This is a genomic window from Pseudoxanthomonas sp. Root630, from assembly GCF_001427585.1.
Lineage (GTDB): Bacteria > Pseudomonadota > Gammaproteobacteria > Xanthomonadales > Xanthomonadaceae > Pseudoxanthomonas_A.
Map to the genome: position 1 here is coordinate 1 of NZ_LMGY01000005.1, position 57671 is coordinate 57671.

The following is a 57671-nucleotide window of genomic DNA, read 5'->3' on the forward strand; positions in this document are numbered from 1 at the left end:
CGCCGCCATGGACATCTGGGAGGCCTTGCGCCAATGATGTTTGAGGCGGTTAACTCAAAACAAAGCCCCTAACCGTCTACGAAAGCGGGGGCGTACCATCAGATGACATCAATTGTGATCACCGACACCAGCCTAGTGTCTGACGCGCTGAAATCGCCCCATTACTAAGTGTTTGATCTAGTTGATTCTGGTGAAGTGGAAGGGGGAAGTTGTTGCCCCTTTGGCAGCTAACAACCTGCCGCGATGTTGATGAAGTGACGGCAATTGCCTCACATATTGGCGATCTGCCTACGACATGCCCCGCAATTGACGGTAGAACCCGTGGGGCAACTTGTCTGTCGTAGATCCGACCCGCTTGCTCACGCCTCAGGGACTCGCGGTTCCCACGATAGGGGCGATGCTGTACGTAACGGCAGTCTTATCAATCCAGCGGCGCACCGAGGGTGTGATCAGGGTATGGATCGAGCCGCTGCCGCAGCCCGTCTGACTCTTGGCACCTCGCGAGACGATGCCGGCCAGTACATAGCGAGCCTCCAGCAGCTGTTTGCCTTTGGCATCGGGCTCGTCATCGAACAAGCGCCAGAACGCGCCGCCGCCGCTGTCACCTTTGCAGGCATCGGAGCCGGCCTCTACTACTATCTTGTCTGGACCGATCCACTGTCCAGGTCCGATCACCATTTCGGCCATGCCGGCCGTCGGTGGATGACAGTCATAGATGGCGCTGTCGGGCTGACGCTGCCCATCAAATCCGTTGCAATCGCTGGTCAGGACGGTGGCAAAGCCATGCAGCCGTTGACGCGCGAGGTCGCCATCGGCAGTACGTTTGCCGTATCCCACGACGTTAACTAAGCCGCCCGTACCTAAAACAGAGGTGGCCGGCAGCCGTGCCACTTCAACGGGCAGAGGCTTTGCGAGCACCAAGATGGCCAAATCCGGTCGGCCAGGGGCGTGAGCACAGGGGTTCTGCTTATCGAACGGAACGACCTTAGGCGCGGCCAGGGCATAGTGTTGACCCGTCTTGGTTAGCTGACCGGTGTTGACGCCGGTCGCCCACGAGGGGCGATGCTGTTTACCCTCACAGAAGCAGTGGGCCGCCGTAAGCACCATCCTGGGTGCAATGGCCACTCCTGAGCATGCATAGGTTCCCGATATGCCTAGCGCCACGACAGAGGCGTGGTGTTCGTCGTCGGCCTTGAGGCCTTTCAGGATGTACTTCTGATTGGCTCCTAATGTTTTATCCAGCAACTTGTCCCTCAGGCTGCTGGCTAGCGCATATGGGGCTGCCGGCTTTGCCTCGCCTGTGAACTTGGGCAGGTGCTGCGCATCTGCATCGGGCGTCGCAGCCTCTGCAGCGGGAATGACAACGACGCCACTCAGCAGGGCAATCGCAAAGGCGAGCGTCCAATGCTGGGTCATGGAGTCGCGAAGGACGCGGGCGGTTCTTTCACGTAGAAGCCCTCCTCGGGAAAGTCTCTGGCACGTGTGGCATCGACATGATCAACCTCGAAGGGCGATTCGAGGTCAGCCTCCTTGGCGGCGCGCGCGGCGATGCGCTGATCGGTCAGCGCCTTGTCGTACAGGGGCAGACCATCTTCCCGCTTGTAGGTCGGCGGAGCCACACCTTCGGCTTTACGCGCATTCCACCAATCTCGGTAAGCGCGCACGGACTTCAGTGCCGCCGCTTCGGCCAGTACGGCTGCAGATGCCTTACCTTCTTCGGCCAGCGTTTCCTTCTCGCTGTTGGCCTCCCGCTGACTCGGGATCACTGCCACATTGGCGGCCTGAACGATCTTCTCCTTGTGCGGCTCAAGCAGTTTCGCGAGCGTCCTGAAGAAGGCGGAGCCATCGGTGCTCTCGGTGCGCGCTGCCCATAGCGTCCGGGGATTCTCCACCTTGCCGGAGGATTTGGGGATCACAATCCACGGGCTGGTGGGTGCCACAGCATCGGCGGCACGCGGATAAAGCCGCAGGTAAAGGCCCTGGTCGGGCACTTTGATCCGCCCGAAATCGAAGGTGACGGCAGAGGTGGTGCTCTTGATGGATTCGCCGGTAAGACTGGTAGTGCCAGGCGCGGTGAAGGCCAGCGTGAGTACCACGTCGCTACCCTTGGCGCGTGCGCGCTTGGCATCAAGTGGCTTCTCGATCAGCAACGCCCGTGTAACGATGCGAAAGGCCGTCGTATCGGCCTTGTCATCGGTGATGACTTCGCCTTCCCAGAAGAAGTCGACGTTGCCTGCAATATTGGCTTGGCGCGCCAGTTCCTGCCTGATGAGACTAGCCACCACGGCGGCCTCCTGACCAGGCGCGGCGGCGCCTGATACAGACGAGGCGGTGACTGGCGCGCTCCATTGCAAGTCGCCGCCAATGACCTGGAAGCACGGTTCTTGATCACTATCAATCGCACTTCGCAGAAGAATCGGGGCCAGCGCCGTCTTGGTCACGGCCTTGCTCTCTCCTGCTTTCTTGATCGCGTTGAACAACACGTCAAACCCGAGCGAGATAGCGCTGCTGGCCATGCCCTCCAGAATGGGGCTCAAGCCACTCAGGTTGGGATCAGCGCCCACGGTCAGGCACGCCCCCTGGCGTACCAGCATGCGAGGTTCGCGTTCCATCCAGGAAGCCGACTCTTCGGCGTGTTTGATCAGCGTCTTTGGCGTGTCTGCCGCATGTGCCGAAGGAGTGCCAAACAGGATCGTCACCCCGAGCAGCGCGCAGGTATGCAGTGCTTTCACGTTACCCCCTTAGTGTGCAGACATAGCTGGGTCCACCCCGACCCAACCCAGGCTAGGGTGCGCCAGGGACGCGCTAAATGCATTTACAAATGCGGGTTCGACGAACGGAGGAACTGGCCCGTGCTTAGGCGGCTTACAGTAGTAGGGGACGCGAGGCCGGCCGTTCACCACGTCGCTCCACATGGGCGGGTGCCGCCGCGGATTTCTGCTCAATCCAATTCAGGCGGGCGGCCCTCAAGCGGCCGGACTCACCGACCATCTCCAGAATCGGCCACGCGGCGCGTGGGATGCTGGCATCCAGTTTGACGCCCAAATCGGCGCGCAAGCCGTGCGCGTAGGCTCGCGTGAGGATCTTGGCCAGAGCGTGGGCAAGATGCCCGCGTCCCTGGATCTGATCCATGGCCGTGGAGCGGGCGGCCTGCAACGAGTGGGACGCCAGGACCGAGCCGCCCGGTGCGCCCAAATGTGCGGTGGCCTGATCCAGCACGCGTCCGCAGAAGGACGCAATGTGCGCATCGACGGTGGAGAGGTTGAGCCACATGGCCGAGCCGCTCTGGTCACGGGGTTTGATGAAGCAGTCCGGTCGCAGGAACACGTTCTCTCGCAAGGTGGCACTGGCTTCAAGCGCGTTGGCATCCACCAACTCGAACGGGGTCCGACTTTCCGGCGGCAGTGCCTCCACCACGGCTTTGGTGGCCTCACACAAGAGCGGATACATCGTGGCAGGCAGCGGTGCCAGGGTCAGCGGACGCTCGCCACCCCAGCAGGACCAGCCCCAGAAGTGCCGTGGCGCCGGATCGGCGCCAGGCCCACTGAAGATCTCGATCACCGCGGGCGCGTCCGTCTCAGTGCGTTGCAAGCGCGAGGGCGGGGCCGCCAAGGCCGCAAACCCGCGGTCCCACTCCGTGCAGTTGGCCGGAACGCAGATCCACCGGCAGACGCGCCGGCGTTGTGCCCATGCCAGGTAGTCCTCCAGCCAGGCTTGGGCCCTGTCGCTGGGGAAGTCCCACATATGCACGCTGGCCACGACAGGATCGAACGGATCGTACCCGCACGTGCAAACGCACAGCCGGGCCTTGTCATCAAAGCGGGCGTGGTAGGACGCATTGCAGCGCGGACAGGTGTGTTCCAACGGCTGCCGGTGCCAAGGACAGTGCGTGATGGAGGGCAACTGGAACAGCGCGCAATGGTAGCCATGAGCCGCGCACTGCGGGCACTGTCGCAGCGGGCGCGGCCGACGTTCGAACAGATCGCCGGTTTGCACCGGCGACCATTGCTCCGGGCTCCAGTAAGCGGCCATGTTCGTGTCTTGCAGATGCAGGCGACGTAGAAAGGTGGACCTGGCTTGGGTCGGGCGCTGCGTTGCCAGCAGCACATCGGTGACCTGACGATTGCGAAACCCCAGCGTGCTGGTGACCTGCGAGGGCAGGGGTGTGGCCAGGCGGGTCACGCGATGGACCAACCCGAATCCGGACAGATACGGGTAGGGCTCCACCTCGGCGCCCAGCGCGGCCGGCAAGGCCGGCCGCGCGTGGATGATCTCAGCCCAGCCCATTACGCGGCATCCTGGTCCAACGGCTGACGCAGGCTGTCCGGCAGGCGGATCCGCGCCCGCACGAACTCCAGGCGCAGATAGCCGGTGGCCAACAGGGCGTTGCGCACCTGCTCGGCGGTCAGCGCCTTGAAGCCTTCCTGCCGCGCGGCCACCTCGGACAACAGGTAGTGCACGACCAGGGTGAAGGTGGCCATCGGCCAGGCCTCGCTTTCGGGCAACTGGTACGCCTTCCTCAGGGCCTTCATCTCCGCCACGATCAGCCCAGCCTCCGAGGCCAGCGTCCACCCCCGATCGAACGCCTCGCGCGCGAAGTACCGGGTGAAGGACATGTCCGGCGTGGGCCAAGTCACACTCTTGTCGTAGCGCGAGAGCGCATGAGCAATCTCACGCAGCCCCATCAACGGCTGGAACGGCATGGTATCCATGAACCAACGACGCACGGTGTGGGAGGGACGGTCCAGCCAGTCATCACCGATGTCCACACCTTCGGCATCGCTTTGGCGCACCAGTACCAGGAACAGGCTCAACCTGTCATCGGCCAATTGCGCGTCCAAGTCTTCCAAGTACTGGAACTCGCCATCAGTGATGCGCTGGGCGTTGTCGATGAACAGCACCATGCGCCGCACACGCGCCTGCCCACAGCGCGTGCGGATGAAGTTGCGCATCCGATCCTGGGCCAAGGTGGGCTCCACACGCAGCGCGGTGGAGACGTTCAAGCGGTAGTTCATCACGCCCCAGAAGGCGCGATCGCTGCGGCGCGTGCCGCTGGGCATCAGCATGCGGGCCGCCACCCCGATGGGCTGCTTGTCCGGCCCGATAAGCCAGCGTGAGGCGTTATCGGTCAGGTACTGCTGAGCAGTGGATTTGCCCAGTCCGCCGCCGCCGTAAGCCGAGCAGCCGTGATGGCCCTGGCTGATGTTGGTGACGATGAAGTTGGCCAGGCGCGTAGTGGGCATGGTGCTGATCTGGTAGCCGTTGGTGATGAAGATCGGATGCGGTTCGTCGGACATCGGGAACTCCGTCAAGAAGAAAAAAGGCACACAACAGGGTCGTGCGAGGTCGTGGTCGGCTCAGTCGTCATCCAGGCTGATCCAGCCGCCCGGCGGCACGCGGGGGGCCTGATGCAACACCGGGTTTTGCCCCGTCGGCGGTTTGCCAGCGTGCAGTTGCTCCATGCGCGCCAGTTGGTCGACGGCTTGCTGCGAATTGGCGGCCTGCGCGCGCAGGAAATCCACGTACGCCTTCACCGCGCAGTCCGTCCCCACGATCGAGAAGTCTCTGCGCAACTTGGACCACTGCATAACCATCTTGCGCGTGGTCTCATCGTGGAGCGTGCGATTCCACGGGGCGGCGGCGCGGACCACGCACATCGGGGCCGTCACCGAGCGCATCAGCACGATCGTGCGCAGATCGTGGCGGTCGACCCGGGCCAGGACCCGTTGGCCGATCATTTCCCACTTGCCGTCCAACTCTGTGCTGCGATAGCGCACGTAGGCGTAGTTCACATGGGGCATCACGCCCCGGTCGCGATTGCCGTGTACGACCAACGGGATCAACACGCTGCTCATGGCCGCGGCATCGTCCCGTCCGCTGTCCGGTGCAAAATCGAACGCCCGGCGCTGTTGCATCTGCAGGAATTGCAGCGGCGTCAATTCGCCCAATGCCGGATGCGGGGTGGCGTTGTAGTTGGCGATGATCACGTCCAGCAGCTCCTCGAACAGATGGAGCTGGATGGGGTGATCGCCCGGGGCGAAGTTGCTGATGCGGATCTTCTTCTCGCCCAGGCGCGTGGCTGGCTCAAAGCCGCCGGGCACATCGCGCAGCGCACCTCGCTCCAGGCGGGAGAACAGCTGCTCCACGATCGGGCGCGAGCGCGGTTCGTGGGCCCGGCCAAAAACCAGCATGCCGCCACGTGCCCGCGTGATCCCCTGTTCCAGATCCGCGGCCAGATGCGCCTTGGCGTTGTCCATAGCCACCGAGCGCGAGCGCCAGCCACTGAGCGCGCCCAGCAGGCCCGAGGGCAAGCCGGCGCCAGGGGCGTATTCCAGGCCGGGAATGGTCAGCGTGCGGCGCTCCCACGGGCGCAGGCTCACCGCCAGACACGCGGCCACATCCAGGTTGTTGTAGGCCCGTCCCACGCGCAGCGTCCACCCCACGATCGCCCGCGAGGTCACCTCGACCTCCACCAGTAGCCACATCGAGGTGATCTCGGCCTTGGCTACGCCTCCGTTGGGCAGGGCCACGGCCAGGACCGCTTCGATATCGATGCGATGGCCGTCCAACTCGGTGCGGGTATAGGGCGTGGGCAGGAAGATGTCCTGCAAGCGGGTGACCTCCGGCACCTCGGTATCCCAGTCGCCGCCCGTGACCTGCATCCGTCGGCTACGCAGGAAGCGAAGCAGGGCGCGCCGGCCCTGGTCGGGCTGGTTGAGCGGATAGTGATCGGCCAGATCCCGTCGCCTGAGCTCGGCCACGATCTGCTTGTGCAGACGCAAGAACACCTTGGGCGCGCGTCCCGGCGGCAAGGGGTGATCAAAATCGTCGACCCATTTGCGAATGGCCGGCTGCGCGCCCAGCAGGCGGGTCATGGCATGGGCACCGGCCAGGCGCGGCATCTGCGTGGCGCTCTCGCCCAGCGGACGACGCTGGTAGGTCCCCCACGGCACGCAGACCCGGTAGCCGTACGCCTGACCATCGGGCGCGATTTCTGGTGCCAGGGTCACCATGCTGCGCAGGCGCTTGCGGCAAAGCCGGTGCATACCGGCCGCGCGGGAAAGTGAGAGCTCCCCGGTCAGCACGGCGGTGATGGCCGCGCACGCTTCGCGGTAGCGCGCGCGCAGGCCCTCGGCCAACTCGTGCTCCACCGGGCGGTACCACTGCGTCAGGACCTGCGGGTCGTAGACCATGCTGGGCTCACGCATGGGGCACCTCCAGCACCGCATCCATGCCGCCGGGCTGGTAGTCGACCAGGCGCACGCTGCCCTCATGCACCATGGCCGCCACCACGGCCCGCACGTGCGAGGGCTCGTAGTCCAGCGCCTTGAGCAGACTGGACAGGTTCGTCCGCTCCACGTTGCGCATCAGTCCCTCGATGCGGGCGCGGATCATCGAGCGGTTCAACAACCGCCCGTACTGCCAGACCAAGGGCAACAACTCGAAGGCGGTGGCCAACCAGGTCCGGCTGGACAGCAGCTCGTCCTCGGTCACGAAATGCAGCGTGATGCCCTGGCGCTGGGCGGCGGCTTCCAGGACGCTGCGATCGCGAATGGACAGCGTGCTCACGGTACTGCCCACGGTGCCGCTGTCAGGGACCACCAGATAGAACGCCTCCTGGCCGGTCTTGCTGCGCGTCCAGAAGGTGATGTCGATTTCGTGCTTGTCCGAGACCTTCAGACGGCGCGGACGCTCGATGTAGTGGCTCAGGGCGGGATCAAATTCCAGGCGCAATGCCAGCGCCACGTTGACCATGTCGGCGATCATGGCAATGCGTTGGTTGCGGGGAGAGAAATAGACGAACACCTCGCGCCGACTGCGCTCGCCACGCTTGAGCGGGCGAGGGTGATAGGGCAGGTGCGGCGTGGTGGCATGGGCCTGGATGGGCGCCGATTGGGTCGCTTTGGTTCCTGCGGTCATGACAGATCCTTGGCGCATCCGTTGCAGATGCGCGCGTAGGGCTTGGCCGGCGCACGGCCAGCCAAGCAGTTCAGGGAAGGGGCCTGCCGCCGGGGCAGACAGGCCGACGGACTAGCGCAGCGTGCGCAGGCGCAGGCGATAGCTCAGGATCTTGCCGGTGAGCCGGTCCTGACGTATCTCGAGCTCGTAGTGGTGCCCGCTGGGCAAGTGCACCTGGGCCACACTGCACAACGGCGGGTCCTCCTCCAAGGCAGGGGCGACAGCGCAGGGGGCACGCCGCTGACGCTGGCGCAGCGCGAGCACCGCCCCGGCCGTGTGGCCGCGACGGGGCAGGGGATGGGTGTGGAACTGAGGCATGTTGGACACTCGGGTAAGGCTGCCGGTAGGCAGCAGTTGACCGTGCCCCGTAAAAGTGCCAAGCTCAGAAACAGGACGCTTCTGAAAGTCTCGGCGGGACCCTTGCAGGGGTCCCGTTTTCTTTTTGGGGATCATGGAACTGGGTTGTGATGGATTGGCGTTGGTCTGTACGGCGTGCTCCTTTGGCCGGGATGGCCTGATTAACCAGGGATATGACCCGCCATGGGCGGGTAAACCAAACCTCTAGGTCTGTGGAACGCCGCCGGCGGACGCGTGCCCGCTCACGGCAGCCTGGCGCAGCTGCGCCAACCACAAGGCAATGTCTTTGCTCAGGGCGTACCTGCCGCGACGGCCGGCAATGGAGAACACCGGCACGGGTAACCGCCCACGCGCCAGGGCCTGTCGGAAGGCGTCCTGCGAGGCGTAACCCAGCGCCTGGCGCAACTCGTCTTGGCCCACGATCGGGCCGTAGCGCTGTAGCAGACCTTGCTCAATCTCGCTGGCCAGCACCGCGAGAGGCTCGTTGTCGCGCTCTGTCATGCCTGAAGGGTAACCATTGCCCCTGGCGCCGACCAGAAGTCAAACTGCGCCCCCGATTTGACTCGGTCCGCCGATGCGCCTGCCTGTTGGCGTCAAAGAGGTGCGCCACTACAGCTCGGTGCGGGTAGCGACCGTGCTTCGGTGGGCCGCCAGTGATCACCCACGCGCCCCGGCCGCCGCCTTGGGCGTGGTGAAAGTTGCCCGTTGGTTTGAGGGGCTGCGCGCGCATCTGGGGTCCCTCAACGCCTACAGCGTCGGCAAGGAACTGCAGCCCGGCGTGTACAAGAAGCTGAGCCACAGCAACCTGTGGTCCAAGTACGCCGCAGGAAAACATGTGCCCCGCCAGGTGCTGGGCAAGGTGGAAGAAAAGCTTCGCGGATCACGGCAGGTGGTGGACTGGTCGGGCTGGCGTGCGCTGGATGTAATGCAGCCGATCGGTACGCAGGCGGTGGCGTTGATCCGCACGCTCAATCCCCGTATCCAAGCCGCCTGTTTTGACAAGGCGGAGCTGAAACTCGATCGCTATGAGTTGCGGACCAATACAGACAAGCTTCTGAAAAAGCTTGAGCAACGCGCCTGTTGGGATGCGGTGGCCGCCGCCACCATCGTGCTTCGCCTGGCCCACGAGAAGGGCGATCAGCAGGGTGCCCACCGAGCTGGGCGGAGCCTGTACTACCTGCTACTGATGACGGCCGTGACCAGTTCTGCGTTCTGGATCGCGCCTGAGATTTTCGCCTACTTCATCCACTTCATCTTTCCGCTTGCCGCCACGAGCGTGGTGGCCTATGACCTTCACCACGACGCGATGTGGCAACGCACGCAGTGGCTATATGAGATGGTGCTGGAGCACGAGGATGAGGGACGACCGCTGGCCGGTTTTGGCGCCGATACCCGTCGCCTGCGGCGTGTCTTTTCGTCGCCCAAGTATGGGTTCGACCGGATGTTCGGTTTTGCGCCCCGGCTGAAACACGTTGCGCCGGAGGTGGACGAAAGCAAGCGCCGCACGCTCGCCTGCCTGCAGGTCTTCTGGCAGTGGGGTGAACGCGTGTTGGTCCAAGGGCGCCGGCAGCCGATGCCCCCGGAGCATCTGGTCGAACAGTTGGAAGCGGCGTGGCCCACTACCGACACCACTGATCAGGCGTAAAGCCTTGGTCGATCGTTCCTCGCCGCCGCGGCTTACGTACGCTTGGGCTTAGTTCGCTTCTTGCTCTGGCGGCGCTGGGCAGCAGCCTGTGCACTGGCCTTTTTCATGTCGCGCTCGAACTTCTCCGAAACCCGTGCCGCCTGATCGTACAGGCCGGGCCGACCGCCACGAAACGCGGCGAACATCTTTTCCAAGGTGGGCGAGACGCTCATCTTGCGGTGCTTGAGGAAGTAGCTGACCTGCTTGGCTGATACGTAGGCCGAAAAACCGGCCGCGATGATGTTCAGCTGCAACCAGAGAGAGGCGGCGGCCGGGATCTGCCCCGAGTAGATCCGGATGAGGATCCAGCTCGACAGCACCAGCATCGCGGCAGGCACCCCCATCAGGAACAGCCGCCGGCCCATGTTGAGTCGGAGAATACCCACCGGATCCTTGGCGCGGGCCAAGGCATCTATCGCGTTGATGAACAATGGCAGGCCCAGGCACGCGATGTCGATGTTGGACAGCGCGTAGCCTGGCGTGGCCATCGAGAAGATGACAAACAGCACGCCGGCCAGCACGAGCACCGCAATGAGGTCTGCGTGCAGCTCGGCATAGAAGCTTCGCAAGAACTCGTTGTTGTTCCGATAGTGGGAGTTGAACAGGTCGATGGCGAATACTGTAGCTACGCCCCAGAACACATCGATCACGACCACCGCACTTAGCGCCAGCGGCAGGGGCCAGCCGCAGGGACCGGCCAAGTAGGGAATCAACGAAAAACCTCCCCACAACAGGGAGATCAGTAGTGACAGAAGAAGGAGGCGATGCATGTCCGGTAGCGCAGCAGAGATGGACCATCTATCGGCACCCACGCTGTGGGCTTGAGGCCGCGGAACACCCTGTACAGCACGCTATCCCGCGGTGAAATTCCTGCGGGATGGTGCGTATCAACCAACGATGCGATTGCGGCGCGCTGGGGGGAGTACGCGTTGGTCGTCGTCCTGAGGCCCGAACATGGGTGAAGCAGAGGCGTTCGAGCCTGCGGCTTCACTTGATCTACGCGTCAAGATGGGTTCAATCCCTGACATGGGTCACGGCATAGCTCAACTGGTTGGCGTCCACGATGATCGCGGAAATCATTGGTAGGCACCTTTCTCCAACGGCGGTGCCTCCCGGCGCTGGAGGTGGGCACGATCACCGGAGAAGGGCTCGTTGGGTTGGCCATCGGTGATGACACGGTAGCCGTTACCGAGTAGGGGGATGCCGGCACGTTCGAATTCCCTGTGCTGGAGCGTTATGCGGGCAAGGCCCCTTGTTCTGCACTTGGCGGTCCGCCGCCACGGGGCAGAGGACGCCACCCATTCGGAGTGGCTGGGAAAGGTGGATGATCTGTGTGTGATTCACTATCGGGTAGATGGCTCTGGCACGATCTACCGAACGTCCTGATGGCATCGCAGGCGAAGACGCAATGGCAAGGCTATGGCTTATGAAGCAACGCTACCGACACCACATTGAGCATTTCTGCCACGCACGGGGCATCGACATCCCCTCATCCTTCTATCGCCTGACTACCAGCCGGTACGCGGCGATCGATGAGTCCACCGTGCCCTCCACCCTGGTGGCCAAGACCTGGTTCAACAAGGAAAGCCTGTCGTACTACCTGAGCGGCTTGGCACGTCCGGACACGGTTCGTGCCTTCGATTTCCATGAAGGATACGAGATGCTTTTCGATGGCGACGACGTCAAGCGCGGCCCGCCTATCCAGTAGTGGCGTTTCGATTGCCACAGCAGTACTCCACAGCCTTTGGCCGCGTGGTTCGCCCGATCATCACTGGGGTTGGGTCACTGTGCTGGCACTGGGGTGGCCGCCATGACCACGCCACGCACGCCGCCACTGCCCGTACCCGCAATTGCTCTCAGTCGCCACCACCTGACCCTCAACGTCAATGGGCGCGGTGTTCTGGCCGGGATTGTGGTTGCCCATCTGAACTCCTCCAACTCGACCGAATGTCGAGGTGGAGTTACCGTGCGCCTGCTGAGATGATTGCAGTGTACGGGCGATCCTCTTGCTGAGCTCATGAGCGTGAATGAGGTCGGTGCATGTTCTCCTAGAGCAGGAGTGATGCTCGCTGAGGAACTGACTCTCACGGCCACGCGACGTCGGTCGGCGCACGCTTGATGCCGTCAGGTAATCATCCACACCCTGTTGCAGGCCGTCCAACTTGTCTTGTAGCGTGTCACGCGCGGTGACCATTATCACGGGTGTGGCTATGCGCGCTTCGCCTCTCAAACGGCGGACCACCTCTAAACCATCCATGCGCGGTAAGTTGCCATCCAGAACGATGGCATCGTAACGATTGTCCACCGCCAACAAGTAGCCTTCAGCGCCATCGGCGGCATAGTCCACTTCCATGCCTCGGCTCTCTAGAAACTCACCAATGGACGCTGCGATCGCACGGTCGTCCTCTACGATCAACACGATGCCAAACGAGGACATTACGGGCTCCACTATCTTCAGGTTAGTGAAGATGCCGCATGCCAAGTAATAGAGGTGTGAAATCGTTGAGTTGCTACCGCCGGGGCCATCGAGCACGGCCTAGTCGCTCTCGGTAAACCCGGTGGGCAGCTCGCCTACAACAGAGCTGTCTCCGGTAGGTCTGCGGCTGCCTTTGAATGGGTTCCTCTACACTCCCTGCTTCCCCGACGCACCTGATGAGGCCATCGCCGCGCATGAGCAAACCCACCCTGGATTCCATCGCCACGGCCAAAGCCAAGCTTGAGGAAGAGCTTCGCAAGCTAGAGCAACAAGAAGCCCAGCTTCGCCAGCAACAGGCCGCCGATGCCTTCGCTGAGGTGATGAACCTGCTGGGCCAGTACGGCCAGCACTTCAACGCCAAGCAAAAGGCCGAGATCGTCAGCGCCGTGGGAGCCAGCACGCTGACGCGGGTCAGGAAGCCGACAAGCCAGCAGGAGGTGGCCCCGAAGTACTGGCTGCCCCATACGCAGGAAACCTGGACCGGCCGCGGGCGCCCGCCGCGCGCCTTCACCGCGTGGGAGGGGACAGCGGCGTACAAGGAATGGAAGGCCAAGCATCCCAATGAGAAGTTCCCCAAGTATCCTGGGTGAGTCCCCACGGCCCTAAGTCCAAGCCGCGCGCCCGGCCAGCAGGGCCGCGGTACTCGGTAGGTCCGTCCAATACGCTTGGCCGAGGGCGAACCACTGGCAGGCCAGGCCTTGCGCGAGCGCCGTGGGTGGTGGCCCCGAGCTTGGGGTAAACCCACATCGACCGTAACGGCCGGCGGCCACCGCCGCAGCTCGTCGCAGCAGTTCCCGGTACATGCCTTCGCGCACCAGGGCCGGGGCCGTGCCCTGGCAGGCCAGGGTGGCCCCGCAGCGTACCGCCGCCCATGCGCAGTACCGCCATTGTGAGGCGCTCAGCGACAGCGGCGACAAGCGGTGGGCAAAGACCATGTCCTGCTGCCAGGCCGGATCGAACTGGCAGCGCACCAGTTGCTGGGCATAAAAGGCCTGGGCTTCATCACGAAGCAGGCGGTGCCACAACGTCACCCCCAAGGTCAGCACGAACTCGTCTTGCGCGATAGAAGATAGGAAATCCTCCAGCGCCGGTAGCACGCTCTCGGCCTGGTAAGCCTGCCAGACCCATCGCCAGCCAATGCCCTCAATAGGAGTGGCATAGTCGCCGGCGGCCAAATCCGAGCTCTCCAGCACCACGATCCGATGGGTCGCCAGCAGCTGCATGACCTCCCGGGACAGTTCGGCCGTGGGCGCCAACGGCAGCCGATGGTGTTGGGCATGCAGCAGGGACCACAGGTACACCGCCCCCGGCAATCCTAGGTCATCCAGCGTTTGAGGCGTCATGGGGTGGGCCGCATTGCAGGGACACTAAGATTAACTTAGTATCCAAGCAGCGGCACTTGGGCCATCCTTTTGTCAGGATGTGACTAGGGGCCCGTGTGTCCAAAGCGGCTGACAAGCGATCGATCTTTGCCCGGCGGCTGGCGCAGGCGCGCCTGAGCCGGGGCCTGACTCAGGCTCAGCTGGGTGTTCTGGCTGGCATGGAGGTCGAAGTGGCGAGCCCCCGCATCAATCAATACGAGCGCGGCGTTCATGAGCCTCGTTCGGCGATGGCCAAGCAACTGGCCCAGGCCCTAGGGATTCCGCCGGCCTTTCTGTACACCGAGGACGAACTGCTGGCCAAGGTGCTGCTGCATTGGCCCTCGCTGACGAAAAAGAAAAAGCGCGAGCTGGTTAAGGCGCTGGAGTCCCCGCCCACGAAATAGCTACCCGCAGCGCGGGCAGGCTTGGGGATGACGCAGGGGCCACAGCGGGCAAGCTCGGCCCGCCCGCTGCAGGGCAGGCGATTACCGGGGCAGGGCGGTGCGCATGCGACGGGCCGCGGCACGACGCCGTACGCGTCGGGCATAGCGGGCCAACGCATCAGGCGTGTGTTGCCCCTTACGCGAGCGGCAGTGGGCATGCACGGTTTGTTCCTTGCCGTTGCGCCAGCGTCGGTAGCTCACGACGGAAACGGGACGTACGACGGTACAACTACAGGTATCGGTTACTTGTTGTTCGTTAGACATAGTTTTTCCTTGAATTGTTTAGGTCCAAGGGACAATGCCCGAGGACCGACTCTATTTACTGTTGCTGTGAGAGTTCATCGCTGAGTTCTCTTGTGCAGATCGAATGATCCGGAGGCTTTGACCGTCCCTGTTCAGAAAAGTTCCCCCGCATCCCGTCGTCGTCAGCGTTTCCGGCGTGGGACCTGACTGCCGCAATGTGACCTGACCCCCATGCGGGCTTACACTCGGTCGCCACGGATTGAAGGGGACCATCGGCCATGCAGATCCGCCATGCGGTCAGCGAACGCATTGCCGAGGCTGTGTGCTTTGACCGTATTTATCCGGTCTTTCAGCCCCTTGTTCACCTGCGCACGATGCGCACGGTCGGCTTCGAAGTGCTAGCCCGCTGGATCGATCCGGACCTGGGCGAGGTGGGGCCAAACGAATTCATTCCCGCGGCCCACGGCAAATCGCTGCTCTCGGTGCTGACCTACAACCTGATCCGCAGCGCCTGCTCGGCGGCCGGCCAGTGGCAGAGCGATTGCTACCTGGCCTTCAACGTGCCGCCCAGCCTGCTGCAGGATCCCCAGGCCATGGGGCTGATGGTCGATGCCATCGGCGAGACCGGCTTTGCCTTCGGCCGGGTGCGGGTGGAAATGACCGAAGCTGAGCTCATCGAAGATGAAGGCGGGGCCCGGCAAACGGTCCAGGCGCTGAAGGCGCTGGGGATGAAGGTGGTACTGGATGATTTCGGGACCGGCTTTTCCAGCCTGGTGCGGTTGAACGAGTTCGACTTTGACGAAATCAAGATTGATGGCGGCTTCGTCAAGAAGCTGGACATCGATGCCGACAGCCGCAAGATCATCGCAGCCGTGGTAGGGCTTGGTCATAGTCTGGAAATCCCGGTGGTGGCCGAGGCGGTGGAGACGCCTGAGCAAGCCGATTTCCTGCGCCGACTGGGGTGTGACTTCGCGCAAGGCTGGCTGTTCGGACGGCCGGTGCCGGCCGAGGCGGTGCCGGCGCTGCTGAGCACGCGGGCTGTTACCGAGCGCACGCGGCAGGGCCTGCATCTGTCGCCTTTCCACCGCCAATACCAACTCGAAGCCCTGTACGCGTCGGCACCGGTGGGCTTGTGCTTCATTGACATGGGCAAGCGCTATGTCGCCGCCAACGAAGCGTTCTGCCGGATGATCGATAAGACGCCCGATCAGGTCGTGGGCAAGGCAATCCGGGAGGTGTACACGCCCGAGGTGGCGGCCCTGGTGGAGAGCACGGTCGATGGCCTGTTCAAAGGCCAGAATGGCGAATCGATCGAGTTCAAGTTTCCTGACAAGCCCGAGGTGTTCCTGGTCTACCACCAGCCGGTGAGGGATGAGTCTGGCGGCCTGCTGGGCCTGTCGGTGGTATCGATCGACATCACCGCGCGCAAACAGGCCGAGCAGGCCTTGCGCGACAGCGAACGCCACTACCGCAACTCGGTGGAGCTGAGCCCCACCGTCATGTGGATTGCCGAGCCCAGCGGCGAGCTCAGCTACATTAGCCCCATGGTCGATGAGCCGCCGCATCGCTCCCTCCAGGAACGCACGGCGGCGTGGTATGCCCGTATGGATCCGGATGACCGCCAGCGCGTGCATGCCGAATGGTTGGCCTGGTTATCCAGCGGCGATCTGTTTGAAACCCGCTTCCGCATCCAGTGGCCACCGGGCACGTGGCGGTGGGTGCGCAGCCGGGCACGACCGCAGTGGGTCCACGGCGAACTGGTGCGTTGGTTTGGCACCTTCAGCGATATTACGCGCGAGGTAGAGTTGCAGGCACGCGTACTAGCGTTGGAAGCCACCCTAGAGCAGCGCCGCACGCCCTAGCATCAGCTCCACCACCATGTTGTGGCCCGCTGAAGCTGAACAATTCAGACAGTGCCCGATGCGCTTTGCTAACGTACGCGTGTGCCCCAGACCGTGGCACGTCTGATGCCGCAAGGGCCGGCGAACGCATCATGAGACTTCATCTCTACCGCATTGAAGGCGGCTACTTCGTGTGCCCGGCCGATGCCCCACTTCCGGCCTCCCATGCCTCTGAGCTCACCGGGCGTCAGCCCGATATGCGCTTTCTTTCGCGCGATACGGCGGGCCGGCAATTTATTGAGGAGCACATGCGCACCAATGGTGCGGTTGTGATGGATCAGCACGTGGCTGATATCATGCTGGGCGGGTGTCCTGAGTGGGTCCAGCGCACGTTCTAACGGCGATGGGCCAACTCCGACAGCAGCTGGACGACCAAGGCATGCTTACGCGGCGGGATGCGCCTAAGCCATTGCAGGCATTGGACCTCAAACTCGTTGCTGATCTCTTCAGTGGGACTTCTGGAGTTCGCCCGACGACGGCGACTGCGCGCTATGCCACGTCCCGTGGCAAGCCACTCGAATCCTACGCCGGTGATGTCCGCAATATGCGTCAGATGGACAATGCTGGGATTAGTGCCACCTTCCACGCGCTCCCACTGCGCCACGGCGCTACGGTTGACCCGCAACTGCTCAGCCAACTGAGATTGGGTTAACGACGCCTCGGCGCGCGCGCTAAGGATACGCGCAGACATGGAACTGGACATTGGCAACAGCCTAAGGCGACCCGCATCGCTGCCTTGTGGGATCAGGCCGCGAGCCGGGACTGTGGTCCCACAGTATCAGTAGGATCCCGTTGGATAGCGTGATGCGTGTTGGCAAACCGAGCGCTTGCGGCGCCTTTTGGCAGGCGCCCGCGCAGGAGGGTGAGGCAATGCCGCGCTCGCTACTTGTGGGCGTGGGGTCGGACACGTTCGCCAGTTCTAGCGCAGCGCGCCATTTTCGCGCTATCAGCTGGAAGACACTGGTTGAGCGCGCGGAACTTGGGCAGAAAAGATCAACGCTGTGCGGCGGACTTGTGGTGAGCCGACAACAATCAGGTGGAACCAAGTCTTCGTTCACCCAACACCTGCCAACGTTCTGATGCATTGCAGACGGCGAGGAGAGTAGAGCTACAGTCCTCGCAAGACATGCGCGACCGGAGAAGGGTCTATCCTTCCAGCTTCGAAGTGCCCGTTCGCCGACGCGTCGCTACGCTGGGGATTGTCGCCAGTAGCCAAATTTAGAGGGTACGGCTGATCGTGAAGCTACCGAAGATCGGGGCTTCTTTCTGGGGTTCAGCCGAGATACGTGCAAAAAAGCAGAGTGACCGAAAACCGTCCTGACCACGTTGAGCTTGGGAGGTCCATCGACCAGGCGCTACACATGTGCTTCGCGGCCAACCGCCGCGGAGGATTCATTAACTTGCCGGTAGTCTGTGCAATGGCTTCCTGTTCGGCGATGGGTGGCACAACACTGACGGAATGCGCTTGGGAGTGCATCGGCCAAGACTGCGACCGTTGCTAATTTGCATCGCCCGCGAAGCTCGTGCCATACGTGAAGAAGAATGTCGTCATCTCAACTGCATGCATTCCTAGTCGCACCCTACCTCTGCTTCTCCTCGCATCAAAGCGGCATTCCAGCATGGTGGTAAGCCAGCAGAATATTGAGCATGAACTCGACTTGGCTAGCGACCCGGGCGTCCAACCTCACAACGGGGAGGTGGTATCCTTCCGCGTCGAGTCGATCTCGGAACGTCGTGAACTGGAAATCGGGGGCAAGTTCGCTCTTGGTCACGCCGACCACAAAACTCGCATCGGGCGCGAGTTCACCGAAATCCTTCAAAAGTTCGATCGTGCTCTCGATTGCATCGTCCTGACATGCATTGACGAGAACAACGATGCCAATAGCCCCGGCACACACCATCGGCCACATGAAGTTCATGTACTTCTGGCCAGGTACGCCATAGAGATGCAGTAGTTCACCCTCAAGATCAACGCTGCTGTAGTCCAGCGCCACGGTGGTGAGAGACTTCTGCCCGTTGGCGCCGCCACTGAGCGGCATATCGGTACATACCGGAGCAGTGTCGGAGATTGCGCGGATTGCTGAGGACTTTCCCGCACCGACGCCGCCGACGAACACGAGTTTGCTTCCACCATTAGCCATTTGCAGTTCCCATGAGCTTTAAACCAAAACGTTTTGCCAGTCGCAGTACGGTATCGACATGAGTCATGGTGGTAGCTCGCGTGTTTCTTCCAACCTCGTCCACCGTTGCCTCTAAACCACTAAGTCGCGCTAGAGCCATCACCTTTTGAACCTCGTGCACTGAAACTGAGGTCCTCGATGCGAGCACCTCTGCGCACCAGGGGCGGATTGAGAGCTTGGCCAGAATTATTGGCCAAGAGCCCGGTGCAGTGCCCGCGTCCAGAACTGGCCATGCGCGCAGGCGCGACGTACCCGCCACGCGGGGGAATTCGAGTTCCGAAAGGCGCGGAAGCGAGCTCCACCATATAGTCTCAATTGCGTGGGTACTGGTAACATCGGGCAAATACACCGATTCCCATTTGCTGTCTGAAACTTCCGTCGCCCACCAATCTGGCTCGAGTGCTCGCCTGAGCAACTCCTCGATTGGCATACGGCGCAGCATATGCAACGTCCCGCTGCGGCTATTGCTTATGACTCGAAAAAGTCCCGACTCCAAGAGCGTTCTCTTTTCGCGACGGCGATCCAACCGAAGATGCTCCAGAAGCGGGTGAGGCAATGGCGCGCTCCAGCCAGCATCAGTATCAGCAGTAGATGTCACCTCCGCGCATATCGCGGACTTAAGAGCCTCTACTAGCTCTCGTACAGTTGGAAGACGTGATAGTTCGCACGTCGTTCTGGACGGCCGCGCCGCCGCGGCAATACGTATCAGAGTAGTCTTCTGCTTTATGGCCAGTTGGATCGCGGCACTGCCCGCTTCGCTGCTCTCGTCGGCCACAAGCAGCTCTGCCCGTTCTGCACCCCATTCGATGAGCCTGACCGTTATCCGCTCTCCCGCAAGAAGCGAACACGCGACCTTCAGGCGTGTCACGGATAAATGATCCAACCCGGCCATTGCGACCCTGATAGTCGAGGATAAGAAAGGCTGCATATGGATAGCTTTAGTCAGCGGGCGAATGTAAGTGGCCGGTGCCCGCGTGATCGGAGGGGGAGGGGCAGGGAAGGTCAGCTGAAATCCAGCGTTCGCTCGAAATTCTTAAGCTCATGTCGTGCCATTGCGAGATTCGCTCGTGCTCGGTCTAGCACGACATAAAGGAACAGCGCCGAATTGCTCTCCAGCGGTCGAATGATGTGGTACTGCTTGCCCAGCGAGATCAAGATATCTTCAATGGCGTCGTCCAGCGCAAGCTGTTCAGCGACGCGTCGTTTGCTGCGCAGTACATCACTGTTGCCCGCCGAAGCCACTTCGAGGTTGAGGCTTCCACCTCCGAGCGTAGCCATGGCCATCCCGCTGTCGCCGTCTACGAGGGCGACGCCAACAAAGCCCGCGATCTGGCTAAGTCCTTCCAAGTTCAACTTCGACATCTTCGTTTTTCCTTATGGGTGATGAAATGGGGTCTGTCGGGCCGGTTGTGCATTCATGATCACTACGCGGGAAGTAGAATCGAGATGCGCGTTGCACACTCACGAGCAGCGAACAGCAGCACAGCAATGTTGGTATGGGTGGTGCCCAGCGCAGCCAGGGTCAGGGGCGTAGTGTGATTCAGTCGGATCAGTACAACGTTCCCTTGGCGTGTCGCAATGGCAGCGTAGTCGGCCGATGCCAAGCCCAGTTCCTTGGCCACGGCCTCGCCCAAGGTGAGGAAGGAGTTGGCCATGGCGGACAGCCTACGTGGATCGCCACCTCGCTCATTGAGTTCGACCAGAGCGCGGCCGTCGGCAGTAGCCAGTAGCAGCATCGAGATGCCGGGCGTTCGCTTCTTCGACCGAAGGAACTCCTGTAGCAGAGCTGCCTTGTCCATCTTCTCAATGCCAGAACTTTTATGAGTCATTGCGCTGCGCGCCTTTTGTATTTTTGATCATGTAATGCAAGGCGCCGTATCAGATAACATTCGATCATCTGTTCAAGGCCAGGTTGGTAGGGGGGCAATTCGCCGACCCGTGTCCGAAGATAGCAATCGAGCCCGCAATGGTCCTGGTTAAGCCAACCTACAGATACCGCGTCCACAAGACGTGCGCTTGCGAAGGCGCAGCTTCTGTCGGCCGCTCCTCGGATTCCCCACCAGTTTCGATAACGCTCTGCGCCTCTGATAGCGAGGAAGTGTCCACGGTCATGGAGAATCCACCGCCAGAGAAGTTGATCGTCGAAGATGAGTCACTCCCCACGGCCAAGCGCCCGTTGATCCGGATGGATCCTGACGTTCCCTCCAAGGTATTGCCGATAACGACATTCCCGAAAATGGTATTTCCACTGAGCGTGGCATTGTGACCAGCCAGAACTGCCATGTTGCCCAATGCGATGCCGCTTCGAACCACGTCGGCTTTGCAAAGATTTTGTGGATAGCGATTGGCGGCGCAGACATCCGCCTCGCGCGGGGCGAAGTTTGGCGCGTAGATGACGAATCCGTTGTTGCTAAGCCGGACATCGTTGGTGGCGATGAACGCGTTGTAGAACGTAAAGTTGCTATTGGGTTGAATGTCGAGAGAGCCATTCGCCCAGATCACACCAGGCTGAATGGTGCCAAACGCTGGCACGCGCCAGAATCCTGTCCCCGCGTTGTAGGACGGAAGTGCTTGGTTTCTGCACCAGGCAGCATTGCATCCAAAGAGTCCCGCGATAGTCTCTAACGCGCCAGCATCCAGCGCTGTCAGGTCGTAGGTGGCGTTTAGCGTTTGGGGAAACATGTTCTGGACCGTCAGTAGCGGATACGCGCGATCACCGCTTCTGAAATCGAGAATGATGTTCGAGAGGGGCCGCAGCGCCTGCACGTCAATTTCCGGCACTTTGACATCACACTTGGGGGCTGGCGGTGGTGAGGGTGCATCGCCTCCTACAGTTACCTGGATTTGGGTCTGGTTGCCGCTACGGACAACGACACTACCTGCGACCGTACCTGCCGCCACACGATTGTTCCAGGAATCTATGTAGAGGCTGCCGCCGATTCTGGCTAGATCAATCCAGCTGAGCTGATTTCCCGCCCCCAAAGTGAGATCCCCGCCGGCCAGAACTTCCGCTGTTGGCGCACCACTGCTACCTGCGGAACCAAGGCTAATCGCGCCTCCACTCCACAGCGAGCGACTTGGCGCGATAAACTGCGACGTGCCGTGTATACGTATGTCGCCAGAAGCGGTGATCACGTTCCAGAATCGGCCGTTACTGTTGCTGCCTCCACTAGACAAGTCTATCCCCGTTCCGGCGTGAAGTCTGACACCCTCAACATCGGCCGTACTGCACGCGTCGCCGAATTTTCCAAATGTCGCGCCACGTCCGGTAATGGCACCTGCTGCTCGGTAGTACGCGCCGCAATACTGGTTGCTAGTGAACGCAATATTGCTGGTCGAGCATGCGGAGAAGCGTGCTGCGCCATTGAAGTTGATGGGCCCATCAACGGCGATGTCGGTGGCACGCTCACCATCCACAACATTCAGCGTGCTTCCATCGTAGTTGAGTGTGCCAATGAAGCTCGCTGCCGGTACCGGAGATACCAAGGTCTCACCTTCGGTTGAACCGCCATCATCGGCCGTGCCTGGCATGACGTCATAAATCACTTCCACCGTGGATGTGGTACTAGCCAGGGCGCTGCCGGAATGGCCGGTGATCTGCGCTGTGATCCGATGCCTGCCCTGGTCATCCGCTGCGCACACCTGTATGAGACGACCACTTATGCCCATTCTTTCCAGACCGCCGATGGCCATGCCTTCGGCATAGTTCCGGCAGCTAGGCCCGGCAACCGGCTCATCGGCCGATGCTCCAGTAGAGGCGGCGGAGTCTGCGTTCGGTGTCGGAATCGCGGCTGCCGGAGCAACAGGGTTACCCTCACCACGCGCCGGACCCCATTGTTCCAGGGTCGAGGCAGGCAGTTGCTTCAGGTAGAGTCGCACGGTTTCCACACCCCGCCACGCGGCCCCTTGCGCAGCTGTCATCGCATGTGCGCTCAACTGGCGTTGCTGTGTTCCACGCAACGAATAGGCGACCAAGAGTACCGTCACCGTTACGGCCAATCCCAGTAGCAGGATGATCAGAATAGTGGCGATGCCATGCTGTCCATGCTTAGCGCTGAAAGCTGGATTTGATCTAAGCATCTGGTTAGCCCTCGGAAGGTGCAGTGCGAATGTTGGGCAAGCAGGCCGAGAACAGCTGATCGCCTGAGGCCGTCTTTAGGATGACTCTCTGCATGCGACTGGGCAGTTCCTCAATCTCGGACTGCTGTGCATACGGCAGGCAACCACTGCTTGCTTGTTGCTCGAAACGAAGGCCCGTTAGCGTGAGGCTGCCGGCCTCGTCAGTCAGCGTGCCGCCCTGCCGGTTGGTCGGGACGAAGAAGCTGGAGGCGGAAGCCAGCAATCTGGGGCGCTCTTGGGCATTGCTAGCCCATTGAGGGGCTGGGTCGACCGAGGTGCAGCTCTTGCCGGGAAGCCAGTAGAGACCCCGCCGGTCTCCGAGCGCGTCGGACGGAGATGTCTCAATGCGAGTGTCGTCGGGAGTGGTGACCAACCTCAGACCAGCGCAGCGGCTGCCAGATTGTGGGTAGGCCCTGTACCGCCACAGCACCTCCCGCCCGTCATCAGAAACGGATAGAACGCCACTCTCGCCTGGCGCTAGGCCATAGCCAACTTGTTGGAGTTCAACTTGAGCGGCGAGCAGAGCAACAGAAATTTGACCATCGCGCACGGCACCTCTCGCGGCGTTGGTAGAGATGTCAATGCTCGCCTTGTACACGGCCAGCATCGTGCATATGGTGATCAGCGAGATGACCAAGCCGACCATCATGCTAATCAAAGTAAAGCCGTATTGAGCGCGTCGAACAATGTGGGGCGCCCTCATCGCGCGCCCTCACCTAGCTGTCGGGTGCCGACTTCAACAGCTGGGCCGCCTACCAGCTTCGCGCGCAGAAGCACCTCGCGGGGGGGCGCGATGGTTTGCGACTGACCTGCGATCGAAACCGTTACCTGTGCAACTTCGGCGCAGGTGATGCTCGCTGTTGGGGAGACCACTCCCGGGATATCCAATGCGATGGTGCGTTGATCGCACAACCGTAGACCCTCGTTGTGTAAACGCTCCCGCATTTGCTCGGCAGCCAGGTTTTCCAGTTTTGCCTCGTAGTGGCTTTCAGCAATCCGAGCGGCGACGTGTGCCATTCCAGCGCCAAGAATGGCAGTCAGCAGCACGCCTATGAGCGACTCAATCAGGACATCACCCCGTTGCGCGCTAGGCGTTTGGTTAGAGAATCTCGACATATAGCGGCTCCTTGGACCTGACGCCTATGGCAATGCGCTCCTCGGTCAGAGGCAGCAAGCAGTCCGTCGCCGCGGGTAATCGCACGCCACGGCTGTTGAACGCTACGCATGAAAATACGTCGCTACTGGATGCGAAGGCATCGACCGAGCCGAAGTCGGCCTTGCCGGCGGTTTTCAGATTGACCGATGACGGCAGGTCGGTCTGCCAAGCCGTGCCCACCCCCGTCAAATCGATGTGCGCCCGGCCGCGCGATACGCGAAGTAATGCGATCGGGGCGTCGTCGGCTAGATGTAAAGGGTTTCGCAGTGCTAGTGCGCGCGCGTATCCAACGCCCTCCAAAAGGGCATTCCGCGCTTGCATCTGCTTGGTGCCATCGACCCAGTCCCGCGTCAGCGGTGCCCCTAGCAGGGCAAGGAAAGCCATGATTGCGATCGTCGTCATCAGCTCGATTAGCGAGAAGCCCCCCTCCCGACACTTTCCAGCGAAACGCAACCTCACCATGGGCTGCCGCCTCCGGCCGTGCAGCCTGCAGTGGTGCGTTCGTTACTTGCCGTGAGGGTGATCGTGCAACCGGCCAACCGTCCGCCCACCCCGGCGGCGGTAAGCTCGTAGCCGCTGGCATGGCTGCCATAGCTGAAGCCAAAGTCGGCCCGCTTGGAAGACGGGGCCCAGCCAGGGAAGGTTCCGGTCACGGCACTTGTATCTGCCAGGGTCTGGCCCGGGTACACCAAGGTGCGCTGACGGTAGTTTTCCACGTTAGCCGACAGGGCTAGCAGATCACTTTGGGCTGCACGAATCTTGCTGCGGAGGATGAAATCCTCGTAGGCCGGCAAAGCGATCGCCGCCAGGATCGCGATGATCGCCACGACAACCATAAGTTCGATTAGCGTAAAGCCGCGTTCGCGGCTCGGCATCCCCATGTCTTACCCCCCAAGTTCGAGGGGGCGAAGCATGGGGGCATGCGGGAGCCATGGCATGCCCGCCACTGGAGGCGGCATGCAGACTGCATGCAAGTTGCAAACCCGCGCCGCGGCTCGCCCGCCGCACAATGCCGAACTGGCCACGGTCTTGTTGTTCGCTCGGCTGGAGTGCACAGCGTCGAGAGTTCGCAGCGCGTGGTCGGCATTCCTACTCAGCCGCCTGCGGCGGGCCTATGGGATCCGTTCGGTGTCGGCGAATGTTGTCAGGCAGTGTGGCACTTGGCCGAAAATGCCCCCCCCTTTTTTTGGGGGGGGGTGGGGCAACAGGGGCCAGCGCTGGCTTAGACGTTCATAGATGACGCCGCCCGCAACTAGGTACAGCCCCAAAAGGCGTTGGATAGCATTGGAGCGGATACACATCGCCTATCGACAACTGGGAGTGCTCCGGCGACCAGACACAAAACTGGACTTGAATTGGTATGCGTGCAGGGTATGGCATGGATTCACCGGCAGGCAGGCCGCCTTCTATATTCAGCATTCGGTGGAGGAGCAGGCTTGTCGAGATTCGGTAACAGGGAGCAGCGAACCGGCCCCTTCGTCAATACTGGTCCTCGAACGGCGCCAGCATGTTGTACATCCCATTCCGGCACATGGCATGGATAACCTCTACTAGCCTTACCGAACGACCACGCACTATGAGAGATACATCGACCTGACCGTCGGCCAAGTTCAGCTTGGTGTGCCTAATTTGAAGACCATCCATTTCCTGAGCGCCGGTTGTTCCAGCAATTACCTGACGCGCTTCTCGCGCGTGGAATGGCGCTATGCTTGCGTTGGTGCCAGTGGCAGCCATATTTGAGCCTCAGAGTGCGTTGCCTTACGGCGCTCCTACAACCTTGGAAATCCCGACTCAGTCGCAGATTCATCTCCTGGTCGAGGAGTTCGAGGATTGCCCAGCAACAGGAAAGCGGCATGCGGCAGATGTGCAGCCGAGGTGCCGTTTAGATGCACCGCCCGTTGCCGGGGTCTGGTATTCGGGCAGTTTCTTTGAGCCGAAGAACGTTCGCCCCGCGGAGGCAGCACTTCTGATCTTCCAGTGGGACTGGACAGCTAAGGGCTCAAGCCCAACCGCTGCTGGACGAGCCTTGTGGCCCCGCCGGCTCCCACGGAGCAGCCGGCAGCCTTCACAGTGCAGTGAGGACCGTCGTCGATCGTAAGTGCGCCATCAAGCACGCACCGCGCCTTCTCCCGCTATGTGTGTGACCAAGTCCGATCGCCGTTAGTATCTGGTGGCCTTGCCAATCCAAACAGATGAAGTGGCCAGCGGCACCCCAGACAGGGAAATTGGCTGTGGAGCTACAGGGAACAGATCGTCTGATAATCATCGGATCCTCGCGTTAGGTTGATTTTCTAGAGGCCCGCTAGCGAGTCAACCCATTGAAAAGGAAAACTTAGGGAGACAGCACTACCATGCGGCCTTTAGAACCGGGCGTCCCACCAATCTGGCGCTCCCCCGCCAATCGAGTGGCCGATTGAAACGCCGCGTTGACTGCCGATTGGTTCCCCATGGCCTGGAGAATCCGGGCATTTATCCTCGCCGCGCGCAAGTCTTGCTCGACCCACGCGCTCAAGCGCCCACTGACTGCCCCAGCGCGTTCAAACTGACCGACCTCGACCAACCGTTCGCCGTAAGCGGCACCCACCGCCACAAGAATGTCAGGAATACCCACGCGTTCGGCATATCTCCACGCTACTTCGAAGTCGGCGAAGGCTTCCTGCCTGTGCCCTTGGGTCCACGCTTGTTCAGCACGAGCCAGAGCAGCACCAGCATGAAGGCGGTCATCATCAAAAGCGGCAACCCACGTCTGCAGGCGACGAACTTCCTCGCCAGCTTCCAAAGATTGGCCGCTGGCCTGCAGCGCTTGAACAAGAACGAGCGCATTGGCGAGGTAATCGCGCCGGTCCGACTCTTGTAGCTCCGTGGAAGCTGCCCGTCGGGCCAGCCGTGCGGCTTCAGCATACTCACCGCGGTACAATGCAATCCGAGCAGAGAGCGCAGCCGCCTCGGCGCGCATCAGTGGCGCCTCTTCGGGATCTGATTGAGCCTGAGCGGAAGCCAACAGAGTTTCCGCTTCGCGCAAGCGTCCATTGTAAGTAAGGGCCCAGGCCCTATACAGAGCCGCTCCCCAATTCGAAGTCCATTCTTCCGACCAATAGCGATCTGTCGCTGCCAGCGCCTTGTCGAATTCGAGCAACTGTTGATGGGTGCCGGCCAGGGCCATCAAAGTGATCATTCGGTCGCCCTGCGCACCTATATTCTCAAATTGGCGCTCCGCAACATTGAGGGAGGCTAGCGCACTGCTCAGGTGCCCGCGTCGCTCGGCCACAGTCCCCAGCCGCTGATCGACCCGAGCCAACTCACGCAGGTTGCCCGTGCCAAGATATATGGCACGGGCCTGCCCCAAGTCTTCCGAGGCCTCTGAGAGGCGCCAGTTGGCGTAGTGCAGCCAGCCCCGTAGTGAGTACGCATTGCCGAGAACATCTGAGGCGGCCAGTTGCCCCTTCTTGGCAATGATCTGACTCAATAGTCCTTCGGCTCGGTCGAATTGCTGACGATTGATGTGAAGCCAAGCCAAAGTGACGTGCACTTGTGCTTGCAAGACAGCATTGTTGCTCCAAGTCACCTTGGTTTGCAGTGCCTCCAGCCGTGTTTGGCAGGCTTCGCGGGCGCCGCGATCACAATCAACTCTTGCTGCAGCCAATTGCACCTCAGGGCGCGCGGTCCATTCGGCTGGTGCTTTTTGAAGCAGGGCCAGCGCATCCGGTACGTGACCGGCCAGCCGCGCGGCAGCTAGTTGCTGCAAGAAGTGCTCGATCTCAGGCGAAGCATTGCTTGCACCCTGTGGGACCGTTTTACCGAGAGCTGCCAACAGCTTGTCTGATGCGAGTCCGGCCGCCTCCATGACATCGTTCGCCTCCGCGGTGGCCTCCGTATGCTGACCATCCTGGGTGAGGCCTTCCAGACGTACGAGCCATCGACCGCGCTTGAACTCGGCGTGAGGCCACACGCGTAAAAAGACACCCTTTGGCGCTTCCTGCGCCCTCGACGACTGGTTGTCCAAGGAAAGAACCAATTCGCTTGGTAACGTCGGCAGACGGCCGTGGCGTAGGCGGTTGGCCACCAGATCCATCAACCCTAAGCGCAGCCAGATCCACTTTTCGGGTGCTTCAACCTTCGCTGGATGCACCATGGCTGCCTGCAGAGCCGAAGGAGGGCGCTGCAACGAAGAGGGCGCTAGTTCTGGTTCGGATCGTGATCGCGCGGCGACCCATGCAATGCCCAGAACCAGCAATCCTGCGCCTGCAACGAAGGCCAAGGAGATACGTTTTGGCGAAGTGTGGACTAGTTGTGTCGGCGCGTGCGCAATGATGGGCGCGCTAAGGTCGGTCTCTACGGCCAATGGGAGCGTCGCGTCCTCGTCCACCGGTGCGACCCACCGGTATCCTAGTCGCGGCAGCGTTCGGATGCTGTGTTGCTCATTACCGTTATCCCCCAGAACCTGTCGCAGGCGCACTACCGTGTGTGCCAATGTCGATTCACTGATCTCGGCGCGCCCCCATACCGCCGCGATCAACTCATCGCGACCTACCGGGCGATCACGGTGCTGGACCAGATAGGCTAAACAGTCAAAGGCCACAACCGCGAGCCCCACCAATTCGCCGTTGTGCCAGAGCTCACGGGCCCGGATGTCCAACAAAAAGTCGCCGAAGCGATAACGGTCACTACGCATGGACATCGACGATGGACTCCCGGAGGTAATTAGGACATTAGCTACCACCCAGGACAAGGGTGGCTTCAGAAAAGTTGACGGCTCTTGGGTGAAATTCTCAGTACGTTCTACAGCCCGAGAGTTGCGACCGCTCGTCCGCGCAGCGCAGGCACACGACCAGGAATTTCCGAGATTTTGCTATCACTCGGAATAATTAGAACGGATGCAGCGGACAGCTTCCAATCATTGAACGAATGCTCGGATTTTCCTCAGCCAAGGAGACAATGCCGTACTTACTTCCGTTCGGCCTTCAGGTGCGCCTACATGGCGCGACTGATGGTAAAACTACCGAAAATTGGCGTCTGCTTTTGACCCTTGAACTCACGCGTTACATCATAGCGAGCGAGTGCAAACTTCCAGCGACCCTTTGTCACAGCCACGCCGACGCCCACTTCGCCAACCCATGGCCGCTTGTCCACGCTGTGGCTTCTCTTGAATGTGTTGCCGTCCAGCGTGATGTCGTTCAGCACCCAACGCGCATCCGCGGTCAGGAACAGATGCACTCCTAATGCCGAACCCCAAGGCCGGCTCCTGCTGGGGGCAGTATTCTCGCCAGCAGGTCGCAGCGGCGTGCTTCCAAAATCGTCAGGCAGGTTGCGGCCCACCCTTAGCTCAGCACCGGCATTGGCGTAGCTGGTCAGATTGCCCAGGCTTCCGCCATAGTGCGTGATCGCGTCCCAGCCCCATTCGCCTTGCTCTGGGGCGAATCGTCGCATGCGCTCGTGCACGATACGGAACACCGGTTCGTCCCGCAGCTGGTGCGTCCAGCCGCGAAATGGCTTACTCCCAATGAGGTCATGGACCCCATTCTGAATCTCCTCACCTCGCGCCGACGGACCCACTATGCCGAGCTGGATCTGAGTGGTGCGCAACGTGTCACCGAGGCGGGTGTTGTAACCAAAGCCCACCAGTAGCGCGGCGGCGTAAGGTCGATCCTCCCGAACAAGATCCGTCCGATTAAAGTCTGTCGGCGTGAAGACGGCATGGCTGAAAGTCACGACCATGTTCTGCTGGTCAAACTCTGTGGGGGCGAGTTTGGCCAGATGACGATTGACTAGACGCGCCAACCGCGGCAGGCAAGGATCATCGGTGTAATCGGCAAGATTGGGGGAGACCAGCGTCAGTTGCACGCCATTGCTATAGCCTTGGTCTTGATTCCCCAGAAGGTCATTGTCCACGCGGAAGTTGACCGTGGGTGGAAGTTCGGTCCTGGACGGGCATGCCTCGGGGACCGCAGCCCTCGCGTTGGCCGCCCAGAGACCCGCCCACAGCACCAGCGGCGCCAGTGGGGTGGATCGGTGGATGCGGCGCTGGCGGCGGACGGTCGTTCGTGGCTTCTTGTCTGAGCCCGTGATGTAGGGGCCCGCCATCAGTGCTCTTCCAACTGGCGTAGGATCCGCCGCAATTGCAGAATGGCTTGCGGATTCTCCTGCACGCTATGGCCATCATGGATGATGCTCTCCGACGTGGCGCCCGCTAAATGCGCGCTGGCGTACGGCACCACGCCGTCACTGGAGTCGCTCAGCGGCCCCGTTTCGTTCTGGCGTGCAATGATCGAGTAGTACTTCAGTCCCGGCTCAATCGGCAGATCGGCGGCGGCCTTGATAAAGGGGTCCTGCTCACTGAGATTGTCGATGCTTAACGGCAAACGATCCGGCAGGTCCGAGGCGATCTTGGCGGTATGGCGGTAGCGGTCCTGGAGCGCGACGGGAATGCTCGACAGCCGCCGCACCAAGGCAGCGAGCATGCCGTCGGCCTTGGGACTGCCGCGATGCGGCGCGGCGATGAAGACGGCAGCCCCGACTTCCGGCATGTAATCGAATGTCAGCAACGGTCCGACCTCACTGCGGACCTGCTCGGCGTCCACGCCTTGCGGCAACTGATCCATGCCCAAGCCCGTCCACAGGCGATCTCCCTGCGTAGTCGACACCATCAAGCGCGAGATCACGCCGCCCATGCTGTGGCCGACCAGGACCATCTGCTCGGATGCGGGATCATCCCGCTCCGGATCCAGGCGATTCAACGTCCGAAGCACGGTGGCCCGGATCGCCATGTGGTTGTAGGCCAGCGGCAAGTTGGTGGGGTAGTACATCAGCCATATCTGGTAGTGCTGACGCAGCGCCTCATCGCCCAGCACGTCGTTGCCCAGATTCACCCAGGCCTCCGGGCTGCTCGCCAAACCATGGATCAGCAACAACACGCGGCGCTGCGGGTCATAGGGTTGCAGCAGGAACAGGTGCGGTCGCTCCAGGCCCGCTTTCATGCCAAACAGGGTGCGCAGCGAGTTGCCCGCAAATCCGGATCGGGCGAGCCAGACGCCGTAGCCTGCGGTGTAGTTGGCCGCCAGCGGCACGTTGACGCCGCCCAGCTCAATGTTGGTGTGCAGCAGCGGATCCAGCGCTTCCAGGCTGACCGCGGAGGTGCCCAGGATCTCCAGCAGCGAGTGACCTTCAAAGCGCAACACGAGGGTGACGTTCGGTGTGGGCATAAAGCTCACATAGCCCGGACGCACCGCCAGGTCTTCGCCCATTTCCAGATCGACCGGCTCATCGCCCATCACCGCAACCATCTCGGTGCCGAAGCCGTCGCGACGGTACTGATTACGGATTCCCTTAAAGCGCAGCGCCGAGGCGGACAGCATGGCGTCGGGAACGGCGATGCGGCCCTGTTGTTCTGCCTGATCCAGATGCAGCGTCATGGTCCAAGGCGCGGGCGCCGGCAATACGCCGGATGCCAACGCGCCCTGGTGGCCCTCTTTTACCTGCGCGAAGACCGCGGTCACGACGCGTTCGACGGCATAGTTGTAGTAGTCACGCACCTGCGTTTGCCGTTCCTCCAACCCGCGTTCGGCCGGCGTGCGCTCGGTATAGAACAGGTAGGCATAGGCGTAGCGCGCCACCTCTAGCCAAGCCGAGAGCTGTCTGACCTGTTGGTCGCTGCTGACTGCCGGATGGCCCCCGTCCAAGGCACTGGCCATCCACACCTCAGCGGCGGCGGCCAAGCCCCCTTCACGGGAGGTGCCGTCGGCCTGGCTCAGCTCCTGTGCGCACGCTTGGGGCTGGGTGAGGCAGAAGCGCTTTTCCAGGCCCAGGATGTTCAAGGTTTGGTGGGTCGAGGCACTCAGTTCGCCCGTGGTCAGAATGTCGCCGCGCTTGGCTTCGATGTAGCGCTCGGCCTTCATTGGCTTGGCCTTGACCATCGCGCAGCCTGACAGCCCCCCCAGCGATAGCGCGCACAGCACCAGGGCAAGGACTCGCAAGAGGCGCGATGCGGCCAGGAAATTGTCAGTCGAAGACGACATGGGCACTCAACTCAGTCGGATAGGAGGATGGGCGCAGGCATTGGTGGCTTCGGCCAGCCAGGCGAGCGGGGCTCGGCTCCATCCCAGAACGCTGGCTTGGTGTCGCCGGTGCAGCCACGCATGGCCCAGTTGTGCCAGGCGCCCTCGGATGAAATACCCCGGGTACAGCCCCGCGGCGCCCAGGGTGCCGTAGGCGCTGTACTTGCCCAGCGACACGAGTGCGCCTTGGTCGCGGTACCGGAAAGGGGGTACCGCCTCACCCTGCAACGCACGCTCGATATAGCGCGCCAAGTGTTCGGCCTGCTGGGCGGCCACCTGTGCGGTGGGCGGCAGGGCACGCCCGGCATTGGGGGGTGTCAGGCTGGCGCAGTCGCCGATGGCGAAGATGCGCTCATCCCGGGAGGCTTGCAGGCTTGGCGTTACTTCCACCTGCTGCAAACGGTTCAGGGGCAGGCCGGCGATGCGGGCCAGCACGCCCGGGGCTTTCACCCCAGCCGCCCACACCACCAGGTCGGCCGGCTCCGCTTGGCCGTCCTGCAGCAGCACGCCGCCCTCGGAAAGCCCCTGCACCCGGGCGCCGGTGCGGAGGGTGAAACCTAACCCGCGCAGGACATCGCTGCTGGCCTCGGCGATCTTCTCAGGGAACGCCGCCAGGATGCGCGGTCCACCTTCGTACAGGGTCAATCGCAAGCGCTGCCGCAGTTGCCCATCCCCCAAGCCAGAAGCCTGTTCGGTCAGGTCGCTGAGCTCGGCCGCCAATTCCACGCCTGTAGCCCCGCCGCCCACGATGGCGATCCGAATATCGGTGTCGTGCAGCGCGGCGCGCAGCAGGTGCATGCGCAGTGCCTGGTTGAAAGCCTCTGCCTGTGCCTGGTTGTCGATGAAATGGGCGTGCTCGCGCACCCCAGGCGTTCCATAGTCGTTGGCGCCGCTGCCCAAAGCGAGCACCAAGAGGTCATAGGGGAGCTCCCGCGGGCCCACGGCGATGGCGCCGGCGGCGTCGCGCAGCGGCCCGACGCGCACGTAGCGGGCATGGCGGGCCACGCCCAGGAGTTCGCCGGGTTCAAAGCGATAGCCGTTCTTGGATGCATGGGCGAGGAAATGCACGCGTTGCTGATGAACATCCCGTGTGCCGGCTGCGATCGTATGCAGCAGCGGCTTCCACACGTGGGTGAATTCACGGTCCACCAGGCAAATGTCGGCCTCACCGCGACGGCCGAGGCGGCGACCCAGCCGGGTGGCCAACAGCATGCCCCCAATGCCTCCGCCCACAATGACGATGCGCGGGATGCTCATGGCGCGCCCCCCCCCCAGGACCGGGAGGTGTTCATTTCACCTCCTCCGGCGCACCGCGCGCATCCAGGTTGGGCACCTTCAGCGAGAACAGCGTCTCGTACAGGATGGGAATCAGACCCAGCGTCACCAAGGTACCCAGGGCCAGGCCACCGATCATGGTAATGGCCATGCTGGTCCACAACGGGCCGGCAAACAGCATCAGCGGAATCAGACCCACGATGCAGACCAGCTTGGTCATGACGATCGGTCGCAGACGTTTGAGCGCGGCGGCCACGACCGCTTCCCGTCTGCCCAAGCCGGCCTTGAGCTCGGCTTCGATGCGCTCCAGCAGTAGGACCGCGTTGTTGACGATGATGCCGGCCAGCGCCAACAGGCCGAAGGTGGCCATGAAGCCGAACGGAAATCCGGTTACGAGCAACGCCAGTGCCGCGCCGATCAACACGAAGGGCACGCTGGCCATCACGATGAAAAGCTTGCGGAACGAATTGAATTGCCAGATGAAGAGCAGCAGGATGCCGCCCAGTGCATGGGGCAGGAACTGCGTCAGCGCCTGATTGGCTTCGGCCGAATCCTCGATCTCGCCCCCGAGCACCAACCGGTACCCCGGCGGCAACGCGATCTTGTCGATCGAGGCCTGCAGCGTGGACACAATCTGGGTCGCCGTCATGCCCGGGTTCTGACCGGTGACGGTGATGGTTCGCTCCAGGTTGCGCCTGACCAGGGTGGACGGCTCCGACGACAGCGAGACGGTGGCAATGGCTGACAAGGGCACCGGGGCGCCGCCGTTTTGCGGATAGATCGGCGTGTCGCCCGGATCGGCGCGACCGTTACGATCGGCGGCACTGCCACGCATCACGATGGGCGTGTTGACGCCTTCCTCGCGCACGACGGAAACGGCCAGGCCCGAGAAACGCATTTCCAGCGCCTGCGCCACGTCCTGATGGCTGATGCCCGCACGGCGCGCCTTCAGCGGATCCACGTCAATGACGTAGCGCGGGACACGCGCCTGCCAGTCGTCATACACATCGATCGTACCGGGCAGGGCTTTCAGGGCCTGAGCCACCTCACCGGCGATCCGCCGCAGCACGTCCTCATCCGGACCGGTGATCCGGTAAACGGCCACGCCGGCTTCGGTGGCGCCCAGGGAGAAGCGCTTGGGCTCGGCGCGCAATTGCGGGAAGTTCGCCCGGATATGCGAGCGCGTGCGCGCGATGACCTGGTCGATATCGGTGTTGGGTTTGATGCTGACGGTGAAGTAGGCAATGTTGGGCGCAGGTAGGGGCGGGTTGAGGCCAAGCACGATGCGGGGACCGCCATCGGCCACGTAACCAATGCTGTCCACCACTTCCGGATTGACCTTCTCATCGGCCAGCCAGCGGCTGATCGATTTGACCGCCCGCATCGTTTCGCGCGAATCGGCGCCGGGTTCCAGCGTCACCGGGATTTGGAACTGCAAGCGATCAGACTTGGGCAAGAAGTCGTAGGGGATGGAGACCAGCACCAGGACCGCCGAGGCGAGCAGGCCCAGCATGGACCCAATGAATATCAGGCGATGCTGCAGCAGCTTCTCGATGATCGTTCGGTAGCCGCGATAGAAGCGGGAGTCGTAGCTCTCGGCCTGTTCCTTGTGGACGTGCGCCTTGGCGAAGAACAGACACAGCAGCGGCGTGACGGTGATGCTCAACAGCCAGGAGCCCAGCAGCGTCACGCCCAGGACGATGGGCAGTGAGCGCAGGTATTCGTTCGTGGAGGTCTCGCCAAAGAAGAACGGCGAGAACGCCAGCACGATCACCAAGGAAGAGGTCAGCAGCGGAACGGCCAGCGTCCTGCCCGCAGCCTCGCACGCGCTCCATCGGCTTTCGCCTTCACCGAGCCGGCGCTCGATGTCTTCAGCGATCACGATGCCGTTGTCCACCAGCAGACCCAAAGCGATGATGATCGCCGCGATCGAGACCGACTGCAGTTCGATGCCCAGGGCGCGCATCACGATAAGCGAGCCCAGGATCGTCAACGGCACGATCGCCCCCACGATCAACCCGGTGCGCCAGCCCAGGAACAGCATGACCACCGCCATGACGATGATGATCGTCTCGGCCATGACATGGTGCATCTTGCCCATTTCCCGCTCGACCACGTCGGCCTGGAACGTCACGACATGCTGTTGAAAACCGACCGGCAGCAGTTTGGCGGTCTCGTCGAGCTTCTTCCGCAGCTCGGCGCCGACTTCGGCTACATTGCGGCCCTTGGCCATGGAGACGGCCACCACCACGGCCGGCTGGCCCTGGTACACCGCCGCGCTCTGCGGCGGATCCACCGGCATCACATGGATGCGCGCCAATTGACCCAGGGCCACCTCACGGGCCGTGCCCTCGCGCTGGGCGGTGACCAGAAACTGCCTCAGCTGGCCTACGCCGGTGATCTCACCGGAGGTGGACAGCGACATCGACATGCCGGAGGCCGAGACCAGCCCACCCGGGGCCACGACATTCTGCTGCTGCAACTGCGTGGCGACCTGGGCCGGCGTCAGGCCCGCTTCGGTCAGTTTTGCGCGATCAAAGTCGATGTAGACCTGCTCCTCCTGGAGCCCATGCATCGATACCCGTTCCACGCCTGGAATCGTGTACAACTGGGCGCGTAGGGCGCGCAAGGGCGTCCGCATCTCACTGGTGCTGAATCCCGGCGCCGTCACCGCCACGGAGGCGATCGCGACGCGCCCGAACTCATCGTCGATGAACGGACCGTACGCCCCTTGCGGCAGCGTGCCTTCCGCCTCGGCCGCCTTGGAGCGCACCCGCTGCCAGAGCGCGGGCAGATCCTCGACGTTGTCATAGGCGGTCAGCTGGATGATCGCCATGCCCGGGCGAACGGTGGTGTTCATGCGCTTGATGCCCGCCACTTCCCGCAAGCGTTCTTCCACCGGACGGGCCAGCAGGCGCTCGACCTGCTCGGTCGGTAAACCCGGCTGGGCCACGCTTACCAGGGCCTCGCGCACCGTGATGGACGGTTCTTCCTGCGAAGGGAAGCTCAGGAAGGTGAGGATGCCGCCCAGCATCAGCAGCACCGCCACGAACAAGGTGAGGCGGCTGGAGCCCAGGGCCGATTGGGTCAGTTTCACGATTGCACCTCGGCACCCAGGCGCGAGGCGGAACGGAACGGCACGACCCGCTGTCCATTGGTCAGGAAGGCGGTGCCCGCCGTGACAATCTGCTCACCGGCTTTCAGCCCGATCTTGACGCCGACGCGATCGCCTTCGACGTCCCCCAAGGCCACCTGACGGCGCATCAAGGTGCCCTTCTTGGGGTCGTACACGAACACGCTCGCGTTCTTCCCATCAGCGGCCAGCAGGACGGCCGACAACGGCACGGCGATGTGGGCGGCGGACGCCGACTCCGGCGTTAGCAGCAAGCTCTCGCCGCTACGCAGGCCCGACGCATCGCCGGCCACATCCAGCAGGACTTCCACCGTCGCGGCGCTGTCCACGCGCGCCGAAACGCTGCGGACCTTCAAGGAAATCGGTCGTCCGGCCGATTCGGCCTGCATGAGCTCACCCGGCGCAAGCGTGCGCGCAAGCGCATCGGGAAGATTGGCCACGACCTGTAGGCCGGTGGAGCCCTCCAGTTGCAGCACCGCCGCCCCGGCGGCGACGTCGTCGTGCGCCTGGTACCGCTTGGCGGTCACACTGCCGTCGAAAGGCGCCCTCAACTCGGCCATGCGCATGGCGCGCTGGGCCAGGCCCCGATCGGACATGGCCACCTGCAATTGGGACTGGGCCGACTCCAGCCCCACCGCGGCATTGGTCAGGCTGAGCTGGGATGCGGCGCCGTCCTCGAACAAGGCCTGCTGCTGCTGCAGTTGAAGGCGCTTCTCGCTGACCTGGGCGTTGGCCGACCGTACGTTGGCCTCGGCTTGCTGGACACGTAGACGGAGCGTTTCTGCGTCCAGCCGCGCCAGGAGCTGGCCCTTGTGAAAACGATCGCCCACGTCCACCAGGACCGCGGCAATGCGCCCGCCGTTCTCAAAGGCGGCGTCCACGCGATCCTGTTGGCGTACGGTCGCCGTGAATTGGCGCAGGCTGTCGCCATGCGCACCGACTTTCTCCAGTTTGACCGCACGGGGTGCCTCCGGCGCGGCGGACGGATCCTGGGAACATCCGCTCAACGTGGCGGTGATCGCGGTGCAGAGGGCAAGCAAGACAAAGGGCTTCATAGGGGTGGGCTCAGGTCGGTGCGGTGGATTGCGTCGAAGAAGAAGGGTCAGGGGTGATGGGCCACAGCCGGCGCCGCGGCGGGAGGCGCCAACTCCACGCCATACAGCGCGGCGAACAGAGCAATGTGCGCCCGTGCTCGGTCGCCGATGGCCGTCAGATCAGATTGCGTGGCGCGCACCGCCTCGGCCCGCGCGTCGAGCGATAGCGACGGCTCCTGCAGCCCTTGTTCGGCGCGCAGTTGGGCCCGCGCGGCGCGCTGTTGGCTGTCGTGGGCCTTTTGGGCGCTACGCGCCTGTGCGCTGGTCGTGGTCTGCATCGCGTCCAACGCGTCGGCCACATCGCGGAAGGCGGATTGAATGGCGCGCTCGTACTCGATGATCTCCGTGCGCTTGCGCAGATGGGCCAGATCCAAGTTAGCGCGCCGGCGCCCGAGGTCGAAGATCGGAAGGGAAAGCTGCGGCATGAACGACCAACTGCGGCTGCCGCTATCAAACAGGCCGTCGAGGGATTCGCTCGCGGTACCGATGCTGGTGCTGAGCGAGATCGAGGGGAAGAACGCTGCGCGGGCAGCGCCTATGTCGGCGTTGGCCGCACGCAATTCGGACTCCGCCTGGCGCACATCCGGGCGGGTCAGCAGAATCGTCGAATCCAGGTTGCGCAGGAACGCGGGCGCCTGCGTCGCGGCGGCAAGCTCGGACATGGCGATCCGCTGCGGCACCACGTCGTACCCGACCAGAATCTGGAGCGCGCGCAGCGCAGCGCGCTGACGATCGGTGGCTTGCTGCCATGCCACCTGCGCCTGATCGGCCGCGGCGCGAGCGGCATTGACCTCATCGACCGCGGCGACCCCGACGTGCTGGCGCGCCGCCATGATTTTCAGCAGAGCTTGAGCGACCTCGTTCAATTCTCCTGCTTGCGTCTGATCAGCGGCAGCGGTCTGCTCCTCGACATACGCGCGCGCAATCTCCGCAAGGATGGCCCCGCGCAGCGCCTCGTGCCCATGCTCGGAAGCCAGAAAGCGCTCGCGCGCCGCGGTGGACATGGCTTTCACGCGCCCAAACAGGTCGACTTCGAAGTTGCCAATGCCCACACCGACCGTCTTCAGATCCTGCTGGTAGCGGGCATTCAAGGCCTCGTCATCGAACTGCTGTCGCTGCGCCTGGGCGGTTAGGTCCACTTGCGGCACACGACTGGCACGCTGAATTCGCAGTTCTGCGCGCGCGCGCTCGACGGTGAGAGCGGCAATGCGATAGTCGGCGTTGTGTGCCAGCCCGGCCTGGAGGACGGCCTCCAAATCTGCCCCGGGCGCCAAGGTGTGCGCGAAGTTGCGCTCCTGCTCGGTCAACTCGATGCGCTGCACGTCTGGCGCCGGGCTTCCGGTCGCCGTGGGCGCCCCGAACGTCGCCGGCACCAGCACGCTCGGGCGAACGTAGGTGGGCGTGAGGGAACACCCGGCCAAGCCCAGACCGAGAAGGGCCGCCAGCACGGCATAACCCCTGAAGGGAACCGAAAAGGGAGTGGTTGGGGACATGACGTACGCCGATGTAGTCTATGGACGGCCGACAGTCTGCCCCCGGGTTTTCAAGGCCCTTTCTAGGAATTTTCAAGATTTTATGAAGACGCCCCCCGCGCCCGAGGTCGGAATGGTCGGCAAACGGATCCTGGTCGTGGAGGACGATCCGGACGGTGCCGGCATTCTTGAGGCCTACTTGCGTAAGGACGGCTTCGAGGTCGCCATTGCGTCTGATGGCGAACGCGCCCTGCAGTTGCATGCGCAGTGGCGTCCTGACCTGATCCTGCTGGACGTCATGTTGCCCAAACGCAGCGGCACCGACGTGTTGGCGCTTATCCGGCGCTCCAGCGACGTGCCCGTCATCATGGTGACGGCCGTTGGCGATGAGTCTGACAAACTGGGCGCGCTGCGTTACGGGGCCGACGACTATGTGGTCAAGCCGTATAGCCCCAAAGAAGTGCTGGCACGCACCCACGCGGTGTTGCGTCGCACCCTTCAGCGTGAGCGATCCGGCCCTGCCTTGCTGCAACACGAAGGACTGACCGTGGATCTGGAGGCACGGACCGCCACGATCGGCGAGGGCAACGGCATACCAGTTCCGCTGGAGTTGACCCCCACCGAGTTCGCGTTGCTGGTCAAACTGCTCAAGACACCCTTCAAGGCCTTCACCCGCGCCGAACTGTTGGACGCCTGCCTACCGGACAGCAACGCGCTCGAACGTGTGGTGGACGCCCACGTCCACAATCTGCGACGAAAGCTGGATGCGCGCGGCATCCGCGACGTACTGGTGACGGTACGGTCTGTGGGGTACCGATTTCAGTAGTCACTAGGATGTCTAACTAGGAAACGCATGCCATCACCTCGCAAGCCTTTGCCCCTTCGCGCGTGGCTCGGCCTAAGAATGAGCGGCTTGGCCGTGGGCGTAGTGTTTGCGATAACGGCCACCATTTGGATCCGCTATGCGTACGTGGACTACCACGCGTTAAGGAACGCCTCGCCGGAAGTCCGTCAGGAACTGGAGAGACTGAGCGCCGCACCAGACGAGAATGAAGAGCGGCTATGGACCTTGATCCGCTCGTTCTACACCATCCGCGACGTTATGCCGGGCACCAGCAATCGCGACTGGATCCTGGTCGGTATCCTCATTTCGGGCTTTATCCCATTGATCGTCGCCGTCGGCTTCGGTCTGGCCAAACCGTTGGCCCGCCAGTTCCTCAGCGTGAGCGCGGCCGCGCACCGGGTGAGCGATCGCGAGTTTGGCGCCAAGGCGGACCTGGTCAAGGATGCCCCCGCCGAGGTTCGCGGCTTAGCCGACGATTTCAACGCCATGTCGGCCCAACTGGAACAGTACGAACGCGAAATGCGTGAGTCCAGCGCCATGCTGGCCCATGAACTACGGACTCCGCTCAATGCCGCCATGGGGCGCGTCCGGGGCATGCTGGATAGCGTCTTCCCCCGCGATGATCAGCAACTCCAAATGGTGCATCGCCAACTTGAACAGATCAATCGCTTGGTCGGGGACCTGCACCTGCTGTCGCTGGCCCGCGCGGGTCAGTTGTCGCTCCATACGGAGGAGGTGTCGCTGACAGACGTGGCGCAGGAGGCGTTGCGCTGGCTGGAAGGAGCGTTGGATGAGGCGGGGCTGGTCCCCGATTGTCGTCTGGATCCTACGGTGGTGGTCTCGGCGGACCGGGGCAGGGTTGGCCAAGTGGCCACCATCTTGGTTCAGAACGTCCTGCGGCACGCGAAGCAAGGGGGCAGTCTTCGTCTTCACGTCCGTCGGGAACCGCCATGGGGCGTTTTAGAGGTAGCTGACTCGGGGCCGGGCGTACCCATCGAATCCCTGCCCAAGCTCGTGGACCGGTTCTGGCGCGCAGATCAATCGCGGACTCGGGATTCGGGGGGCACCGGCCTTGGCCTGGCCATCGCCGCAGCCATCTGCCAGGCGCATGGGGGAACGCTGTCCTTTGAGCGCGTTCTTCCTACGGGCTTGTCCTCTACCGTGCGACTGCCCCTGCGTAGGCCTTAGCCCGTGTTTCCTGGCGGCTCGAACATCCATATCGCATCACACAGACGGCTACGCGCGGTCGGCTGGGTCTGTCGCCATATCATCGCCAGCACCAGTTGGAGACGTTGTACGCCGAGGCACCGGTGGGCTTGTGCTTTCTGGATCCCCAGAAACGCTACCTGAGCGCTAGTGCCCGTTTTTGCCGGATGATCGGGGCGACCGCCGAGGCGGTCATTGGCAAGAGCATCCATGAGGTCTATGAGCAGGCGTTCGCAAGCATCGTTGAGCAGACGCTGGATGGCCTGATGCAAGGCGCCCAAAGCGCGCCGCTTGAGCATCAGTTGCCTGGGCGACCACAGACCTATCTGGCTTATTCACACCGCGTACTGGATGACAGCGGCGCATTACTGGGGCTGTCGATCGTGTCGATCGACATTACCGCTCGCAAGATGGCCGAGGATGCCCTGCGCCAGAGCGAGGCCCGCTACCGCCACTGCGTGGAACTGAGTCCGATGGTGATGTGGGTGGCCGAAGCCGACGGCGCGCTGTCCTACATCAGTCCACTGGCCGATGGGCCGGTCGGGTGCAGCATGGAGCAACGCCTGCAGGCGTGGTACGACCGGATGAACCCTCAGGATCGCGAACGCGCGCGCGAACAATGGTTGGCGTGGCTGCCATGCCAGCAAGCCTTTGATAACCACTTCCAGATTCAATGGAATCCCGGACAATGGGGTTGGGTCCTGAGTCGAGCGCGCCCCTACATTGAGGAAGGCGAAGTGATCCGATGGTTCGGCGTATTTACCGATATCAGCCAAACCCACCTGCTCGAAGCGCGGGTGGAAGAGCTGGAGGCGCAGTTGCGCAAGCAGGGGTCATCTCCAGCGCCAGCGCGCTGAATCTTGAAGGGATCGAGATCGTCAGAAGGGCAACCACGGTTATGTGATCGCCCTGCGGTCCGGGAGGCAGCTTGCCAGACAACGTCGCCGCCAAGGTTTGGTCCGCCACGCGCTCCAGTGCCACGTGACGATGCGGCACCCTCGTCGTCGTCCAGCCCTGGGCACGCTCCAGGCAGGGAACCGCCCCCCCGTTGAAACTCAACGTCCGGGCCTAGGATACGCATCTCGACGATCCAGACGTTGCCTACCGCATAGATCTCCACCAGCGCCACGCCGTGCAAGTGCATGACGTGGCGACCGTCTTGCTCGCGCAAGACGTAACCTGGCCCCGGGCACGCTCGGCCAAGGGAGAACTGCTTGAAACCACCCTCCGGATCCAGTGGCCGCCGGGTCATTGGCACCGGGTACGCAGTCGCGCCAGACCCCAATGGGTAAACGGGGAGATCGTGCTCGGGTTCGGCTCGTTCAAGGACATTACACGTGAGGTGGAGCTGGAAGCTCGCGTAGCCGATCTCGAAGCTGCGTTGGCCAAATTCCGGTCGTCCACGGAAGACGAAGGCCGTAGGTTCACGACCGTTCTGCAGGTACATCTGTGTAGTTGGGATGCTGCAGCGGGCCTTGCATGGCTGCGTGGGCAGGAGAACAATAGAGTGACGTCCGTCACGAATGTCGGCATTCGACGGATGTTGGGAAGTAGGGGGGCGATGCCTTGGCGGACGCAATGCGCCGGCAGGGTCAGCGTGAATCCGTCGTGGTTATTGCAGCGAGATCAGCGCATCGCCTCGGGTTGTGCGTTTGGCCTGCTCGCAACGCTACGCCGCCGCCCCTGCGCTGGGAAGCTTTTGACAACGTTGGCCAAAGGAGAAGGCTCATGCAAGTAGGCAGACGCAACCGCACGATCCTGGCATTGCTCATCTATGCAGGCTTGGCCAGTGGCTGCGCGAACCTCGGAGCAGTGCGGGAGTTCGCGGCCAGTTCGGCCAACATGACAGGCTACAAGGCCGTCACCGAGCACTATGTCAGCAGTGCCGATCGGCAACTGGCTGACCTTCCGCCAGACAAGCGATTCGATAGCACTCGAAACAACCTTCGGACACTGAAGGTGGTCACCGGGCAGGACAAGGAAACCCTGCTCAAACTGCACGCGATCACGACCGGTTACATGAGTGCATTGGCCCAGCTGGCCGGTGAGGACGCTTACTCGATCTCTCCTGAGATCAAGCAGGTGTCCGGCGCCATCCAAGCTTCGGACTCGCTGAAGATCAATGCAGACCATGTCAGCGCCTATAGCAACATCGCCCAGCGCGTTGCCGATTGGGCGTTGGCTGCCAAGCAGGCCAAAGACGTCAAGCAGATGGTCCGCCTGAACGGCGCAGACATGGACAAGCTGCTGGAGGCGATGCAACTGGCCACGCAGGCTTACGGCATCGTGCTGGAGCAGGAAATCCAGTCCTATGAACTGGTGGCGGACTATCGACAAGCGCAGTGGTCGGCCAAGCTGCCGGGCGATGTCGGGCTGACCCCCGAACGGCGCGAGGTGATCGCCACCGTTCTGCGTCGGTCCACCCAGGCTGACCTTGCCGCCCAGCAACAGGCGCTGAAGGCACAGCAAGCGGCCGCGGCGGGACTGGACCGGGTCCGGCAAGCGCATGAGGTCATGCTGAAGAACGTGGACAGGCTCAGCGCAAAAGATGTCCAAGCCATCTTGCGCCAGGCCTCCTCCGACCTGAAGTCCATCCGTCAAAGCATCTCAGACCTGTAAGCCAAGGAGATCGATCATGGCAACCAAACTTGCAGCAACCAAGAAACCTGCCTTTGAGATCGCCAACCTGCTCGACGATGCGGCCGATGCCATCCGGGATCGCAGCAAGCAGGCCTATGGCGCCGGAAAGATGAGCCTGGATGAGTACATGGATGCACGCGCCCAAGAGCTGGAGTTGCGCTCGGAGCTGCAGGTCATCGTGGCCACCAATCTGAGCGCGGCCCTTCAGCAGGCTTCCGAGGCGGGGGAGAACATTGAGCAGGCCATCGTGGATGCCAAGACGCGCATTGAGACCATCCGCTCGGTCAAGAACGGGTTGAAGATCGTGGCCGCCCTGGTGACCTTGGCCGCTGCGCTGGCGTCCGGCGAGGTTAAGACCATCGTCAAGGCGGGCAAGGCCGTGGCCGATCTCACCTAGCAACCCGTCGATGAGTCCATCCGGATCTGTCGTCGCTTGTCTCTAATCAATACGGGAGTCGTGCGTGGCATGCCCAAGAACATCCTGATCTTCGCTGATGGGACCGGACAAGCCGGCGGTGTGCGGCCCGATCAGCAGTTGAGCAATATCTACAAACTCTATCGTGCCACGCGCGTGGGACCGGACAGCCCGATCGATCCGCGCGAGCAGGTCGCTTTCTACGATCCGGGGCTGGGCACGGCCGTGGCCGGCGGTCAGGTGCGACTGAGCCTGTGGCAGCGACTGAAATCGGTGTCCGGCCTAGCCGTCGGACTGGGGTTTAGCGGCAACGTGATTGATTGCTACGAAGCGGTTCTCAAGCGCTATGAGCCCGGCGACCGAATCTTCCTGTTCGGCTTCAGTCGTGGCGGCTACACCGTGCGCGCGTTGGCCAATGTGCTCAATCTATGCGGCGTACCCACCCAGGACGGGCAGGGCGGGCCGCTGCCGCGCACGGGCCGCCGTTTGCGTGCCATTGCCAGAGAAGCGGTGGTGCGGGTGTACGAGCATGGTGCCGGGCGCGATCGCAAGAAGTACGAAACCCAGCGCGAGGCCTTGGCTCATCGCTTCCGGCTCAAGTACGGGGCTGGCGAGCATCCTGCCCGCGGCGACGTGTTCCCGGAGTTTGTCGGCGTCTTTGATGCAGTGGCCGCGTTAGGGCTGCCGTGGCCGGCTCGGATCGGACTGGCAAGCCTGGGCGTGCTGATGCTGGCCGCCGCCAGCGGCGCGCTGGCGTGGCTGACGACTACTTGGCTTCACTGGGACGGCGCGGTGACGTTCTGGGCGTTGATCGCGCTGGGTATCGTGGCCGTGGGGCTGGCTTATCTGAGCACGACGTTGCGCTGGGCGCCCAAGGGCGTCAAAAGCGACGCGCCGCCTGTGCATTTGGCCCTGTGGAATTCGGAGAACTACGACCGGTTGCTGGATCCGCGGATCCCGCAGGTCCGACACGCATTGGCCATCGACGAAACGCGCGTGCAATTCGGGCGGGTCACGTGGGGTGGCTCAGCCAACCAGGCGCAGGTCGATGAATTCCGGTTCAGGCAGCGATGGTTCGCTGGTAACCACTCCGACATCGGTGGCAGTTATGCGGAGGAGGAATCGCGCTTGTCGGACATTTCATTGAAATGGATGGTCGAGCAGGCACTGGCGTTGCCCCATCCGATCCTGGTGGACTGGACCAAGCTGCATTTATACCCGGATGCAACCGGTGCGCAGCACTGCGAGGTCTTCGCACAACAGCAAGGGCCCTGGTGGGCACGTCTGGTTCCTTGGCCCAGTGCACCTCGGCAGATCAAAGAAGGAGCCGAATTGGATCCGACCGTGCTGGAACGATTCGAGGCTGCATGCGTACTGGCCTGCGACCAGAAGGCAGCGTATCGGCCCGAAGCGCTGCGCCACCACAACGCAGTGAAACACTACTACCCACCCCGATGAATCCTGTTATGTGCGGGGGCACGTCCTTGGGGCCGGACGTGATGCGGATGGGAGGTGCCATCGCGGATGCACTGGGTGGGGAACGGACGCGGATACTGGATACCGCGACAAAGTCAGGCCTCAGGGGATACCGATGAAGTACGAAGTTGCATTGGCGGTGGTACGCCGCGCGGAAAGTGCCTTGACCGGCAGCCGCTTGGATCATTCGGACCGGTGGCTTCAGAGCGCCATTGAGACGGTCTTGGACGGGCCAGGGCTGGTGATCGCGGGCGGACAAATTCTGCTATGGCGAATTTTCTGGGTCCTCTTCACCACAGCCGTGTTCGTGACAGTGCTGCGCGTTCTGGACAGTCAGAACGTCGCATCCGTCTTCCTGCCGTCCTTTTTTCTGGCCATGGGGGTGGTCTATTTCAGTACGCCCAGTCGCTCCATGGCGGCCGGCGTTAATCCCAAACGGGTGGCGGATGTCAGGCAATTCATTCTGTCCATCGCCGACCAGCCACAGCAACTCCAGTCTCTGAGCGACTGCATTGAGGTAGTGCGTACGCATACGATGCAGAAGTTGGCCCGGTTCAATGTCCTGGCAGGCATTGCTTGGGGTGTTCTGTTCTGGTTCGTCGGCACGCACGCCTTGGCGCCAGGGCTGCCCGCAGAAGCGGTCAGCCGGGGCTTGTCCCATAGCATGGTGGGGGTGCTGTTGTTTGCTTTGGTCCTATGCGCTGGAATCTGCCATGCCACCGCTGTCCGTGCGGTATGCCAGATCCTCGATTTCGCCATGATTGAAGCCAAAGCCGAGGTGGCTTCAACCCAGGGTGCGCCGCAAAAGAACTAGCCCGGGCGGTACCACCGAGGCTCGCGCGGCACCAAAGCCGATTCGGCTATCACGCGTACGGTGCCTTTGGAAACGCCCTCCACGGCTCCTCAGGTACGTGCCTGCCGCTCATCGCGATGATCTCCAGCCTGAGCTGGTCGCGTCGCTCACCCAGGTACTCAAACAGCTCAGGGGCGTCATAGATGATGGTGGCCACTGCGGCAGCGGCTACAGCAAACATGTCGGCCACCATCAGCGTGTGGCGCGTGCGCTGAGAGCTGAAGCCTGTCATCCAGTCGCGTTAACCAAGCTGTGACATGCCCCCATGGGTGTAGCTGTCCAGATAACGGCCTTCCCGCGGAAGCATCTCAGCCAAGCGATCCACCCCTTCGAGCCCTGTCACCTTGCGCAGGGACTGCAGCATCTTGGGCAGGGTCGGCGTGTCTCTTTCGCCAGCCATGATCATCGTTAGCAGAGGGGGCGGGCAGGCGTAAACAATCCAGAATGCGCATGCACCGGCTTCCATCAGAGGTCTTAGCAGGGCGGCGGCACTGGAGTAGTTCCCCACCGCAGAGAGCGTGGTGATGGAGGTGTGGTGCTCCAGCGCCAACGCCAGCGCAGATCGGGCCAAACGGTGCCGGGACAATGCCGGTTCCTGGCGCGGTACCCGCGCATGGATCGCAATGGCCTGTTCGGTGGATTGCTTGCCGCGCAACGCCGACGGATCCATGAGGGCGTCTCGTTTTAGCGATAGTCTTAGACGCCATTGTGTGCCCAATCGGCTAGCCTGAGGCACGGGCGCTTGAAGGCTGGCGCCCACGAAGAATGAGGAGATCCATGTCCAAGGGCGACATCCCCATCAGCAATCTGGTCATGGGCCAGGTTCAGGCCACTCGCGTGCTGCACTTCACCGGTGGGCTGATTTGCTTGCCACTGGAGGAGGGGGGATGGGCATTAGGGCCTATCAGCGCGTCCCAGGAGGGGCTGAGTTTTCTCTCGCCGATGCCAGAAGGGCAAGTGCACATGCTCGCCCGCCAGGCGGGCACCTACTTCGTGGGCACCAAGGTTGTCTACAAGGACAGTGGTCCCGAGCGTGACGAATGCTGGTATCCCCATATCGGGAACACAGGCGCCACCGAGCAAAGCGCTGACACTTGGTCCGCTATCGCGTTTCGCGCCTCACAAGCCAAGGACGAGAGCACGGCGGAGCTTGCGCGCTACATGAGCATCTGCATGCGCTCGGCCAGCCGCCGTCTTTGCGAAATCAGTGATCTTCATCATGAACAGCTGCGCTGGGCCCTCTTGCGAGGGCGAGACTCGGGCGAACGCTTCTCCAATACGGCGCTTTACGATCTGCACTTGGCCATTCATTCCTTCCTGGCAGAACTGAGCTCAACGCGTGACTACCTGTCCATCTTGGCAGCGCGTCGCGTAGGAGCCCCCAAGCACGTAGATAGCCTGAGGGACCTGCGCAACTGGCTCGGTACGCCCACCGGCAGCGCTGCGAACACGGATGGCATGATCGCGTTGATTCTCGACGCCCTTGGCACCGAGACGCGGATGGGTTGGCTCAGACGAATGACCAAGCTGCGCAATCAAGTGACGCATCAACGACCGATGGGAGCCGATCCTCTGGCCGGTGCGTTACGCTTTCAGCGAGTCGCAACCGTCTCGGGTCTGTTGCCGCAGATTCGGATAACGCCCTGGTCTGCGGAGGAGATTGCGGAGGGCGAAGATCCTTTCATTGAGATTCTTCGCTTCTGGCTCGGCATGGAAGCTCTCGCCCACGGATGCACGAACTTCATGGACTATCCTGCCGAGCATCCTCATTTCTTCGCGGCAGACCTTGAATAGGCTTCACTGTCTTCCATACATGCGCAAACGATAGGCATCTTCCTGGTTCTGCGTTGGCCCCTTGGCTGGAATTGCCTTTGCATTGCTCTTTGCCAGTTGGATCACATATCGCTTCTGGCAAGCAAAGCGAGGCGAGGGACAACATGCCCATACTGATGTGGGCCGTTGGACGCGGAAAAGATCAAGCCCTTGGGTTCCCACCGGACCTGTCTGGCCTGTGGGAAACACGCTAACCAGCGACATTGTCAGTAGGGGCGTCTTGCCACCTGCATCAAGACTGGTGGAGTGCAGCCGAGCATGTTGCCCCGCAAGGGGGCAGCGGTTTGGGTACCGGCGGCCATTGCCAGCCAATCACGGCCGCGCGCAGATGGGTACTGGAGGGCGCGTGGCAAGCCGTTGCCAGAACCTCGCCCCCGGCCACGTTCGCCACGTCATGCGCGGTAGCCCATGCTCCCAAATCCCACCCTTGGGCGGCGTGCGCAGCGAGTGATTCCGCGCGGGGATGGGCAAAGGAATTATCCGGCCCAAAGGAGTAGGCGAGACGGGCATAGGGCACGCTGGGCCGCGGCGGCTTGGCTCCCATGGGGCGGGCTCCATGATGAGGTACCGCTACGCCAACATAGTTGGACGCCAAGTGCGGTGCCAGGTACTCGTAGTCGACATCGCCGGTCATTAGCCATCGGTGGTGTGGGCTCCGATCGGTGACCTCCAGCGCGATCCCGCGTCCATTCCTGTCATGGCCACTGCCTTGTATGAGCGTCAGGCTCCGCCCATCGCTAAGTACTATCGGGTTGGACTTCCATGCCCCTGGCTCAAGGATGACCAGGGTTCCACCCGCCTCAAGAATGGATGCCGCGAAGGCGATATGGCGCGGGCCGATTGTTAAGTCGTAGGGGGCTATCCAGGTGCGTTGAAGGAAGACCTCCCGATCCCCTGGCGGTGCGAAGGCGCGAGCGCCCGCCCAGTGATCGGTATCCCAATGCGACAGGATGATCGGTGCAGGACCACTGTGGCACAGCACCAGACCAGTCGGTCGAGTCTTGGCATTGCGATAGACGCCGCAGCCGATGTCGTGCATCAACGTTACCGGACCACCCTCCGCGAGCAGGCCGTTGGCTGATCCTTGCCCGATATCATAGACAGCCCAGATCTCGGCCTGAGTCGCTTGCAGATAGGGCCCGAGCTGATCCGGCGAATGTCGGGGCCAGGATTTCATTGAAAAGGCTTGTTGCAGTGATGCGGCAAGTGATGGCTGTGCAGCGGAAATGCGTCCCACCGGCGTGCTAAGCGCCTCGGCGAAAAGGGTGGGATAGAACAGGCCTTCGCGAGCGCCAACAAGGCCAGGGCCGAGTTCGATCTCGAGCCAATCGCTGCTCTGTGTGCTGAATACATCGGGGCCAAAGGCAAAGAACGCCTCCTCACGCGTCAGCAAGATCTCTAGTTGGCCCAGCGCTAAGTCATGGTACATCCCCAGCCAATCAGGCCGGGGTGGCTCACCCACACCATCCGGGCGTTGCCGCGCGATCAGGTCTCCCAGCGACCAATCTGCCGAGAGCGCCCGGTCCATGAAACGGTCAGCGCTGTCGGCGGAAACCGTGTCGATTCCAATGACCAGATACTGCTCCTCGATCTGCTCTACCGAGTCCAACCGGGCATAGACGCGGGCAGGGATATCCCCCGGGTGTCTACGTTCGTTGTTGAAATGCGGGTTCATTGACTCACTCCAAGACTAGTTGAGTTGTTCCACGCCCGATTCTCAGATGTCACGCACACCTACAACGTAAATCGGGTCTCCACCGTCAAGCTGCCGAGGTAGTAGTCGTGCACGTGGGGGCGCTGCAGGTTGTCCAGGGTTGGGCCGAGGTAGGAACCGTTGGACACATAGAAGTGGACTTTGTCATCGACACACTCCATCGTGATGTCGCCTGCACGGTTCTGGGTGATGGTCTGGTAGCCGGTGTAGTAATGAAGATGACGAGAAGGCGCCTCACCAATAACGATGATCTGAGGATCAAGACGCTCCAACCAGGCATCCGGAATCTTTCCCGACCAGCGGCCGTGGTGGGCTGCAAACACGATGGTGGTCTTCTGCAGGTCGATGCTGTCGGTGATGTCCTCCATGAACTGGGTCTCCAGATCGCCCAACCACATCACGCTGGCTCCGCCAGCGGCCTGGTATCGGACTACGGCTGAGGTATTGTTGTACGACTCGCCTGCGTCACAGGCAGCCAAGGCCTGCTTGAAGTAGGGGTTCTGCAGGTCTGGCCACAAGATGCTGATGCCGGAGGAGTCGCGCGTCTCGTCGCCAAGGTTCATCCACTTGCGCGAGCAGTCCTTGTGAATGTAGAACGCCTTGGAGCTATCACGAAGGGCGCAGTAGCGCGTGAATGAAGTTGTATCTTCGTCCTTGATGGCCTGGTTCTTCACTACGTAGAAGTTCCAGATCGGCATCGCATCATCAAGCAGATGCAAGCCACCGAAATGGTCCTCATCCGGGTGGGTACAGATGAAACGGGAGATGCCTACGCCGGCGGAGGCATTCTTCAGCTCTGTAATGATGCGATCGGCATTGTCCGCGGACAGATCGCAATCAATGATGGTGAAGTTGTCACTGTTGTGGCGGATATAGAACATGTCCCCGGCGCCAACAGCGAAGCTCTTTATGATGGACATCGACAACCTCCTTGTCAGGTGGGGCGTGGCAGGTTAGCTGCGCTAGGTGCTGCTCTCTATCGCCAGCACGGTTCGGACAAATCGAATGCCGCTTTGTTGCGCGCACACGCATGCGAGCACGTACTGGATGGCAAAAATCGCCGCGGCCGGCGCCATCGCCATGGGCAGCCCCAAAATCTTCAGCAGTGCCGGGGTTCCCAGGGCCAACAGGAAAGACAGGGTCGCCAGATCACGAAACAGCAAGAAGCGCTTGTTCGCATCAAGAACGGCTGGATCATCCCGATGCTGGCGGTAGAGGCGGTACCAAAGCGTGTTCTGGGCAACCGGCTCGGTCGGGAAATCCCCTAGACGATTGCGTAACGCGCCCTGGTTGATGCGCGAATCGCCTTCCAGGTACTTACTGAAGGCTCGATGGCCGGGCAGGGCATGTCGTGGCCGCCAGAACGCCAGCGATGCCTTGAGATCGGCCGAGAACAGCGTTGTCAGCAAGAGCACTGCTGGGGGTACGAGCAGGCTACTCAACATGCCGGTCACGTTCTGCGGGTCCATGCGTAGGTCCTGCCAGAACGGCACGAGCAATGCGCCGAGGATCACCATATCGAGGGCGACGAATGCCCCCAGCCACGGCAGTAGGCCCTTCTTTGCGCTCATGCGTGCTCCGTTGCTGAAACTGCAGGAACGAGCTGCTCGGCGAGCAGTCCTTTGGCCACCGCATAGCCGCGGCCGGCAAGGAGATCAAACGTGGCCAACGAAAGCTTGGTGAGCGTGGTAGGGAAAGCCGACACGAATGCGCGCTCTTGATCAGTCCCTATCGCTGGACTGGCCAGGAACACGAGCGCTCCTCGCCCAGCGCCCTGCAGCAGATAGTGGACAAAGGTTCGCACACGCAGCGCACGTGACTGATCAGACATGATGTCGGCCACGCGTTTAAGTCGGAATGGGCTGAAGGGTCCGTGGGCAAACCCCGGCGCCAGCGGCGCGCCTGCATCGGACACCAGAATGAACTGGTCCGCGTGCTTAGGCTCGCCGCGCCCTGCGTCGAAGAAGGGCTCCAGGCCCAGGTTGTCGTAGACACCGCCGTCATACAGATGCAGGAAGCGATGGGCCGGGGTCGCCACCGTGGCCGAGCTCTCGGGAGCATCCCACTGCCGCTTTCGCCAGATATAGCGACGCGTGGATAGGCGCAGGGGGCCAAATCCTCCTGGGAAGGCTGCGGATACGGCCATGGCATCGGCCAGGGTGAAATCCTCTGCCGAGGCATAGCCGCTCTTGTAGTCACCCAGGCTATCGCGCTTGAAGCGAAAGCGAGCCCCATTCTCCGCATTGGTCCCGTTGATCGACCAAACGGGGAATGCGGGTAGATCGCTCAGACGCGCCTGGATCTTCCATTCATGGCGCAAGGCTGCGGCCAGCGCATTGGCGCGAGATAGGACGTACTGCCAGTTGCGGGGTCGCAGGAGCTGGCGCACAGCGCCCCATTGCAGACTTCGCTTGCAGAGTTGCGCCCGTAGCGCGGGGTAGATCTGTCGAAGGTACTCGCCCGAGGAGGGCCATTGCAGCCCTGCGCTCTGGAGAATCAGGCCAGTGATCAAGCTGCCGCCAGACACGGTGGAAATGCGGGCCACTGACTCCAGCGCGCCCTGCTCGGCAAGATACTTCAGCACGCCCATATGGAAGACCATGGCCCGAATGCCCCCGCCAGAGAGCACCAGGCTGATCGGCTTGCCGAAAGGATCGTTCATAGGCGCTCGGCTCCGGTCAAGACGGAAAGATCGTGCTCACCGACGATTAGCTGGACGGCCGGCAGTCCTTCACTCCCCATCTGCAGTGTCAGATGGGCCAACTGGTAAAGATCATCGGAGCTGGGGTTGGCGGAGTGGCCGCGTGGATGGCTGTGCCACTCGCCAACGTAGCGAACCACCCCGGCGGTCCGGTGCGCGGCCTGCTCCACGACAGCCTTCAACCCTTCCAGTCCGCGTTCAAACGAATGCGGCGTGCTCTTGCTATCACCCGGAGCGGGTATGGCAGCTACCAACACCAAGGCCCCCACGTTGAAATCGTGGTAACCCAGCAGGATGCCCCCGGTCTCATTGGGCAGGGCGGTCTCGCGCTGGTGGCGAAGCTCCGCCTCCAGCCCTCTATCAAGATAGACGGTCAGACGCTCATCGACGGGTAGCGCCTTCTCGTGATGCGGCTCCAGCGTGTAGGCGACGAGATCCCCGGAGGATGTTCGCTGCCACACGCGCAGAGCGCCTTCCGGAGAGGTCAATAGGGTGGGCAGTTGCTCGGCCAAGAGCCCGGCATGGGCCATGACCCTTGCATAGGGCAGCACGGTGGACAGATCCCGGCAGCTGGCACCACTCCAGAACGCCCCCAAGTGTCCGTCCAGATGCGACGCCCCCCATTCGCTTTGCAATATCGCGCGGTAGTACTGGGCTTCCAGTGTCCTGAGCCGGATATGGCGATCGGCATCCTCCAGCATGAGTACCGCCGCTTGGCCGCTGGGCGTAATGAACACGGAGGCGTGCCTCGGTGCTCGATCACGCATACTGGCCAGGCGTGGATAGTCCAGATCTGCGGACGCATCAAGCACGAGCTCGGCATCGCGCAGTGCGGTCTGGACTTCCTTGTCTTCTGAATCCAGCGCGTCGGCTGCAATTGCATGCAGGGGGTACGCGCCTCGCCATGCGGCCTCGTGCAACTCCTGCACGGCAAGCACCTTAAGTCTGCCAAGTTGGTGATTGAGGGCCATGTGGCGAGACAAGTTGTGGGGCTTTACGTGATCGCTATCGATCACCGTCCACGTCCCCCAACCAGAACGCCCCAACAGATGCAGCAAAGCACTGCCAAGGGAGCCGGCTCCTACCAATGTGATCAGCGGACCGGGCTCATCCAAGCCCGCCTGCCATCGCGCACGCTGGGGATCGTTCTCTCGAAGGACCGCTACGGGCGTCACGCCCTGGCTTCGCCATCCTGCAGCGTCTTCGGTGGATTCCAGCAAACCCGCTGCGCTGAAGTACTTGCCTTCGTGCTTGAACAGCGCTCCGCAGGCCACGCCCACTGCAAAGGGATCGGCATCGATCAGAAAGGCGCGCCTTGTCAGCGTCTCGATATGCTCCGGCACATCGCGGTAGAGAGGGATGGTCACCATCACCACGGTCAGTGGGTGTTCCTTTCTTGCCGGCACACCCGCAGCGCCCACCATGGCTTGAAAACGCTCGCACATCGCTGGCAGCAGCGCTGCACCCCGATGCTCCAAGCTGTCGCTCAACTGTCCCAGGTTCGATGGTGAGATCTCAACCGCCCCCGCTTGCACAGGGGTCAACGTTACCGAGATCAAGTTGACCGTACGGCTTGCCGGGTCCACCTGGTCGGCTGGGCGCAGCAGAAGCGTATGACCCTGATCGGGGCGAGGAGGCTGGGATAGCAAGACGAACTCGGTTCCAAGAGCATACCGATCGATATCCCATGGCAAGACCAGTTCATCCCTGCCGGCGAAGAACAACTGATCCAACGGCTGATCAGCCAAATGGAGCTCGCCGCGGGCATTCTGGACAAACCACCACAGGATGCGCTCCAGGAACGCCTCCGGCGTCCAACTCCGCAATACAGCTCTCGGAGGCTCGAAATACAGGCACAAGTTGGCAGGCGTATCCGGCGCAGCACGATTCTGGTGCGCCAGGCGTGGGAAGTCCTTGCGCAGTGCCAACACCTGCGGCACCGCAGCGGCGCTGGTGGGCACGACCAGCGTCAGCCGTTCCCGAAACTGCAAGCCGTAGTCGTTATGGGGTGGAACGCCGTCGCAGGTCACCTCCACGGTGATCAGTTCGTCGACCAGACCATCAATGGCCAGGCGTTCGACGCTAATGAGGCGGAACTCCCGATGACGTTCAACGGCCACCAGCAGCGCACGCGCCCGTTCGCTGAGGCTGGACCTGTCCTCAACCGGTGTTCCGTCCAGCGCGTAGTACGCCTCAGTCATGGGCACCGGCGCGAGGCGGACGTGAGGTGATGATCGCCGCAGATCCTGCAATGGTGGCGCGCACCAGACTCACGCCACCGGCCTCAACATCGAACACGATGGGTTGAGGGCGGTTGGCGTTGGGCTCTTCCATGGTGACCAGGAAGCGCCGCCCCCCGACCTCACCCAGGTAGCGTTCATAGGCTTTGCGTGCCTGGATATGGGGTGGTTGGACTTGTGAGTACGCTTCCTTGTAGTCCTGCACGGGCTTACTGCAGCTGACGACGTAGGCATCGGCTTTGCCCATCAGTAGCAGGTCCTTCACCAGCGGTACCGGCTCCGTTTCCCGGTCGCCCTTTTCGTCACTCAGCGCACGATAGCTGCAGTGGTGGGGCAGGTTGAACAGATCCCACTCCAAACGATCGTCATTGCCGTGATATCGCGTGATCGAGACGATATCTTCCAGGTCGCAGTACTCGGCATCGCCCACTTCCAGATAGTCGTAGGTGCGACTTCCGATCTGAAAGCGGACGTTGAACACCAGCGCTGCGCTGTTGCGGATGATGTCGCCGTCATCGCAGTGCTGGATGAAGGGAGAGTGGCAGAAGAACTCCACCTGATCGTGGGCAAGCGAGAAGCCGGGTACCAGGGTGCCGGCGTCAATGAAGAGATGGTCGCGCGCGGTGACCGCTTCGCCGCGGGCCTTGAGCTTTGGCTCTAGCCAGTCCATCAACGCCTGCGGCCGAGAGAACACCAAGATGTCCTTGCCCTCAAGCAGGCGATGGCGTGCTTCCTGACGCAGCAGCACATACTCTTCGGATTGGTGATCCTTGTCGGCCTCCTCAAGCAACATGGCCGCCGGTACCCATAGTTGCTTGATCTTGATGCGGCCGTCGCCCTGATAACGGGCAGCATGCTGCAGTTCGAAGAAGTCGGTGCTGCCTTGGATGTGGTCGTTGTCAGCGTGAGTGAAGGCGACAACGTCGAAGTAGTCGCGATCGACTGCCTTCAGGTCTTTCTTCAACTCGCGCTTGAGATCAATTTCCGGAGTGTCGTCTTCTTCACTCTTGTCGCGGTGGCAAAAGTCGAAGAGCACGCGACGGCCACCGGCCAGGACGATCTGGGTGGTGTCCCCGTTGCCGACGGGATAGAAGATGACTTGATGCTTGGCTTGCATGGAGGCCTCCTGCTTGTACCCACCGTGGGTGAGCAAACATGGCCCGGGGACGTCGCAGAGCGTGCGACGCTTCAGGACTCCCCGAGTGGGCCCTTCCTTGGGAAGCTTCAGTCAGGTTTGTGACGAGAAGCTCTAAATTCAAGTGATAGGCTGCACAAACGTAATGACTATTTCAGCAGGTCTGCGGCGGGGTTGGCCGTCGCGCTGCCGCTCTGGAAATAGCCCATGACACTGGCCACGGCCCGGTGCTCGGTCATGGCCATCAAGGCGGGCAGCGCAATGCCCTGGCGGGCGCCTTCGGTCACAAAGCCCGAGCGTAGGCTGTGGCCGCCGAAATCCCCCTCCAAGCCCGCCAGGCGCGCACGCCGCTGGATGATGGACGCCACGGCCTTGTCGCTGAGACCGGGCCCGATCCGCGGGCCCCAGAGGCGCCGAAAGATGGGCCCCTCGGTGATCGCCGCGGCCTGCAGCCACGCCGTGAGGGCCTGCGCGGCGGCACCCAACACGGGCTTGTCCGGCGTGGACCCGATCGACGGTCCGGCCTGCTGGGTCTTGCTGTGGCCCAGCCAGTACACATAGCCGCCCTCGGGCAACGCCCGCAGATCGGCCAGGTCGGCCGCCGCGATCTCGCTGCGCCGGCGCCCGCCGGAGGCGAAGCCGAAGCAGAGCAGGGCGCGATCGCGTAGCCCCTCGAGCGAGTCGTCACAGGTGGCCAGCAGCGCCTCGAGCCCGGGTCGCGCTAGCGCGGTCTTCTTGCGCGCTCGTACGCCTTGCTTGACCGCGGCCCGCCGGCTGCGCGCGAGCAGGTGGCGCACACCCGGTGCCTCGGCCGGATTGGGCGCCGCCTGACGCAACCGGTGGGCGGTGGACAGCACGGCGACGCGGTGGATGACGGTAGCCAGCGACCACGGCCCTGGGCGTTGTTTCAGGCCGCTGGATACCAGCACCTCATCCAGCGCAGCAGGCAGCTCCCACGCCGGGCCGCTCGCGGTGCGGCGGGGCAGGTGGTCGACGATGAACTGGATCACCGCCGCCTCCGGTACCGGCAGCGTCAACGCTTGGCCGTAGCGGCCCTGGAACCAGCCGGCCCAATAGCGCAGGGCGCTGGCATAGCTGCGGGTGGTGTTGGCCGACGCCGCGGCGGCGAGGATCTCGCGCACGGCGTGGGCGGCTTGTGCGGCCAAGCGGTCGGGTTGAAGCGGTGCGTGCCGTCGGACCAGCGGCGGACTATCGTTATGTTTCATATGTACTATGTATGTAACACTATGTAATTATGTGATTAATTCCGGTAAATATAACTTATCGGATGTACAGCGCGACCAGCCCGTTTTTTGCAGGAGGAGACCTACGATGGCCCGCGGCATCACCGAATCCGACGTGCATACCGCCGCCGATGAACTGGTCGCTGCCGGCGAACGGCCTACCGTTGATCGCATCCGCGCGCACCTGGGCACCGGCTCGCCCAACACAGTCACGCGTTGGTTGGAGACGTGGTGGCGGGGGCTGGCGCCGCGGTTGCATGCGCATAGCGCTCAGCAGGCGATACCGGAGTTGCCAGCACCGGTCAGTCGCCTGGCGCAGCAGCTCTGGGAGCAAGCGGTGGGCATTGCCCGAACTGACGCCGAACAGGCCATGGCGCAGGACCGGCTTCAGTTGGATGCTCAGCGCCGCGACCTTGAAAGCCGGGAAGGGGAGCGGCAGGCGCAGCTACGCGACGCGGCAGACGCG

Annotated in this window: 50 protein-coding genes (1 of these 50 running past the window's edge); 15 read left to right on the forward strand and 35 right to left on the reverse strand. The window is 62.3% G+C overall.

Annotated features, from left to right (window positions below):
- Positions 1 to 366: 366 nt before the first annotated feature.
- The 8 genes from ASD72_RS20430 to ASD72_RS04575 all read right to left on the reverse strand — a co-directional run bounded on the left by ASD72_RS20430 (position 367) and on the right by ASD72_RS04575 (position 8817).
- Positions 367 to 1416 (reverse strand): trypsin-like serine protease, encoded by a 1050-nt coding sequence (locus tag ASD72_RS20430; protein WP_081420142.1) that lies wholly within the window; start codon positions 1414 to 1416, stop codon positions 367 to 369.
- On the reverse strand, positions 1413 to 2732 hold the full coding sequence (locus tag ASD72_RS04545; protein ID WP_155944470.1) for a hypothetical protein: 1320 nt from the start codon (positions 2730 to 2732) through the stop codon (positions 1413 to 1415). Before ASD72_RS04545 ends, ASD72_RS20430 begins: the two co-directional genes overlap by 4 nt.
- Positions 2733 to 2865: 133 nt before the next feature.
- A complete protein-coding gene (locus ASD72_RS04550; RefSeq protein WP_056878765.1) occupies positions 2866 to 4287 on the reverse strand; it encodes a hypothetical protein in 1422 nt (473 codons plus the stop codon).
- Positions 4287 to 5297 (reverse strand): AAA family ATPase, encoded by a 1011-nt coding sequence (locus ASD72_RS04555; RefSeq protein ID WP_081420143.1) that lies wholly within the window; start codon positions 5295 to 5297, stop codon positions 4287 to 4289. Before ASD72_RS04555 ends, ASD72_RS04550 begins: the two co-directional genes overlap by 1 nt.
- Before the next feature lie 60 nt (positions 5298 to 5357).
- On the reverse strand, positions 5358 to 7139 hold the full coding sequence (locus ASD72_RS04560; RefSeq protein WP_235577936.1) for a hypothetical protein: 1782 nt from the start codon (positions 7137 to 7139) through the stop codon (positions 5358 to 5360).
- Positions 7140 to 7200: 61 nt separating this feature from the next.
- A complete protein-coding gene (locus ASD72_RS04565; RefSeq protein WP_056878767.1) occupies positions 7201 to 7920 on the reverse strand; it encodes a hypothetical protein in 720 nt (239 codons plus the stop codon).
- Between the two features lie 111 nt (positions 7921 to 8031).
- Entirely contained in the window at positions 8032 to 8286 is a 255-nt protein-coding gene (locus tag ASD72_RS04570) for a hypothetical protein (protein ID WP_155944471.1), read from the reverse strand.
- Positions 8287 to 8520: 234 nt separating this feature from the next.
- Complete coding sequence (locus ASD72_RS04575) at positions 8521 to 8817, reverse strand: hypothetical protein (protein WP_056878769.1); 297 nt, start codon at positions 8815 to 8817, stop codon at positions 8521 to 8523.
- Between the two features lie 73 nt (positions 8818 to 8890).
- On the opposite strand from ASD72_RS04575, the gene ASD72_RS04580 reads away from it, so the two are divergent.
- Positions 8891 to 9961 (forward strand): hypothetical protein, encoded by a 1071-nt coding sequence (locus tag ASD72_RS04580; RefSeq protein WP_056878770.1) that lies wholly within the window; start codon positions 8891 to 8893, stop codon positions 9959 to 9961.
- 32 nt (positions 9962 to 9993) lie between these two features.
- Here ASD72_RS04580 and ASD72_RS04585 read toward each other — a convergent pair whose 3' ends face one another.
- A complete protein-coding gene (locus ASD72_RS04585; RefSeq protein ID WP_155944472.1) occupies positions 9994 to 10770 on the reverse strand; it encodes a hypothetical protein in 777 nt (258 codons plus the stop codon).
- A gap of 656 nt (positions 10771 to 11426) precedes the next feature.
- Here ASD72_RS04585 and ASD72_RS04590 point away from each other — a divergent pair.
- Positions 11427 to 11708 carry a hypothetical protein gene (locus tag ASD72_RS04590; protein ID WP_056878772.1) on the forward strand — a complete coding sequence of 94 codons (282 nt, stop codon included), beginning with the start codon at positions 11427 to 11429 and terminating at the stop codon, positions 11706 to 11708.
- Positions 11709 to 11768: 60 nt separating this feature from the next.
- Here ASD72_RS04590 and ASD72_RS21715 read toward each other — a convergent pair whose 3' ends face one another.
- A complete protein-coding gene (locus ASD72_RS21715) occupies positions 11769 to 12437 on the reverse strand; it encodes a response regulator (protein WP_081420151.1) in 669 nt (222 codons plus the stop codon).
- Positions 12438 to 12670: 233 nt separating this feature from the next.
- Here ASD72_RS21715 and ASD72_RS04600 point away from each other — a divergent pair, with 233 nt between their 5' ends.
- Positions 12671 to 13066: an H-NS family nucleoid-associated regulatory protein gene (locus ASD72_RS04600; RefSeq protein ID WP_056878774.1), complete on the forward strand. Its 396-nt coding sequence runs from the start codon at positions 12671 to 12673 to the stop codon at positions 13064 to 13066.
- A gap of 12 nt (positions 13067 to 13078) precedes the next feature.
- On the opposite strand, the gene ASD72_RS04605 is transcribed toward ASD72_RS04600, so the two are convergent.
- Positions 13079 to 13819, reverse strand: coding sequence for a hypothetical protein (locus ASD72_RS04605; protein WP_056878775.1), 741 nt, complete (start codon positions 13817 to 13819; stop codon positions 13079 to 13081).
- 95 nt (positions 13820 to 13914) lie between these two features.
- Here ASD72_RS04605 and ASD72_RS04610 point away from each other — a divergent pair, with 95 nt between their 5' ends.
- The 3 genes from ASD72_RS04610 (at position 13915) to ASD72_RS04620 (ending at position 16762) form a co-directional block, all read left to right on the forward strand.
- Entirely contained in the window at positions 13915 to 14241 is a 327-nt protein-coding gene (locus tag ASD72_RS04610; protein WP_056878776.1) for a helix-turn-helix domain-containing protein, read from the forward strand.
- 560 nt (positions 14242 to 14801) lie between these two features.
- The gene (locus ASD72_RS04615; protein WP_081420145.1) at positions 14802 to 16385 is read left to right on the forward strand and encodes an EAL domain-containing protein; all 1584 of its coding nucleotides are present in this window, start codon (positions 14802 to 14804) and stop codon (positions 16383 to 16385) included.
- Between the two features lie 131 nt (positions 16386 to 16516).
- The gene (locus ASD72_RS04620) at positions 16517 to 16762 is read left to right on the forward strand and encodes a hypothetical protein (RefSeq protein ID WP_056878778.1); all 246 of its coding nucleotides are present in this window, start codon (positions 16517 to 16519) and stop codon (positions 16760 to 16762) included.
- A gap of 1263 nt (positions 16763 to 18025) precedes the next feature.
- On the opposite strand, the gene ASD72_RS04630 is transcribed toward ASD72_RS04620, so the two are convergent.
- From ASD72_RS04630 to ASD72_RS04690, 15 genes are all read right to left on the reverse strand, one after another.
- A complete protein-coding gene (locus ASD72_RS04630) occupies positions 18026 to 18565 on the reverse strand; it encodes a GTPase (RefSeq protein ID WP_056878780.1) in 540 nt (179 codons plus the stop codon).
- Between the two features lie 1041 nt (positions 18566 to 19606).
- Positions 19607 to 19966 carry a hypothetical protein gene (locus tag ASD72_RS04635; protein ID WP_056878781.1) on the reverse strand — a complete coding sequence of 120 codons (360 nt, stop codon included), beginning with the start codon at positions 19964 to 19966 and terminating at the stop codon, positions 19607 to 19609.
- 62 nt (positions 19967 to 20028) lie between these two features.
- Positions 20029 to 20403, reverse strand: coding sequence for a roadblock/LC7 domain-containing protein (locus ASD72_RS04640; RefSeq protein WP_056878782.1), 375 nt, complete (start codon positions 20401 to 20403; stop codon positions 20029 to 20031).
- A gap of 187 nt (positions 20404 to 20590) precedes the next feature.
- Positions 20591 to 22684 (reverse strand): hypothetical protein, encoded by a 2094-nt coding sequence (locus ASD72_RS20850; RefSeq protein ID WP_155944475.1) that lies wholly within the window; start codon positions 22682 to 22684, stop codon positions 20591 to 20593.
- A 4-nt stretch (positions 22685 to 22688) separates the two neighbouring features.
- Complete coding sequence (locus tag ASD72_RS04645; protein WP_235577937.1) at positions 22689 to 23360, reverse strand: hypothetical protein; 672 nt, start codon at positions 23358 to 23360, stop codon at positions 22689 to 22691.
- A 62-nt stretch (positions 23361 to 23422) separates the two neighbouring features.
- On the reverse strand, positions 23423 to 23839 hold the full coding sequence (locus ASD72_RS20855; RefSeq protein ID WP_155944477.1) for a hypothetical protein: 417 nt from the start codon (positions 23837 to 23839) through the stop codon (positions 23423 to 23425).
- On the reverse strand, positions 23823 to 24281 hold the full coding sequence (locus ASD72_RS04650) for a hypothetical protein (protein ID WP_162250343.1): 459 nt from the start codon (positions 24279 to 24281) through the stop codon (positions 23823 to 23825). Before ASD72_RS04650 ends, ASD72_RS20855 begins: the two co-directional genes overlap by 17 nt.
- Positions 24282 to 24334: 53 nt before the next feature.
- Positions 24335 to 24754, reverse strand: coding sequence for a prepilin-type N-terminal cleavage/methylation domain-containing protein (locus tag ASD72_RS04655; protein WP_200948833.1), 420 nt, complete (start codon positions 24752 to 24754; stop codon positions 24335 to 24337).
- Positions 24755 to 26211: 1457 nt separating this feature from the next.
- A complete protein-coding gene (locus tag ASD72_RS20435) occupies positions 26212 to 28557 on the reverse strand; it encodes a transcriptional regulator (protein WP_081420146.1) in 2346 nt (781 codons plus the stop codon).
- A gap of 293 nt (positions 28558 to 28850) precedes the next feature.
- Entirely contained in the window at positions 28851 to 29960 is a 1110-nt protein-coding gene (locus ASD72_RS04665) for a lipid A deacylase LpxR family protein (protein WP_081420147.1), read from the reverse strand.
- Complete coding sequence (locus ASD72_RS04670; protein WP_056878787.1) at positions 29960 to 31891, reverse strand: alpha/beta fold hydrolase; 1932 nt, start codon at positions 31889 to 31891, stop codon at positions 29960 to 29962. The genes ASD72_RS04665 and ASD72_RS04670 overlap by 1 nt, the downstream gene beginning before the upstream one ends.
- Positions 31892 to 31897: 6 nt before the next feature.
- Positions 31898 to 33187: an NAD(P)/FAD-dependent oxidoreductase gene (locus tag ASD72_RS04675; protein WP_056878788.1), complete on the reverse strand. Its 1290-nt coding sequence runs from the start codon at positions 33185 to 33187 to the stop codon at positions 31898 to 31900.
- 31 nt (positions 33188 to 33218) lie between these two features.
- The gene (locus ASD72_RS04680; RefSeq protein WP_056878789.1) at positions 33219 to 36302 is read right to left on the reverse strand and encodes an efflux RND transporter permease subunit; all 3084 of its coding nucleotides are present in this window, start codon (positions 36300 to 36302) and stop codon (positions 33219 to 33221) included.
- On the reverse strand, positions 36299 to 37378 hold the full coding sequence (locus ASD72_RS04685) for an efflux RND transporter periplasmic adaptor subunit (RefSeq protein ID WP_235577938.1): 1080 nt from the start codon (positions 37376 to 37378) through the stop codon (positions 36299 to 36301). Before ASD72_RS04685 ends, ASD72_RS04680 begins: the two co-directional genes overlap by 4 nt.
- A 62-nt stretch (positions 37379 to 37440) precedes the next feature.
- Positions 37441 to 38925: an efflux transporter outer membrane subunit gene (locus ASD72_RS04690; RefSeq protein ID WP_081420148.1), complete on the reverse strand. Its 1485-nt coding sequence runs from the start codon at positions 38923 to 38925 to the stop codon at positions 37441 to 37443.
- A 112-nt stretch (positions 38926 to 39037) separates the two neighbouring features.
- Here ASD72_RS04690 and ASD72_RS04695 point away from each other — a divergent pair, with 112 nt between their 5' ends.
- The 7 genes from ASD72_RS04695 to ASD72_RS04725 all read left to right on the forward strand — a co-directional run bounded on the left by ASD72_RS04695 (position 39038) and on the right by ASD72_RS04725 (position 46299).
- Positions 39038 to 39730, forward strand: a complete 693-nt coding sequence (locus ASD72_RS04695) for a response regulator (protein ID WP_056878792.1) — start codon at positions 39038 to 39040, stop codon at positions 39728 to 39730.
- Between the two features lie 27 nt (positions 39731 to 39757).
- On the forward strand, positions 39758 to 40936 hold the full coding sequence (locus ASD72_RS04700; protein ID WP_056878793.1) for an ATP-binding protein: 1179 nt from the start codon (positions 39758 to 39760) through the stop codon (positions 40934 to 40936).
- Positions 40937 to 41004: 68 nt separating this feature from the next.
- Positions 41005 to 41811, forward strand: coding sequence for a PAS domain-containing protein (locus tag ASD72_RS04705; RefSeq protein ID WP_255357633.1), 807 nt, complete (start codon positions 41005 to 41007; stop codon positions 41809 to 41811).
- A gap of 871 nt (positions 41812 to 42682) precedes the next feature.
- Positions 42683 to 43573 (forward strand): hypothetical protein, encoded by an 891-nt coding sequence (locus ASD72_RS04710; RefSeq protein WP_056878795.1) that lies wholly within the window; start codon positions 42683 to 42685, stop codon positions 43571 to 43573.
- Positions 43574 to 43589: 16 nt separating this feature from the next.
- Positions 43590 to 43991, forward strand: a complete 402-nt coding sequence (locus ASD72_RS04715; protein WP_056878796.1) for a hypothetical protein — start codon at positions 43590 to 43592, stop codon at positions 43989 to 43991.
- 69 nt (positions 43992 to 44060) lie between these two features.
- Positions 44061 to 45467 carry a DUF2235 domain-containing protein gene (locus tag ASD72_RS04720; protein WP_056878797.1) on the forward strand — a complete coding sequence of 469 codons (1407 nt, stop codon included), beginning with the start codon at positions 44061 to 44063 and terminating at the stop codon, positions 45465 to 45467.
- Between the two features lie 133 nt (positions 45468 to 45600).
- The gene (locus ASD72_RS04725) at positions 45601 to 46299 is read left to right on the forward strand and encodes a hypothetical protein (protein ID WP_056878798.1); all 699 of its coding nucleotides are present in this window, start codon (positions 45601 to 45603) and stop codon (positions 46297 to 46299) included.
- A gap of 49 nt (positions 46300 to 46348) precedes the next feature.
- On the opposite strand, the gene ASD72_RS04730 is transcribed toward ASD72_RS04725, so the two are convergent.
- Together ASD72_RS04730 and ASD72_RS04735 are read right to left on the reverse strand one after the other, a co-directional pair.
- Entirely contained in the window at positions 46349 to 46570 is a 222-nt protein-coding gene (locus ASD72_RS04730; protein WP_056878799.1) for a hypothetical protein, read from the reverse strand.
- Positions 46571 to 46579: 9 nt separating this feature from the next.
- On the reverse strand, positions 46580 to 47008 hold the full coding sequence (locus ASD72_RS04735; RefSeq protein ID WP_056878800.1) for a hypothetical protein: 429 nt from the start codon (positions 47006 to 47008) through the stop codon (positions 46580 to 46582).
- 107 nt (positions 47009 to 47115) lie between these two features.
- Here ASD72_RS04735 and ASD72_RS04740 point away from each other — a divergent pair, with 107 nt between their 5' ends.
- Positions 47116 to 48132 (forward strand): hypothetical protein, encoded by a 1017-nt coding sequence (locus ASD72_RS04740; protein WP_056878801.1) that lies wholly within the window; start codon positions 47116 to 47118, stop codon positions 48130 to 48132.
- A gap of 271 nt (positions 48133 to 48403) precedes the next feature.
- On the opposite strand, the gene ASD72_RS04745 is transcribed toward ASD72_RS04740, so the two are convergent.
- From ASD72_RS04745 to ASD72_RS04775, 7 genes are all read right to left on the reverse strand, one after another.
- Positions 48404 to 49846 carry a hypothetical protein gene (locus ASD72_RS04745; RefSeq protein ID WP_155944478.1) on the reverse strand — a complete coding sequence of 481 codons (1443 nt, stop codon included), beginning with the start codon at positions 49844 to 49846 and terminating at the stop codon, positions 48404 to 48406.
- Positions 49847 to 49905: 59 nt separating this feature from the next.
- A complete protein-coding gene (locus ASD72_RS04750) occupies positions 49906 to 50805 on the reverse strand; it encodes a hypothetical protein (protein WP_056878803.1) in 900 nt (299 codons plus the stop codon).
- A gap of 42 nt (positions 50806 to 50847) precedes the next feature.
- Entirely contained in the window at positions 50848 to 51456 is a 609-nt protein-coding gene (locus ASD72_RS04755; protein ID WP_056878804.1) for a hypothetical protein, read from the reverse strand.
- Entirely contained in the window at positions 51453 to 52547 is a 1095-nt protein-coding gene (locus tag ASD72_RS04760) for a patatin-like phospholipase family protein (RefSeq protein ID WP_056878805.1), read from the reverse strand. Before ASD72_RS04760 ends, ASD72_RS04755 begins: the two co-directional genes overlap by 4 nt.
- On the reverse strand, positions 52544 to 54787 hold the full coding sequence (locus ASD72_RS04765) for a Mov34/MPN/PAD-1 family protein (protein ID WP_056878806.1): 2244 nt from the start codon (positions 54785 to 54787) through the stop codon (positions 52544 to 52546). The genes ASD72_RS04760 and ASD72_RS04765 overlap by 4 nt, the downstream gene beginning before the upstream one ends.
- Positions 54780 to 55943: a hypothetical protein gene (locus tag ASD72_RS04770; RefSeq protein WP_056878807.1), complete on the reverse strand. Its 1164-nt coding sequence runs from the start codon at positions 55941 to 55943 to the stop codon at positions 54780 to 54782. The genes ASD72_RS04765 and ASD72_RS04770 overlap by 8 nt, the downstream gene beginning before the upstream one ends.
- A 167-nt stretch (positions 55944 to 56110) precedes the next feature.
- Complete coding sequence (locus ASD72_RS04775) at positions 56111 to 57187, reverse strand: site-specific integrase (RefSeq protein WP_056878808.1); 1077 nt, start codon at positions 57185 to 57187, stop codon at positions 56111 to 56113.
- Positions 57188 to 57293: 106 nt separating this feature from the next.
- Here ASD72_RS04775 and ASD72_RS04780 point away from each other — a divergent pair, with 106 nt between their 5' ends.
- Positions 57294 to 57671, forward strand: partial view of a DNA-binding protein gene (locus tag ASD72_RS04780; protein ID WP_056878809.1) — the start only. Its footprint extends 561 nt past the window's final position; 378 of the gene's 939 nt are visible here — the first part of the coding sequence; its start codon is at positions 57294 to 57296; the stop codon falls past the right edge of the window.

Excerpts from the sequence above, each read along its gene's own strand:
- ASD72_RS04675 (WP_056878788.1), bottom strand. The coding sequence starts at position 33,187 with ATGAGCATCCCGCGCATCGTCATTGTGGGCGGAGGCATTGGGGGCATG.
- ASD72_RS04775 (WP_056878808.1), bottom strand. The coding sequence starts at position 57,187 with ATGAAACATAACGATAGTCCGCCGCTGGTCCGACGGCACGCACCGCTT.
- ASD72_RS04765 (WP_056878806.1), bottom strand. The coding sequence starts at position 54,787 with ATGACTGAGGCGTACTACGCGCTGGACGGAACACCGGTTGAGGACAGG.
- ASD72_RS04565 (WP_056878767.1), bottom strand. The coding sequence starts at position 7,920 with ATGACCGCAGGAACCAAAGCGACCCAATCGGCGCCCATCCAGGCCCAT.
- ASD72_RS21715 (WP_081420151.1), bottom strand. The coding sequence starts at position 12,437 with ATGTCCTCGTTTGGCATCGTGTTGATCGTAGAGGACGACCGTGCGATC.
- ASD72_RS04640 (WP_056878782.1), bottom strand. The coding sequence starts at position 20,403 with ATGGACAAGGCAGCTCTGCTACAGGAGTTCCTTCGGTCGAAGAAGCGA.
- ASD72_RS04550 (WP_056878765.1), bottom strand. The coding sequence starts at position 4,287 with ATGGGCTGGGCTGAGATCATCCACGCGCGGCCGGCCTTGCCGGCCGCG.
- ASD72_RS04690 (WP_081420148.1), bottom strand. The coding sequence starts at position 38,925 with ATGTCCCCAACCACTCCCTTTTCGGTTCCCTTCAGGGGTTATGCCGTG.
- ASD72_RS04740 (WP_056878801.1), top strand. The coding sequence starts at position 47,116 with ATGTCCAAGGGCGACATCCCCATCAGCAATCTGGTCATGGGCCAGGTT.
- ASD72_RS04635 (WP_056878781.1), bottom strand. The coding sequence starts at position 19,966 with ATGTCGAAGTTGAACTTGGAAGGACTTAGCCAGATCGCGGGCTTTGTT.
- ASD72_RS04735 (WP_056878800.1), bottom strand. The coding sequence starts at position 47,008 with ATGGATCCGTCGGCGTTGCGCGGCAAGCAATCCACCGAACAGGCCATT.
- ASD72_RS20435 (WP_081420146.1), bottom strand. The coding sequence starts at position 28,557 with ATGTCCATGCGTAGTGACCGTTATCGCTTCGGCGACTTTTTGTTGGAC.
- ASD72_RS04665 (WP_081420147.1), bottom strand. The coding sequence starts at position 29,960 with ATGGCGGGCCCCTACATCACGGGCTCAGACAAGAAGCCACGAACGACC.
- ASD72_RS04600 (WP_056878774.1), top strand. The coding sequence starts at position 12,671 with ATGAGCAAACCCACCCTGGATTCCATCGCCACGGCCAAAGCCAAGCTT.
- ASD72_RS04630 (WP_056878780.1), bottom strand. The coding sequence starts at position 18,565 with ATGGCTAATGGTGGAAGCAAACTCGTGTTCGTCGGCGGCGTCGGTGCG.
- ASD72_RS04585 (WP_155944472.1), bottom strand. The coding sequence starts at position 10,770 with ATGCATCGCCTCCTTCTTCTGTCACTACTGATCTCCCTGTTGTGGGGA.
- ASD72_RS20430 (WP_081420142.1), bottom strand. The coding sequence starts at position 1,416 with ATGACCCAGCATTGGACGCTCGCCTTTGCGATTGCCCTGCTGAGTGGC.
- ASD72_RS04720 (WP_056878797.1), top strand. The coding sequence starts at position 44,061 with ATGCCCAAGAACATCCTGATCTTCGCTGATGGGACCGGACAAGCCGGC.
- ASD72_RS20855 (WP_155944477.1), bottom strand. The coding sequence starts at position 23,839 with ATGTCGAGATTCTCTAACCAAACGCCTAGCGCGCAACGGGGTGATGTC.
- ASD72_RS20850 (WP_155944475.1), bottom strand. The coding sequence starts at position 22,684 with ATGCTTAGATCAAATCCAGCTTTCAGCGCTAAGCATGGACAGCATGGC.
- ASD72_RS04760 (WP_056878805.1), bottom strand. The coding sequence starts at position 52,547 with ATGAACGATCCTTTCGGCAAGCCGATCAGCCTGGTGCTCTCTGGCGGG.
- ASD72_RS04745 (WP_155944478.1), bottom strand. The coding sequence starts at position 49,846 with ATGAACCCGCATTTCAACAACGAACGTAGACACCCGGGGGATATCCCT.
- ASD72_RS04620 (WP_056878778.1), top strand. The coding sequence starts at position 16,517 with ATGAGACTTCATCTCTACCGCATTGAAGGCGGCTACTTCGTGTGCCCG.
- ASD72_RS04755 (WP_056878804.1), bottom strand. The coding sequence starts at position 51,456 with ATGAGCGCAAAGAAGGGCCTACTGCCGTGGCTGGGGGCATTCGTCGCC.
- ASD72_RS04715 (WP_056878796.1), top strand. The coding sequence starts at position 43,590 with ATGGCAACCAAACTTGCAGCAACCAAGAAACCTGCCTTTGAGATCGCC.
- ASD72_RS04695 (WP_056878792.1), top strand. The coding sequence starts at position 39,038 with ATGGTCGGCAAACGGATCCTGGTCGTGGAGGACGATCCGGACGGTGCC.
- ASD72_RS04580 (WP_056878770.1), top strand. The coding sequence starts at position 8,891 with ATGCGCCTGCCTGTTGGCGTCAAAGAGGTGCGCCACTACAGCTCGGTG.
- ASD72_RS04555 (WP_081420143.1), bottom strand. The coding sequence starts at position 5,297 with ATGTCCGACGAACCGCATCCGATCTTCATCACCAACGGCTACCAGATC.
- ASD72_RS04750 (WP_056878803.1), bottom strand. The coding sequence starts at position 50,805 with ATGTCCATCATAAAGAGCTTCGCTGTTGGCGCCGGGGACATGTTCTAT.
- ASD72_RS04770 (WP_056878807.1), bottom strand. The coding sequence starts at position 55,943 with ATGCAAGCCAAGCATCAAGTCATCTTCTATCCCGTCGGCAACGGGGAC.
- ASD72_RS04650 (WP_162250343.1), bottom strand. The coding sequence starts at position 24,281 with ATGACGACGATCGCAATCATGGCTTTCCTTGCCCTGCTAGGGGCACCG.
- ASD72_RS04670 (WP_056878787.1), bottom strand. The coding sequence starts at position 31,891 with ATGTCGTCTTCGACTGACAATTTCCTGGCCGCATCGCGCCTCTTGCGA.
- ASD72_RS04700 (WP_056878793.1), top strand. The coding sequence starts at position 39,758 with ATGCCATCACCTCGCAAGCCTTTGCCCCTTCGCGCGTGGCTCGGCCTA.
- ASD72_RS04710 (WP_056878795.1), top strand. The coding sequence starts at position 42,683 with ATGCAAGTAGGCAGACGCAACCGCACGATCCTGGCATTGCTCATCTAT.
- ASD72_RS04615 (WP_081420145.1), top strand. The coding sequence starts at position 14,802 with ATGCAGATCCGCCATGCGGTCAGCGAACGCATTGCCGAGGCTGTGTGC.
- ASD72_RS04655 (WP_200948833.1), bottom strand. The coding sequence starts at position 24,754 with ATGCCGAGCCGCGAACGCGGCTTTACGCTAATCGAACTTATGGTTGTC.
- ASD72_RS04605 (WP_056878775.1), bottom strand. The coding sequence starts at position 13,819 with ATGACGCCTCAAACGCTGGATGACCTAGGATTGCCGGGGGCGGTGTAC.
- ASD72_RS04730 (WP_056878799.1), bottom strand. The coding sequence starts at position 46,570 with ATGACAGGCTTCAGCTCTCAGCGCACGCGCCACACGCTGATGGTGGCC.
- ASD72_RS04575 (WP_056878769.1), bottom strand. The coding sequence starts at position 8,817 with ATGACAGAGCGCGACAACGAGCCTCTCGCGGTGCTGGCCAGCGAGATT.
- ASD72_RS04725 (WP_056878798.1), top strand. The coding sequence starts at position 45,601 with ATGAAGTACGAAGTTGCATTGGCGGTGGTACGCCGCGCGGAAAGTGCC.
- ASD72_RS04590 (WP_056878772.1), top strand. The coding sequence starts at position 11,427 with ATGAAGCAACGCTACCGACACCACATTGAGCATTTCTGCCACGCACGG.